We start from the raw sequence: 57,671 nt of genomic DNA on the forward strand, positions 1-57,671 counted from the left end.
CTCGACGTGGCCGAACTCCTCCGCGCCGATGCCGAACACCATGTCGCGGTACTTGCCTGGGACGTGCATGTTCCACCCCTGGAACATGTACTGCATCGCAACGCTGATCTCACCGTACTGACCGCCGAGCACCTCCTGCAGCTTGCGGGCGTACACAGCGTCCGGCTGCTCCGGAGTCGCCCTGTACTGAAGTTCCTGACGATGAAAGAACATGGACCACTCCACATCATGGGACGAATGCTGAAGCACTCGGCTTCCCGCGTCGAAGTCACCCAAACCTGAGAGCGCAGCATGAACTGCGGTGTCAAGAAGTTCGTAACCCGGCCTGCGCCGGGTGTTCTCTGGCGTTTCGAGGGTCCGGGGCGGGGTAGCCGGACGCATGGACCACCAGATTGCCGACGTTCCCTGTTCTTCGTCGGCACCGCGACCACAGTGCTGCGGCTGGGTCCGTTCACGGTGCTCACCGATCCGAACTTCCTGCCCTGGGTGCTGGTGATCGGCGTCGTCTACTCCGCTGTCAGAGCTGTTCGCCGTCGCCGCTGATAGCTGGGCCCTCGTGACCCGATCCTCCGTAACCGCCCAGCAGACCACTGGGGGCACCCTGCCTCGAACCCGCGTACGCGCGCTTACGCAGCGACGAAAGCGCACGCGGTACGGGGACCATCGCGGAGTGGGCGTTCAGGATCGGGTCGAAACGGATCTTCCGGTGCGGCAGCCGTTCGGTGATCACCAGCCTTCCCCATGCCTGCCTGCGTCCTCGTGATCCGGCGAGCAGCAGGTCGACCGCGAATGGCAGTGCCTCGGCCAGCTGCCCTGGCGGAATCGACTCCGGATGGGCAATCGCCGTGATCCACCGCAGGCCTTCGGCCGTCCTGAACGGCATGATGCTGCTGTAGGAAGCACGGCGCGACCAGTCGCGGCGAGGCAGCGGCAGGCAGCGCGTCAGCCTGCCGGAACCGGCCGTCGAGAGCAGCAGGTCGACCGGCTTGCCCGGCCCCGACGCGTCCGGAATCCGCACCGCGAGACCGAGCACGTCCGGCCAGCCGCCAGGTAGGCCCACCCCCTTGGACATCCGCACGGTGACTGTTTCGACCACGGCGCCGGGCTGCCCGGGCCAGCCGTCGGGCAATGTCAGCTCCGCGGCGAACACCAGACCAGCTGGGTGCACCGCCGAGGCGTGCCGTAACCGCGCGAGACCTTTGAAGAAGGCGACGACCAAGCCCTGCCCCGGCTCCATCCGTGGTGTGCGCATAGCCTCGGCTACCCGGTATCGATGCGGTCAGTCCGCCGACAGCGTGTCGAGGAACAGATCCTGGTTGATCGTCGTGGCGGTGACAAAGCCCATCGCCGCTGCCGAGACCACGAAGGTCATCCCGGATGGGCTGGACTCCCGGCGAGCCATGTCCCCCACCGCGTAGATGCCCGGCACACTGGTCTGCCCGGCGTCGTCCACGCGAACGCTGCCATCGTCCAGCATCACACAGCCCAACTGTGCGGGCAACGCGCTCGCCTGACGAGTAGTGGCGTGCAGGAACATCCCCGCACACCGCAACGGCGGCCCCTCATGGAAGATCACCTGCTCCACACCGTTGTCCCGTCCTTCGACGCGGCGCACCACTTGTGACCGCACCGACACACCGCACCTGCGGAGCACGCCCTCATCACCCGTGTCCTCGATCCCGTTGGTGCAAAGAGTGACCTGCGAGCTCCACCTCGTCAGTTGCGCGGCGAACATCGCGTCGTCACCGCCGCCGGTAGCCAGCACCGCCAGCGGCTGATCGCGCATCTCCCAGGCGTGGCAGTACGGGCACCCCATCACGCCTCGACCCCAGCGCTCAGCCACACCGGGAACGTCCGGCAGATCCTCCCGCACACCGGTCGCGAGCACGACCCGGCGGACAACCGCAGCGCGGCCGTCGTCCAGTTCGACCGCGAACCCGTGCTGTCTACTGACGACTGTCCGAACGCGCCCGTCACGCACCTCGACATCCGGGTACTCCCGCACCTGCTTCGAACCGGCCGACCGCAGCTCGTCGGGTGCCATCCCGTCACAGGCAAGCATGCCGTGCACGCCCGCCGCCGGGGAATTGCGTCCAGCGCCACCGTCGACCAGCAGTGTCGTACGGCGGGAACGGCCCAGAACCAGCGCGGTGCTCAACCCTCCCGGCCCGGCTCCGATGACCGCCACGTCGTACAGGTCCCGTGCCATGCGGATCACCTTTCTCGGCCACGCTCGGATGGCGGAAGTGACAGGGGTGGCCCGGCAGCGAATACCCCGCCTGGTCGACCCGAACCACGAGGAACGGATGTGGACGACGACCGGACTGGAGCGAGGCCCATGTTTGCCCGTCACGACGCCGGGAAGCCACTGGTCAGCGGGCGCCGTCCAGGACGAACCGAAGAAGGAATGCCGGGCAGAACCCTTTCGGAGAAGAAAGAAGGAGCGGTCTTGAGGGTACGGAACGCTGTTGTCGTCATCACGGGGGCGTCGAGTGGTGTCGGTCGGGCGACCGCGTTGCGGTTCGCCAGGAACGGCGCGGCGGTGGTGGTCGCCGCTCGCCGTGAGGATGCCCTGCGTGAACTGGTCCGGGAGTGTGAGCACGCGGGCGCCCAGGCGTTCGCCGTGAGCGTCGACGTCACCGACGCGCACCAGGTGAACAACCTGGCACACCTCGCCGTCGAGCGCTTCGGACGGATCGACGTGTGGGTGAACGCCGCCGCGGTCTCGGTGTTCTCGTCGTTCGAGGAGATCCCGCTGGACGACTTCCGCCGGGTGATGGACGTCAACGTGATGGGATACGTGCACGGGGCCCGAGCGGCGCTGCGGTACATGCGAGACCAGGGGGCTGGTGTGCTGGTGAACGTGTCCTCGATCGTCGGCGTGGTGCCGCAGCCGTACACATCACCGTATGGCATGTCGAAGGTCGCGGTCCGGGCGTTGAGCACCAGCCTGCGCCAGGAACTGCGGCTGGCCAAGGAACGCGGTGTGCGGGTCTGCACGGTTCTGCCAGCCACCATCGACACCCCGTTCTTCGATCACGCGGCCAACTACACCGGGCGCCGGGTCAAGGCCATGCCTCCGGTGTACTCGCCCGAACGGGTTGCGAAGGCCGTCGTCAACCTGGTTCGCGTACCGCGACGTGAAATCGTGGTGGGTTCCATGGGACGTGGTCTCGTGTTGCAGGCGAAGTGGATGCCTGGCCTGACCGAGAAGATGATGGCGCTGCAGACGGAGCGAACTCATTTGTCACGAGACGAGTCGGCCTCTCCCACACACGGCAACTTGCATGAGCCCGCTTCAGGCACTGGTGGTGTGCAGGGCGGGTGGCACGGTCGGCGTCGCACAACCATTCGACGCGTCACGTCAGGAGCGCTCATGCTGACGGGCGCGGCTCTGGCAGTGGCTCGACGCAAGCGGTCCGGTCAGCGGGGTGGGCGCCGGGAATGACCCGTGCCGATCCGAAACTGCATGCCCGGCCAGCCCAGTTCGGTCTCCAACCAGGTCACGACATCGGCTTGGCGCGTCTACCCGTGAAGGTGACTGGTAAACATCCCCGAGGCTGATCGACGTCGGTACCGTGTTCACGAGTCCGGTACGAGCAAGTCCCGGTCCTCCACCGCCGCGAGGGACAGCGTCCTGTACCCCGCGTCGTCGAACAGCACGGTCAGCCGGTCCTGCTCGACCGACATCACGACTCCGTGCCCCCATTCCCGGTGGTGTACGGAGGCACCGGACGGGAAGTGGCTCGTGCCCGGATGTTGGTCTTCGGCGGTTCCGGCGTCACACGTGTCGCACGCGCCGCAGCGGTCTTGCTTGTGCTCGCCGAAGTACCCCAGCAGGTGCTGACGACGGCAGCCGGACGTCTCGGCGTACTGCCTCATCATCTCCAGCCTCGACCGGATCAGGCGCCGATGCGCGTCGAACACCTCCATCGCCTGGTCAACCGCCTGTTGAAACGGCAGACCGGACCGAAGACCCACCAGGTCGCCGGTGTCCGCCGTGGTGAGCGCTCCGGCCTGGTCGAGCAGGTTGATCGCTCTGGTCCGCTGGGCGGCAGGCGTCCCCGGCACGAGGTCCGCGACGGCTACCGGCCCGGTGTTGTCGTGCAGCGCACGCGCCACCCGCTGGACCGCGTGCTCCGGGCCCTTTCCGCCAGCGAGGAACTTCTGCAGGCCCAGGTCTTCCGGGCGGTAGTGCAACACCACCGTGGCCGGTTCGTCGTCCCGCCCGGCTCGCCCGATCTGCTGGTAGTAGGTGTCCAACGAGTCGACGACGGAGGCGTGCAGGACGAACCGCACATCCGGTTTGTCGATGCCCATGCCGAACGCCGACGTGGCCACCACGACGTCGATGTCCCCGGCCATGAACCGCCGATGGACGTCGTCACGGGCAGCGGATCCCATCCCGGCGTGGTACGCCGCCGCACGGACGCCGGTGTTCACGAGTTCATCGGCGTAGAACTCCGCGTCCTTGCGGCTGGCTGTGTAGAGCAATCCGGTTCTGCTCGCCGGATCGGACGTCAGCGCGCGTACGTCCGACAGGATCGCGTTGCGTTTGGTGGTGTCGTCGGTCCACCTCCGCACGGCCAGGTGCAGATTGGGCCGGTCGAAACTGGCCACCACCTCCCGGTGGTCACGCAGCCCGAGCCGGGACGCGATGTCCTCACGCACAGGAGGCGCGGCGGTGGCCGTCAACGCGATCACCCGCGGATGGCCGAGCCGTTCGATCACCGGCGCCAGCCGGAGGTAGTCCGGCCGGAAGTCGTGGCCCCACGCCGAGACGCAATGCGCCTCGTCCACGACGAACAGCGACACCCCGAGGTCCGCCAATCTGGTCCGCACGTCATCGCGGGCGAGTTGTTCCGGGGCGAGAAAGATGTACTCCGCGCCGCGTTCGGACACGGCCTCCCACGCCTGGTCCCGCTCGGCCTTGCGCTGCGTCGAGTTCACCGCGACCGCGGGCGGTGCTTCGCTGTCCCTGATGCCTTCGATCTGGTCGTGCTGCAACGCGATCAACGGCGACACCACCAGGGCCGGGCCGTCCAGCAACAAGGCAGGCACCTGGTAGATCGCCGACTTGCCCGACCCGGTGGGCAGCACCGCCAGCACGTCGTGTCCGGCCATCACCGCCTCCATGGCCGCCAGCTGCTCATCACGCAGGCGCGACCAACCGAACTTCTCCGCTGCCAGACGCCGCAGTTGCTCAGCGTGCGTCACCGATCAGTGCCCCGGCTGGGACCGACATCGGAATGACGGCCAGGCTGGAGCGAGGCGTGCCGTTGCCCAGGACCCGGGCCGGACCTCGCGGCGAAAGCGTCAGCGACGACACCGGTCACGAACCCGTAGACCGCTTTGTGCAACAGGTCCACCGCCAGTTCTGCCCGGGGCCACGTGGGCGGTGGAGCGCCGACGCCAGTGGCGTTCTCCAGGATCTGGTCGTTGGTCAGCCGGACGACCGTGAACTTCGCCGAGGACCACGGCCCGCGCAGCCCCGCGTGAGCCATCACCGATCGCAACACACCGAGCACGATGCCTTGGCCGAAGTGCATCGCCCAGTTCACCCACACTGGCTGTTGTCCCGCACGTTCGGGCATGCCCGTCAGCTGCTGCAGCACCCGGGCCGGTACATGGGAGTCGGGCCGCCCGGTCAGCCGCTGTTCCAGCTTCTCTCCCAGCGTCATCACCGCGACCCCGGCCGCACCCGATACCAAACCCTGCCACACCGCGCGTTTCATCATGCCCCTGCGGGTACCCGGAGGTGGCGCGCCTACCCGCGCCTTGACGAGGACAGGAGTGTTGCGGTCGCAGAGAAGGCGCTCGGGCCACCATGAACGCCGAGCAGCACCGGGGGAATCTCCCGATGGTGTACACCGGAAGATGTTTGAGCCCGGCCAAAACGGCTAAAGCGTGTTCATGACCGGCTCCGACGACCTCAGCGCGTTTGTTCTGGCCCGTCTCGACGAGGACGAGGAACGGTTCAACGCCGACGAACTGCCCCATCTCGACGACGCCGAACGGCACGGCCGTATCCGGATCATGTACGCCGACGACGGCGAGGGTCTGCTGGTGAGCGCGGACCCGGTGCAGGCGCGGGAAGAACGCGCTCCGGTCCCGTTCCCGGAGAAAGTCGCCTTCCTCCGCGCCGAGGCCAAGGTCATGCGGGATCCGGACGTGTTGAAGCTGGTGGCATCCGTCTACAGTGCACATCCCGACTGGCCGAAGGTCCAGTGACGCCAGGCATTCGGAACTGCCGCCACCTCAACGCGGACACCGCCGTGCGGCCACGAGCAGGCATTCGTCCTCCTCGGACTCCTGACTCCTGTCCGTCGACCATAGCTTCGGTAAGTCTCGGCCGACAGGTCACGTATCGGTGCCTCTCAAGCGGTATTGCTCTGCTAGTCCAAGTGGACACAGGTGTGCCGCCGCTCAGCTCGGGTGGAGCGTGAGGTGTCAGCGGTGCGGGCCGCGTGGTGGCCGGGGCGGGGTCATGGCCGCGCAGGTGATCACCAGGGCAGCGAGGATGAAGAGGGTGAGGACGAGGTCGGCCAGGGCGTTGAGCAGCAGATCGGTCAGCATGGTTCAGTCCCGTCGTGCAGTGGCTGGCCCACCGCCCTGTGCACCGGTCAGGTTGGTGGCGCGGTGTCGTGCGCGCAGGCTGGTGAGGGTGACCGTGGCCAGGATGATGACGATGACGGCCAGGGAGACCGGGGTCGGGATCTGCGGTACCCCGGGCCAGATCTCGTGTGCCCAGTGCAGGACGAGCTTCACTCCGATGAACGCGAGGATGATCGCGAGGCCGTGGTTGAGGTGGGTGAGCTTGGCCAGCGCGGTGTGCAGCACGAAGTACAGGGCGCGCAGACCGAGCAGGGCGAACGCGTTGGTCGCGAACACGAGGTAGGGATCCTTGGTGATGCCGTAGACCGCGGGCACCGAGTCGACTGCGAACACCACATCGGTCGCGAACACCGCCACCACCACGACCGCCAACGGAGTGAGCGCCCGCCGCCCCCGCTCCCGGACAGTCAGCCGCGCACCGTGGTAGTCGTCGGTGACCGGCAGCCACCTGCGCAGCAGCCGCACTGACCGCATCCGTGAGGTGTCCTGCACGGCATCGGCACCCGTCACCGCCTGGTGCAGGATCTTCACCGCCGACGCGAACAGGATCACACCGAACACGAGGAACGCCCATGTGCCGGCCGCCAGCATGGCGGCGCCAGCCGCGATGAACACCCCACGCAGCACCAGAGCGCCGACGATGCCGTAGAGCAGCACACGTTGCTGCACATCCGAGGGGACCGCGAACGCGGCCAGCAACAGCATGAACACGAACAGGTTGTCCACCGACAGGGACTTCTCCACCACGAACCCGGTCAGGAACTCCATCCCCTGAGCGCCACCGAAGGCGGCCCACAGCCAGAGCCCGAACAGAACCGGTAGCGTCAGGTAGAACGTCGACCAGCCCACGGCCTCCCGCATCGACACCTCGTGCGGGCGACGCGTCACCACGAAGTCAGCGACCAGCAGTCCCAATAGGACAGCGATGCTGACGAACCACAACCCTGGGGAGCCGACCGATTCCGTCGACGCGGCCAGCACAACCGACGAGTCAGGCAACGGGACCTCCTCGAACCGAGGTGAACATCCAGCGCGTTCACCGGCGCGTTCGAGGTCTCCTTCACCCACCAGGGGCGGCCTGCCGAGGACATCATCGGGATGTCCGTCCTGACCGGCGAGGCCCTACCGGAAGTACTCCCCTCGCCCTCAGTATCACCACGCCACCCCCAAAAGTAAATCGCTGGTAAAGGACTATTAAAGTTTCACCCAGGTGAGTGATGGCGATGGGCGGCTCATCGAGCAGCTCCGGACCCAGCTCGCGAAGCAGATCCAGGACCGCTCGCTCGCCGTCGGCACGAGACTGCCGACGGCTCGCCAGTGCCGTGGCACAGGCCAAGGCCGCGGCGGGAGACAAGAACGTGGCCGTCGCCGGTGGCGGAACGCTGGTGCGCCGGGTGATCGCGGCGGGCCTGCTGGACGAGTTGGAACTGCACATCGTTCGGCACCGGTATGCGGCTGCTGGAACCCCGGTCACGGCTTGCCGCAGCACGAGCGTTGACACAACGAGGGACCCACCGAGTCAGGGCGCGCCGCCTTCTCCGGGCGCACCGCCCATGCCGAGTGCGATCTGCACGGTGATCAGGGTGAGCCAGCCGAGCAGGAACAACACGACCCAGAACATCGGTTTGCGCAGCACTACAGCCACCGATTCCGTTTGAAGATCCGGTAGAGGACGAAGCACGCCGACAGGATCACGACCATCACGGTCGGGTAGCCGAACTTCCAGTGCAACTCCGGCATGTGGTCGAAGTTCATGCCGTACACCCCCACACCCATGGTGGGTATCGCGATGATCGCCGCCCACGCGGTGATCTTGCGCATGTCGTTGTTCTGTCGCAGCGTGATTTTGGCCAAGGTCGCGTCCACCAATGTGGTCAGCAACTCGTCCGCCCTGGCCACCCGTTCCGCGACCATCGTCAAGTGATCATCCACGTCACGAAAGTACGACCGCACCTCCACCGGTACGAGTGGTGTGTGCCCCTCGGCCAGTTGGCGCAGCGGAGTGGTCAGCGGCGCGATCGCCCGTCGCAGTTCGAGCACTTCCCGCTTCATCAGGTACATCTGTTCGGCACCGACCGTGCTGTGTGGCGCGAAGACCACCGACTCGACCTCGTCGATGTCACGATCGAACGCCTCGCTGACCTCCAGGTAGTCATCCACAACTCGGTCGGCGATCGCATGCAGCACCGCAGCGGGGCCCAGCCGCATCCGGTCTGGCTCCACCTCCAGTTCCCGGCGCAGGCCACGCAGGCCGGAATGGTGGCCATGGCGCACCGTCACGATGAAATCGGGACCCAGAAAGGCCATGATCTCCCCGGTTTCCACGATCTCGTTCGCCGTGGTCGGTGACTCGTGCGCCACGTAGTGCACGGTCTTGAGCACCATGAACAGCGTCTCGTCGTAACGATCCAACTTGGGCCGCTGGTGCGCGGTCACCGCGTCCTCGACCGCCAGTTCGTGCAACCCATAGGCGTCCGCGATGCCCTGAATCTGCTCACTGTCCGGCTCGAACAATCCAACCCAGACGAACCCGTCGCCGCGCCGACGGACCTCGGCGATCGCGTCCGTATGCGACCAACGGCCTGGCAACCGCTCACCATCCACGTACACGGCGCAGTCCACCACATACGCTGAGACCGGCACCGGACCGCCTCGCTCCGGTTGCCCACTCGCCCAGCCGCCCGGCGGCCTGATTGCCATCCCACCTCCATGTCATGTGTGACAAGGGGACTCATCGGTCCTCCGCGACAACGTGAGCGGCCACGCGACGAAGCACACTGTGTCCCACGCATCAGCAGTCTGCTGTCCAGCCGGTCAGGTTCCCTCTTCGCCGTCTGGGGCGCGGCTGTCAGGCACTCCGGGACCGTCTCCTGCCCGGCGAGACGCACCGCGCGACTGGGCGTAGTGCCCGACCGTGCGCTGGGCCGTCTCCGCCACGTGCGCGTCAGCGATCACACAGACCTGCCGTCGTCCCTCGCGGCGCACCGTCACCAGTCCGGCCAGTTTCAACTTCGCCACACGACCTGCAGACGCGCCGTCGCTGGCAACATCCCGAACGTGCCCGCGACCTGCTGCAGCAGATCCGGCGAGATCGGCTCGGCAGTCCCACGGCGTGTCACGGCCGCAGTATGACACACACTTGTACAAATGCTTGAATATCGGGTGTGGCTCGTCCCAGGCCCGACGCGTACGTAACCGGTGGTGCGGGAAACGAAACTGCTGTCTCGATCGGGCGAGGCGAACGGCCCGTGGAGAGCTCATATGGGCGGCCGTGGTGGGTCGCCGTGACGGTAGGCGTTGAGGCGTGCGAGCAAGCGATCCACATCCTCGCGCAACGCGGTCAGGTGTTGCTTGTGTTCGCTGAGTCTTTGCTCTTGGTCGTGAATTCGGCGACGCAAGTGAACCAAGCCCTCGTCGAGATCAGTTGGTGCCGCAGCGTCCTGGTCGCCGTCAGTCATCGTCCTACCTGAACAAGGTCGGCCGCCACGTCCGGCGGGTGGAGTGCCGGGGAAGTGTTCCCCGTTCACCCGCCCTCCAAACCTGTCTGCTCGATCTAGGCGCCGCCGAGTTCGTTGGCGCGGGCCTGGACCGAGCCCGGAGCCCACAGGGCTGTGGTCCACGCGGTGGCCGTGTCCGGGTCATCGAGCTGTCACCGCGATGTCGGCGATGTCCTTCCAGACTCGCAAGGTGTGATCCAGGTCAGTGTCACCGGCCACGGCCTGTTCCAGGGCCGCGAGCGCGGGGCCGGCGACCACCTTGGTCCGGTGCAGCCGCAGAACTTTCCGGGTCCAGGGCCAGTCGCCAGGTGCGGATCAGGCCGAGGTGATCACGGGGATCACGGATCGAATCGCGCACAGCACCTTCCGGCCCGCTGGTGAGCGTTTCGCCAAGTCCAACCCGCAGAAACACTCACCCGCGTGTCCGGTCGGTCAGCTGCCGGCGAACGAGCCGGTTTCGACCACGGTCCACTTGCCGTTGTCCACCCCGTACACGGTCAGCACCTTGTTGGTGCTGTCGCCGAATTCGTCGAACGCGACCTCTCCGGTGGCCCCATTGCCCTTGTAGTTCTGCACATGGTCACGCATGGCATCGCGCTGCGACTCGTCCCAGGCGCCGTTCGCGCCAAGCGTGTTCGCCAGGCTGGTGATGATCACGTTGGCCGCATCGTATGAAAAGGCACCGAACCCGCCGTATGCGTCCGTGTACTTCTTCTGGTTGTACGCGGCGAGAAAATCCTTCGCGGTTGGCTGCGTTTCGGTGGGAGCGCCGATCGACGTCGCCAGGTCGCCCTGTTTGCCGCCGAGTTCGATGTACTTCGGGTCGAAGATGCCATCTCCGCCCATGAGGGGCACGTTCAGCGCCATCTCGGCCGCCTGCTTGCTCAGCGGTCCGGCCGCCGGGAACTCGCCGCCGTAGTAGATCGCGTCCGGCGTGGCTGTCTTGACCTTGCCCAGCGCACCCGCGAAGTCGGTTTCCTTCTCGCCGAGAGTCTCCTGGGTCACGATTCGGGCACCGAGCTTGCGCGCCTGCTTGATGAACTCGCGGGCGATGCCGACGCCGTAGGTCTTGCCGTCGGTGATGACCGCGATCTTCTTCTTGCCTGCCTTGCCGACCAGATAGTCCGCCGCGTGGGGGCCCTGGAAGGCGTCGGTGGTGCACGTCCTGAAATAGCTGGCGAACTGGCGCTTCGGGTTGGCCAGGTCCTCGCCTTTGGTCAGCGCAGGGTTGGTGTTGCCCGGGGAGATCTGGACGATCTTCTTGGTGGCGAGCACGGGCTGCACGCTCTGCGCCACCGACGAGTTGAAGGTCCCCACCACGCCGACGACGCCAGGGCTGGATGCCAGCTTGGACGCTGCCTGGGCACCCACCTGCGGGTTGGCCTGGTCGTCCTCGGCCTGCAGGACCAGCCGGTAGCCCTTCACCCTGCACTGCTCGTTGGCTTGGTCGACGGCGACCTGAGCCGAATTCCGGATGCCGAGGCCGATGGAGGAGACGCCGCCGCTCAGCGGGGCGATCAGACCCACGACGAGCGCTCCTTTGCTGGTGTCGCATCCGGCGGCCTGCCCACCTGTGCCGGATTCGTTTTTGTTGCTGCTGCAAGCGGCCAGCAGTAGCAAGCCGGCGACCAGCGCACCTGCTTTCGCTGTGGGGTTGTGCACTTGGTGTCCTCATCGGTAGTGGGGTTGGTCTTTCTGGGTGCCGCTGGGATGTGTGTCGGCGGCGCCCGGCGCAACCCGGTCTCTGATGTCCACAGGGGCCACGTGTTACGTGCCCTCGCTCCGGGATATCCCGGAGCGGCACATGCCTACCGAAGGCCGGTGGCCACTGCCAAGAACGTCGCCTGAACCTCGCCCGAATACTCCCTCGCCAGAGAGCATAAGTGGGCAGAAGGGCCCGCTACGCAGAACTGGTCGACGCTGTGAGTGCGCTGGGCCATCTCCGATGCCGTCGATTCGAGTCGGGACGACAGAGCCGTCATCCACCTCGGCTCGACTACGCGATGGAAAAATCAAAATATGTGCCTGGGTAAGGCTCGTCTTTCAGTGTGTAATGCCACCACTCGCGGTCGTACCTGGTGAAACCGCAGGCCTCCATGAGGGAACAGAGGTGCTGCCGATTTCTCGCTTCGGCTGGTGTGATTCCCTGTGCGCCATGATGTGAGATTGAATCCATCAGATCATGGTCACCGCCCATGGGCGCGAGTTCACCGGTAGTCAGGTGATAGAGCGTCAGGTCGACGGTGCCGCCCCGGCTGTGGCCCGATTTGGCGGCCACGTATCCTTTTTCGAACATCTCGGTTCTGGTGATATTCGGGTAGTACCGCAGCTTTGTCCGGCCATCCTCCGGCTGGCGTGACCAGCGCAGAAAGCAGTCCACGGCGCGCTGGGGGCGATAGCCGTCCCACAGAAGCAAACCGAAGCCAAGGGATTCGGCCTTTTCTTGCGCGCTGTGCAGCGCTGCGCACAAAGCCCTCGTGCCAACGATTCGATTTGCCAGATATCCGTCCACCGGTTTTCCGGTGAAGTTGTCCCACGTGGCGTACTTCGCATCCCAGCGTATCCTGGGTACGATCTCGTCCACGTAGACAAAATCTTCGTGCATCGTCATTTTCCTGTCAGTGCCAACGACACCATCCGGTCGATCACTTCGGCGAGCGGAAACCCTGCGGCTGCCATCATTCTCGGATAACGGCTGTAGGAGGTCATGCCAGGAAAAGTATTGACCTCGTTGAGCATCACGCTGCCGTCGTCCTTGAGAAACATATCCACCCGGGCAAGTCCTCTGCATCCCAAGGTGCGATATATGTCTTTCGCTGTCTCCTGGACGAGGGAGCGCGTCTCGGCCGAAATGTCAGCGGGAACGATAAAAGTGGAGTTCTCGGATCCGCTTTCAGGGTCATCCTCCTGGTGGATCCTGAAAAAGCCATGAGACAGAGCGATTCGATCGACCTCGCCGGTCAGCACATTCAGGCCGTTCCCCAGTATGGAGCATCCGAGTTCACTGCCGACGACAGCCTCCTCGATCAGTACCTTCGAGTCGTACTTCCGCGCGGTCTCGACCGCGCTCGGCAGTTCTTCTTTTCGAGATACCTTGCTCACGCCGAAAGACGACCCCGAACGGGCCGGCTTCACGAAGACGGGATAGGTAAGCCGGTCGGCATTGATATCCTCGTCCGCCGTGACGGTCCAGAAATTCGGCGTAGCGATTCCCGCACTGCTGACGACGGTGTAGGTGAGGGATTTGTCCATGCACAGAGCGGAACTCTGGATGTCGCAGCCCACATATGGGATGCCGGAAAGCTCCAGCAAACCCTGGATCGCGCCGTCCTCACCGAGTTTGCCGTGTAAAACGGGCAACACGACGTCCACGTTGATCGTTGTGTATCGCCCCTGCTCCAGAACAAGCAATCCATGGACGCTTCGGTCGGGTGACAGAACGGCCGGACGGCAGTTGCCTTTTTCCCAATTTTCGCCCGGTCCGTCGCACAGCTGCCAAGCGCCGCTCTTCGTAATCCCGATGTAGAACGGTTCATACTTTTCGGAATTGAGATTCTTCGAGATCTCCTGTGCGGATTTGACGGAGACGAGATGTTCCTCGGAAGAGCCTCCGAAGATGATTCCGATTTTCAGTCTATTCACGCTGGTTCCTGCTTTCGAATGTCAAGCAGTTGGTGATGGAGTTTTCAACGCTGTCGCGCAGGGCAAGGTCCGTGTAGTAGGCGGTGTGCGGACTGACGATCACATTTGGCATGTGCTGCAGCCGCACCAACAGCGCGCTTTCGATGGGTTTGTTTCTGCGGTCGGCGTAGAATATCCCTTCCTCTCCTTCGACGACATCCAGGGCCGCTCCGCCCAATCTTTCGGTTTCCAGGGCCGCGACAAGAGCCTCGGTGTCAAGAAGTGCACCGCGTGCGGTGTTGATGACGAATGCGCCGTGCTTCATCTGCTCGATACGTCGACGATGCAGGAGATGGCGCGTCCGTGCGGTCAGTGGCGCATGGAGCGTGACAATATCGCTCCGCTGCAACAAGTCATCAAGAGGAACGTAGTCCGCCGAGATCGTGGGATCGATGTCATAGGCCAACATTCGACAGCCAAAACCCCACAGCCTGTCCATGACTGCTGCGCCGATTCGTCCTGTTCCAATGACCCCGACGGTCAGGTCGCGTAATTCCTTCCCGCGTACGTCATTCAGCCTGTAGTCATGAACATCCGCGCGCCTGATCATGGATTTTGCGTTTCGCAACACCATGAGCATCAGCATCACCGTGTAATCGGCCACGCTATCGGGCGAATAGGCGACATTTTCAACTGATATCCCGATGCTCTCCGCGTATTCCACATCGATGTGGTTGTATCCGATGCTTCTCGTGGAGATGTACGCCACGCCTGCCTGCCTGAGCGCGAGAAGAGTGGAGTTTGCGATGTTGGTTTTGTGGCCGACGCTGATACACCGGTTTCCGACCGACAGTTCGACGTTGGTTTCGGCTACCGCGTCCGCTGTGATGGTTGGTATCACGCCAACGCGAGGCGCTATCTCTCGGAACAAGACAGCCTCGTCCCGCTCGCAGCCATAGATCGTGATTCCCGTGGCGAGGACGGCCGAGGAGGGCGTGGACACCGGTGATCGCACGTGGCGGGCCACTATTCGTGCTGGTTCGCTGTCGGTCATGCCTTCCATGGAGTCTCCTCTGCGTAGGTGCGGCACCGGAGGCACGTGTGAGGTGCCACGTTCAAAGATCCACACCGAAAATGCAACAGATCCGCGGCGGGTGTGGGCGGAATGGGAAAAGGGAGAGGGTATGTTCGTGCACTGCCGGAGATTCGGCTCAACCCGATGATGTCCTGGCCGTCTCGATGTCGTGCGTACGAATGCGGGAAGACTTCCGCTGTGCCGGCTCTGGATCACCGCGGTTGGGGCCATAGTGGGAGCCGGCCTTGCCTATGGTTACGTCGCCATCGAGGTCTCGGGGAAACCGCCTGGAGATGGTCACGCCAGGTCGGCCGATCACGGCGTCGCAGCGAACGCTGGTGACATCGGCTTTCAACCGGCTCCGCCGCCGAAGTCCACCAGTCGTCCGGCGCCGAGTCCTGTTCTGCCGTTCACCGCGAAACTGGCGATGTCTGACATCCCCGTCAAGGGTGGTGGGGTGCGAAGTGGCGGCTGTAGCGGTGCGTTGATCGCTCCTGAGTGGATCATCACGGCTGGGCACTGCTTCCACGACGTCAACGGCGTCCGGGTCAGTGGAAAGCCGCGGTACACCACAACGGTGACGGTCGGCAAGCTGAAGGACAGTGATCCCGGTGGGCGGGCCGCGATCGTCGTCGACGTCCTGCAGTCGCCGGTCAACGATATCGCCATGGCGAAGTTGGGCGCGGCTATCGAGGACGTCGTTGCGTTGACGGTGAGCGAGAAGAAGCCGACGCTGGGACAGCGGCTGCAGTTCGCTGGTTGGGGGACCCTGTCGGCCACGGCCGTCACCCGGTCGGATCGCGTCAAAAGGGGACAGTTCACGGTCGCGAAGCTGGCGCAGACGACCTTCGAAGCCGAGCACCTGGGCGGGCGGACCGTGGAGAACAGTCCGTGCCCGCAGGATTCAGGCGCGCCGTTGTTCGTCTCCGACGACGACCGCACTGGAATCCTGGTGGGTGTCGTCAGCAGTGGGCCCCCGTGTCCGCAGCGCGGCCGGGAGGTCATCGCGCGGGTGGACACAGTGTTCGACTGGATCCATCAGCAGGTGGAGAACAGGCTTTGATGACCCGAGAACGGGCCTCACATGGATCATCTGAAGAGATCGTGAAGACGTCCGGGCCAGACTGGTCGCCATCAGCACACCGACGGGAGGCAACCGATGCGCTCGACGCAATCACGGCGCGTTCGCGTAGTCATCGAGGCATCAGATCCGATTACTCACGCCAGTGTTCTCAGTCGGCTCGAGGCGGGTGACGAGTTCACCGTCTTGTCGCCGAGCGACTGCGCAGAAGCGGATGTCGTCGTGCTCGCACCTGACCGGCTGGACGCCGACGTGCTGTTCGCCATGCGCAGATCAGCGTCGGAGAATCGCAAGCCGGTCGTTCTGGTCATCGACCACATCAGCGAGTCCGAGTTGTTGGCCGCGGTGGAATGCCATGCGGTGGCGATTGTGCCGCGGCAGGCGGCAACCACCAGCCGCCTTTCGCGTTGTGTGTCCGACGCGGCGGCGGGAGGCGGGGTGATGCCTCCGGACGTGCTCGAGCAGTTGCTGAGGCACGTCGAGCACGTGCAGCGCGAAATGCCGTCACCGTGTAGAAATCCCACCGCGGAGCTGACATCGAGAGACACCGACATCCTCCGCATGTTGGCGAGGGGGCTCGACACCGCACAAATAGCCGACGAACTGTGCTACACGGTGCCCACGGTCAAGAACCTCATCTCCAGCCTGCTCGTTCGCCTCACTCTCCGCAATCGCTCGCAGGCCGTGGCATATGCCATTCAAACCGGCGCGATCTGATCTTCAGGTCCGGTGGCGGCATTCTTCGAGGTACCGCAGGACGGCGGTGACTCGGCGGTCGACGCGATCGGTCGGGGCGAGGCCGAGTTTGGCGAAGATGCTGCGGATGTGCTTGTGGACGGCACCGTCTGTGACGGACAGTCGTTCGGCGATAGTGCTGTTGCCGAGGCCTTCGGCCATCAACGCCAGTACGTCGTGTTCTCTGGCGCTGAGTCGGTCCAGACGGGTGTCCGACCGGGTTTTGGTCAGCAGTTGCGCGATGACCTCCGGGTCCATCGCGGTGCCGCCGCTCGCTACGCGGTGCAGTGCGTCCAGGAACTCGGCGACCCGGCCGACTCGTTCCTTCAGCAGGTAGCCGAGGCGGGAGCCGCCGTCGGCCAGCAGCTGCGTCGCGAATGTCTGCTCCACGTAGGCCGACAACACCAGCACCGCGAGATCTGGCTGGCGGCGCCGCGCCGTCACGGCCGCTGTGATGCCCTCGTCGGTGTGGGTCGGCGGCATCCGGACATCCACGATGGCCACGTCGGGCTTGTGCTCGTCCACCGCGGCGAGGAAGTCGTCAGGATGCCCCGTTGTGGCGACAACGTCCAACGACTCGGCTCGCAGCAACAGCGCGAGTCCTTCGCGCAACAGCAAGTCGTCCTCGGCGATCACAATCCGCACGGCAGGCTCACAGTCAGCACAGTGGGTCCACCTACGGGGCTGGACAGCGCGAACGTTCCGTCGTGTGCTTGCACCCGGTGGCGGATACCGACGAGTCCCGATCCGCTGTGCTCGTTCGCTCCGCCGTCGCCGTCGTCGGTTATCTCCACGAAGAGCAACTCGCCACGCCGGTGGAGCACAACACTCGCGTTATGCGCACGGCTGTGCTTGGCGATGTTGGTCAGCCCCTCCGCGACCACGAGATAAGCCGTTGCCTCAACAGACGCGGCGCATCGTTCGGGCAGATCAGCCTCGACGCGGCAGGAAACCGGGCACGCCGCGGCCAACGCGGTCAGCGCGTCGGGAAGACTCCGGTCTGACAACACCGGAGGCAGGATACTGCGGACCACCTCGCGCAGTTCGGCCAGCGCCTGTTCCGCGGCGCACTGGGCACGTTCGAGAACCGCGTCGGCACTGGCCGGATCACGCGCCAGCGCACGCCGGGCCGCACCCAGCAGAACGCTGACGGCGACAAGGCGGTTCTGGGTGCCGTCGTGCAACGACCGTTCGATCCGCCGCAGCTCAGCGGCATGAGCCTCCAGTGCCGCGGCGCGGGTGGCGGCCAGCCGGACGACGCGAAGCGCGAGGTCGGCGCTGGGATCGGGGGACAGCAGGTTTCGTCCGATCCGCGCCTGCACACGAGCCATGAGCGGGAGAACGGCCACGACCACGAAACCCCAGCCCACTCCCATCAACATCACCCACAGCGCGTCCTGGACATCGTCGACACGCACGAGGCTCAACGTGTCGGTGGCCTGCTCTGGTGGCAGCAGATACCACCAGAGCAGGAAAGTGATGTCGCTGACCACGTAAAGCGGCAACGTGGCCCCCGCTATTCCGAGCGTGAACCCGGCCGTCCCGTGCGCGAGGACCCACCGCAATTCCTGGTGGACCGCGGGATCCCGGACAGCGGCCCGCAGCGAGTCCGGCACCGGATCGGGGCTGACGATATCCGGTCCCCAGCGGGACAAACGGGCGCGTTCCCGGTCAGCGATCATACGAACCATTCGAAACGTCGTCGGCGCCAAGTACAGCCCCACGCCGACAACGCTCAACAACGCGGTCACCACCAGCCACAGCAGCATCGCGATCGCCATGACGCCAGTAGCCAGCCCGCCGACGAGGTGTTCAAGCGCTTCCACGGTGTCACGGACTCGCGACCACACGTCCCACTTCCGCGTCGGTCGTGTGACGCGAGTCGACATGTACGCCTCCTTGGTGGCCGTAGGACCGAACACCACGCGAGCGGTCACCCCAACTGCCGGGTCGCACGAATCGCTGTCGACACGGGGTATGCCCCCGCAGGCTACCGAGTGTCCGCCGTCAGCCGGAAGCAGCCGCCGAGTGTGTTTCCTCCTCGACGAGGTCGGCGTTGATCTGGGCCGCCGCTGCGGCACCCGCTGCGGCGGCGGTAGCGACCTGCGCGGTCAGATCGGTGACGTTGCCAGCCACCCATATCCCGGGCACGTCCGTGCGACCCGTCACGTCGGACGGGATGTACTGCCCGATGCCCGCGGGGTGTTCCACCAGCCGCAGACCGACCCCCGCCAGGAACCGTGCACGCGCCACCATCCGTGGTGACACCACCAACGCGTCTCGGCTGACCACCGTGCCATCGGCCAACCGGACACCGGCCAGCCGGTCGTCGACTATGTCCAGTGACTCCACTGCGCCGTCCACCACGCGAATGCCCCTCGCGGCGAACCGTTCCGTGTCTTCTTCGGACAGACTCGGTGTGGCGTGCGAGAAGAAGGTGACGTCATCGCTCCACTGCCGGAACAACGATGCCTGGTACACCGACAGCGGGCCGGTCGCCAGCACGCCGATGGCCTGGTCACGAACTTCCCAGCCGTGGCAGTACGGGCAGTGCAGCACGTCGCGGCCCCACCGGTCCCACAGCCCGGGAATGCCCGGCAGCTCGTCGGTCAGCCCGGTGGTCACCAGCAGCCGGCGTGTGAAGATCGTTCGGTAGTCGGCGAGCGTCACCGCGAACCCGGTGCCGCCGGCCACGGCCTCGACTGTGCCGTGCACGACCTCACCGCCGTGCCGCAGTACGTCCGACCGGCCACGCTCCAGCCACTCGGCGGGCGTGATCCCGTCCTGGGACACCAACCCGTGGATGTTGGCCGCCGGTGTGAAACGCGGTGATCCCGAGTCGATCACCACCACCGACCGCCGCGACCGGGCCAGCACCAACGCCCCGCTCAAACCCGCGGCCCCTCCTCCCACCACCACCACGTCGTACCCGTCTCGCTGCTCAAACATGTGATCCCCCTGCCACCGCGCGATACCGCACGCGAATCGGCCCCCAGACACAGACTGGTCATTGCTCGGGCGATCGGCGACCTCCGGTTCGGATACTCGGACTCCCCGGACCGCGACACCGGTGCGCCCGGCCGCGCCGGGCGATGTGTCGACAATGGAGTCTTCCGCGGACCGCACCGCGCTCCCTCACCGCAAGGTTCGCCTCACCGGCGCCCGGGTACAATCCCCTACGCTGGAAGAACCGGAGTACAGCCTGCTGTACCCGCCTTGTACAGCTCAAGGGATCGAAAACAGCGCGCGGGTCTCGTACTCTCACTGCGGATCACGACAGCCACGTAGCACGGAGTATTGATGACCGACGCTCGCCGCACTCGCAAGACCTCTGACACGCAGGGGAGCGCCGATCGGCCGAGCGGTGCCTTCCGACCGCTGCTGTGGCTGGCACTGCTCATCAGCGCGTCGGGGAACGTCGTCGTGTCGAGCGCGAACCTCAACGCTCTCATCAATGTCGCTTTCGGACTCACCACGGTGTCGTGCGCGGCGACGCTGATCGTCCACCACTACCGGCACCACCGCCGATGATCCGCGAACCACATCAGCCCGTGGCTGGAGTTCGCAAGATCCACTGTGACCGCCTGGTCACCGAAGACCGGCTCGATCTTCGCGATCACTCACAGGCGATGGCACACGCCCTTCGAATCGGCCCGGTCTGAGTACCGGGGTGCGCATCCGACTGGGGCCACCCATCAGCACACACACGCCCGCACCGCGTACGCCGCAGCGTGCGCGCGATTCCTCAGACCATGCCGTTTCATCACTCTGTGCAGCACGTTCTTGACGGTTCGGTCCGAGTAGGCGAGCTTGCCCGCGATCTGCTCGGTATTGAGCCCTTCGATCAGCAACCGCAACACGTCGCACTCGCGCTCGGTCAACCCGGACATCATCAGTCCGTTCGGGCGCAGCACCTGGCTGTCGACGTCCTGGACGAGTGCCAGCAGCTTGCGCTGCAGGACTGGGGGCATGGACACGATGCCCTTGTGCGCTGCGAGCACCGCGTTGAGCAGTTGCGGTCCTCCGGTCTCCCGCAACGGGATGACCGCGGTGACGCCGAGGAGAACGGCCGTCAGCAGATCGTCTTCGTTGAAGTCATCGGTGACCACCACGCACGACCGAGGGCCGTTCCCGGTCGGGTTCCGACCCACCGGGCCCAGTTTGGACAGTGTGTTCCTGGTCGTCCTGGCTTCGAGCAGCAGAACCACGTCCGCGCGTGCGAGTTCGGATTCCGGCAGGACGCAGACAGCCTTCTGCGCGCCCAGCAAGACAGTCGCTCCGTTGCGCAGCAACGGGTCGGACGTGACAACAACGACGTTCGTAACCTTCACGCTACCCCCTGCACTGGGCGGCACCCGAACCGGGCAAGCACAGTCACCGCCATCCAGCGCGGCGTACCCCGGCATGGATGAACCCTCGGTTCAGAAGCCTAACTGATGTGAAAGTACACAAAAAGGTTTCTTTCGGTACCAAGGCCGACGAGATTGCGAAGAGAGCGCGAGCAGCACCCGGCATTGTCTGCGCGGCGGGCGGAAATCTTCGACGAAACTGATCAACGACGGGGCGAACGCTCCGATTCTCAACAAGAGCCTTGACCAGCTTCCCGCACTACAGGCGGTCGCGCCGCACGACGAGGCAACCGCCTCGACTGAGCGCCACCACATCGTCGCACAGGGCCGGACGACCGACGGACGGTGCGCGTCCACAGGTAGCCGGTCTGCGGAAACACCTGGATGTCCGCAGGATTGTGCGACCTGGCAAGAATTTGCCATCTTCGCGCGATCGCGGCCCGATACCCCGCCCGATCCGTCCGGCGATCGACCACTGGTTGGCGACCGCACAGAGACCGATGCGCAGGGTGCATGGCCATTCAGGTCAGGAACACCGCTTGGCGCGCGGCCGGTGCTTGAAGATATGACCAGGGCTAGTTGGCCGTCAGCCTGGGCACTCCGGTTTCCCAATGGTCACTGATCCGGTCATGGTGGGGGCACTGGCTGTGGTTGTCATCGCATGATGCGGGTGTGCATGCAGTACTCGCCGCTATTGCCACTGATCGGCCGCTGGTGTTGGTCACTGGACCGACGGGGGTCGGCCGGACGAGTTTTCTCGGCAAGGTGGGGGACGAGCTTCGGAAGCGCGGGACACGGGTGTCGGCGACCCGGTTCACCCGTGAAGGCGATGCGGTGCCGGTGTGGCTGGGCGGGGCCGACACCGTCCGCTTGTCGATCGGTCCGGTCGCCGGGGCGCACCGAGAGCCGGAGATCGCGCGGCGGGCTGCGGTGGTGGTCGCCAACACACTGTTTCGTGGCGACGGTGAGGGCGCGCTGCTGATCGACGACGCGCAGTGGATCGATGATGATTCACGGGCTGTGCTGGAGGCGCTCGCGCGACGGATGGCGGGGACGTCGGCGGTATGCGTGTGTGCCGTGCGCACGCCCCTGACACGGGCTGATCAGGTTGCCTGGGCGCGGAAGTTGAGTGACGAAGGGCTTCTGCGTTCTGTGCGGCTGCGGCCGATGACTGCCGCGGCGATCTCCCGGCAGTTGACGGCCGTGACGCTGGCGAGGCCGGACGGTGAGCTGGTCGCCCGTGTCGGTGCGCTCAGCCGGGGCATTCCGGCTGCGGTGCGGGATTCGATTGGAGCGTTGTGGCACAACGGGTCCATTCAAGTTTTCGGCAGCAGTGCGTATCTGGTGGACGGCACGCGTCCGGTGGAGCCCCCGCAGGACAACGAATTCGTTAGGATGATTCGTGGTCTCGGGCGGCGGGCCCATGCGGCGGCGAAAGCGGTCAGCGTGCTGGCCCCGTTCGGTGCGGACGTACCCCGGCTGGTCTCCGAAGTGCTCGGTACGACCGAGCCGGAGACCGTCACACTGCTGGAAACTCTGCGGCAGACGGGAATTCTGCACCGTGGTCACCATGGGAGCTCGTGGCGGTTCCCGGTTCCGCTGGTCGCTTCGGCGCTCGTCGCGGGTATGGGGCCGTTCGAACGGCGGCGCCTCGCGGCGAAGGCTGTCGGCGCGGTATGGGCAGGCGACGCGCGATGCGCCGACGCGGACTATCTGACTGATCTCGTGGCCGACGCCGGTCGGCTGATCGATCCCCAGCGCGCGCTCCGTGAACTGCTGCTCCGATCCACTGAGGTCGGTGCGCAGGCACCCGAACGCGCGTTGCGCTGGCTCGATTCGGCGATCGGGCTGGCCGAGAGCCGGGCTCAGCATGTGATGGTCATGCGCGCGCATATCGCCGCATGCCATACCCAAGGTGACCACGAGCGTGGGCTGCGCGGTGCACTGCTGCTGTTGAACGACTTCGCTGACGAGCTCACGCCGGACGTGACGCAGGACGTCCAAGTGATGGCGGTGCACGCGCTGAAAGGCGTGCGGGACACCGAGGCGCTACAGGAGATCGCAGACCTCCGGAGCCGATGGGCGGGAGACGACGCCGTGGGCACGGTCACCAGGGCGTTCGCGTACAGCATGCTGGACCGCTGGGACCAGGTGCGCGATCTCCTGGCGCGGACCGAGGACCAATGGCGTGCCGGGAACACCACGTCCGTTCGGTACGGTTCCCAGCTGTACTTGATGGCGGCCTTGTGGACCGGCCGCGTGGAGCGTTTCGAGCAGAGCCTCGCGGACCGTTCGCAGTGGCCGTTGCGGGATGTCGGACGCCATCGAGTCGAGCACGTCAACTCCCATCTGACCGCGTTGCTGGTCACCGGTGACTCCAGCCGCGCCGAGAAGCTGCTGATCGACGAGGACCTGCCGGTCGAGAGCCTGCGGCTCGCCAACCGCGCGATGCTCGCGGCGATGTGCGGGCAGGCCGATCTCGCCGTCCATCTGGCCACGCGCGGCATCGCGAACGGCACGGACCGCGACCTCGACGCCGGATCCGCCGCCATGTACCAGAACGTCGTCGAAGTACTGGTGGCGCAGGGCAAGCTGACCACGGCACGGGAAATGCTGATCACCGCACGGGAGACCGGCCCGCAGCTGGAGCACCTGTTGTACATCGCCGAGGCGCGGATCGACCGGGCGTTGGGGGAGAACGGGCGCGCGGCGGCCAAACTCCGCGCCTTTCTCGAAACGAGGGAGCGAGGACTGCTCGTCGGCGCCGACCTTTGCTGGTCGGAGCTGGCCGATCTGGCGCTCGAGGCCGGTGACCGGCAGGAGGCGAGGCGGTGTCTCGCCGAGCTGGAGCTTGTCGCCGAGTCCATGCCGACGTCCCGCGCGCTGACGCATGCCCGGCTGGTCCGGGCCTGCGTGTGCCACGCCCCGCAAGCAGCGGGCGAAAGTCTCCGCCTGGCAAGGGAACGCGGCCAGCCTCTTGAACTGGCCGCGACGGCGGCGCGACTTGTGCGGCATGGGGCAGGCGAGCCGACGTTGCTGAGCGAGGTCTACGAGCTGCTGGGTGAACTCGGTGCCCTGCTGTACCGGTCGTGGATCCGCAACCTCATGCGACAGCACGGCGTCGTTGTCCCCGGCCGAAAAGAGACCGTCGCGGAGAACGAACGCGTGCTGGCCATGCTCGCCGCCGACGGGTTGACCAACAAGCAGCTCGCGATGGCGTTGCACACCACCGAGAAAAGCGTGGAAGGCCGGCTCAGCAGACTGTTCGCGCACACGGGCTTCCGTTCCCGGATCGAGCTGTCGACCGCGATGCTGACCGGTGAATTCTAGCTTCGTTCACGTCGGGGACGACGCGACCACGGAGGGGTTCGATGCGGGGAGGGGAATGTCGGGATGGGGCGGCAGAGGATTGAGTTCGTTGGCAGGCAGGAGGAGCTGGCCGCGCTCCGGTCGCACAGGCACGGCCGGGCGCTGGTCGTGCTGCGCGGGCAGGCGGGCAGTGGGAGGAGCACTGTGCTCGCCCAGGTGTGCCGGGAACTGACCAGCCACGGAGCCGTGGCACTGGAGGTGTCCGGCACGGCGGAACGCCCGGAGTGGGACCAGTTCGGTGTCCGGGCCATCCTCAACGCGATTCGCGAGCGGTTCGAAGACCTCGGTGACGGCGCGGGGCTCACCGACGCCATGGACACGCTGAGCCAACTGTGCACCGAGGCTGCCTACCGCTCGCCATGGGGCAGGTTTCGCTTGCTGAACGCGCTCAGCATCGTGTTCGCCAAGGCCGGTGCGGATGGCCAGGTCGTGCTGGTGGTCGACGACGCCGACCGGCTGTCCCAGCCGGTCCCTGCGCTGGCGGCGGTGCGCCGGGCTGGGCCTCTCGTGCTGGCGTCTTGTGCTGTGGGCGCCGACGGCGAGTTGGCGGAGCTGTGTGAGTTGGCAGACCAGTTGGTCGAGCTCGGTCCGCTGTCCGGCGAGGAGCTGGCCGGTGTGCTCCGGCAGACCGCGGGCGCGCCGGTCGACGATCTGCTCCGGCATGCCCTGCGAGAAAATCTCGGTCCGCTGTACGGCAATCCGGGGACACTTGTGTCCACAATGGCCGACCTCCGGCGGCGGAGCAGGCTGGTGACGGTGCACGGTCACCTGTGCCTCCGCGATCCCAGGAAACCGATCGCACTGCCCGCCGGGCACCCGCTGCTGCGCGAGGTGGACGCCTGCGGGACGCTCGGCCGTGAACTGGTGCTGCTCGCCGCCGCGGGTGCCGACTTCGGCGTCGACGAGATCCCGATACTCGCGTCCGCCACGGGCCGGTCACAACTCGACTACGGGCGAGCCGTGGACCAGTTGGTCCTCGGCGGCGTCCTTGAGGCCGACGTGGCGGGGCGGCTGACCGTCAGCTGCCCGGCGCTGGGCGCCGCAGTGTCCGAACACGACGGTGACGTGACGAAACTGCACGAGCAGATCGCGACATACCTGCTCGGCACGAGCGTGCGGTCGGGCAGCGGCCCGTCTGTCCTGGCTGGACACATCGCGGCCGCGGGCCGTGCACTGCCGTCCCGGCCCGCTCTGGTCAACCGGCTCCGCGACGACGAACGGCTCGTCCCGCTCGCGGACACCGCTCGCCACGCCGCCCACCGGTATGCCGCGTGGCGGCACGCCGGGGAAGGTGAGCGGCGCCGCCGGATGGCGGCCGACCACGTAAGCCTGTTGATCCATTCGGCCGACTACGCCCAACTCGCCGAGTTCACCGGGGAACTGGCCAAGGGCGTCGCGGAAAGGCCGGAAGAACTGGCTGCCGCGGCCGCGCTGGCTGCGCTCCACCTCGGGCAGCCGGTCACCGGGGCCGTCCGCACCGCGGTCACCGGGCATGGGCGTGTGCCCGCGGCGCTGGAGTTCGCCGACCGGTGGTTCGCCGGTGCCCCGGTCCGGCTCGACGACGTCGAACCGGCTTTCGCACCGCTGCGCCATTGGTCCGCCCTGCCGACGACCGAGTGGCGCACACCGCGCAGACGGGAGCACAGCCTCAACATCGAGCACGCCTTCGCCATGCGTGACCTGGTTGCTGTCTTCGAATCCGTACTCGGCCCGCACTACGGCTCTCCGGTCAGCGGTCCGCTTGCGGTGTACCACCGGGTGCGCACCGCTTACGCGGGAGAGGACTGGGCGGCGGCACTCAGCGCCGCGCGGGAGCTGGAACTTGACCCGTGTGCCGACGAGGTGGCCCGTCAGAGCGCCCGCCTGCACGCCGCGGAAATGTGCCACTGGCGTGGAGAGGATCGCCGGTCGGCGGCCTGGCTGGCTGCGGTGTCCGAAGAGGACTGCGTGTTTCCGGTGTTGCGCAGGTGGGTGGACATCGGGCGGCGCTTTCACGCGGGCGATGTCACGGGGGCGCTGCGAGCGGGCTGGAGTTCCTGCGACAGCGGGCAGTCCCACGACGCCGTGGGCTCGTCGCGTCTGCTGCGCAGGATGGCGGAGATCGCGGTGGATTCCGGGGAACTGCTCCAGGCTCGCCGGATACGGGACGAGGCCGTGCGGAGGTACGCGCGACAGCGGACTCCCGACACGCTCGAGACCATGTTGTACGTCCGGGGGATCGTCGACGCCGACAGTGTGCAGGCGCAGGCCGCCGAACGACTGATCCGCGGCCGGGGCAACCGGTTCGAGTTGTCACTGGTCTGCCAGGCGGTCGGCAGGACCTCAGCCCAGCCGCGGCGGTGGCTGCGGGAGGCGTTCGAAATCGCCAAGGGAATCGGGGCGGCCAGGCTGACGGCGCGGGTCAAGCGGACGATGGAGGATCGTGGCGTCGTGGTCTCGGTGCCGCGAGGACGGCGCGACCAGCTGTCCGAGACGCAGCTGCGGATCATCGAGCTCATCCGGCTCGGCCGGACGAACCGGCAGATCGCGCTCGCCGTGCGGATCAGCGAGAAGACCGTGGAGAAACACCTCACCAGGCTGTTCGCCAAAGCGGGCTGCCGGACGAGGCACGGGCTCGCCACGTCCGGTCTCGGCGGACGGCCGGAATCGCTCGGCGCGTGACGCCCGGGTGCGGCCGGGGAGTACAGAGGAGTGGAGACGTGAGCAGGAACGTTATAGCGGTCACCCAGGCACCTGGGCTGGGCCATCGCACCATCGGTGACGCCGTCGACCGCGCTGGAGAAGGTGCGGTGATCGTGGTGGGGCCCGGGCGCTACACCGAGAATCTCGTGCTCACCAAACCGGTGACGATCACGGCGGAGAACGGGCCGGGAACGGTGTGGCTGGTCGCTCCGACCGGAGTCACGGTGACGCTCCAGTCGGACTCGGCCGCGCTGTCCGGTCTCACCGTCGTGGCCGCCGACTCCGACAACCCGGCCGTCCTCGTCGTACGCGGACAGCTCAGCGTCACCGAGTGCACCGTCGAGGCATCGAGTTGGGCGTCGGTGTTCGTGCGAGACCAGGGCACGCTGCTCATGCGTGCCAGCCAGGTCCGTAACAGCGTCGGCGCCGGTGTCGTGGTCACGTCACCGGAGGGCGGGATGCTCGACGACTGCACACTGGACGACCTCGGCACGTCGGCCGTGGTGGTGGCCGAACAGGGCGCGTTCGTCGTTCGCTCCTGTGCCATGCGGACCGCCGCGGGCAACGGCATCTGCCTCAACGGTCAGGGAAGGCTCACCGCCGAGGACACGGTGGTGTCGGGCACCGGCAAACCCGCTGTCGCGGTGGAACAACAGGCCGCGCTGACCGCGACCAGGCTCAAGGTGACCGGCGCTGCCGCGATCGGCTTCTACCTGGCGACTTCCCAGCCGCCGACGTTGGAGGACTGCGCGGTCGACGGCGCGGGCGCGGAAGGGATATTCGTCGGCGTGGGCTGTGCTCCCCTGCTGCGCGGGTGCAGGGTGACCAGGACACGCGGGCGTGGGCTGCACTTCGCCGGGAGGGCGTCCGGTTCGGTGACCGACTGCGAGGTGTCCGATGTGGATGGTGTCGGGATCGGTGTGACGGAGCGGAGCCTGCCTGAGTTCGACCGGATCACCGTCACCGGGTGCACGGCGTCCGGGGTGCGGGTCGACCACGGTTCAGATCCGTTCTTCCGGCGGCTGCGCGTGCGTGGCTGCGACGGCGCGGCCATCGAGGTGGACGGTGCGAGAGGCAGGCTGGAGCACGTCGAGATCGACGGTGGCAGCGGCGTCGGTCTACTGGTGACCGGTGCGGCGCGGCCGTCGATCAGCGGGCTGAGCGCACGTGATCTCGCCGACGCCGGGGTACGGGTGGTCGGTGCGGCTTTGGCGCTGTCCGACAGCGCGATCGACGGCTCGGGCGCGGACGGTGTGCACGCGGGCGCAGGAGCGGACCTGTCGCTGACGAGGTGCCGTGTGCGGAGCAGCACGGGCTCGGGCTGTACCTTCGCCGAGGGCTCGTCCGGGAACGTGGTCGAATCCGAGTTCTCCGGCGGCTCGGCCGACGGGATCCGGCTGGAGACCGAGGAAGCCGTGACGGTGAAGGGATGCACGGTCCGGGACAACCACGGCAGCGGCGTGCGGCAGATCCGGCCGAGCGGTGCGATCGAGGTGGTGGACCTGATCAGCGCGGGCAACCTGACTCCGGACGCGTACGGCACCGCGGCGACCGCCGACACCGCCCCCCATGCCGCCGCCGTGACGGCCGAGCGGGCGAAGCCGGCGCGGGGATCCGACCCGTTGGAGGAACTGCACTCGCTCGTCGGCCTCGCCGGCGTGAAGAGCGAGGTGACGTCCCTGGTCAACCTGAACAAGATGGCCAAGCGCCGGATGGACGCCGGGCTGTCGGCCCCGCCGATGGCACGACACCTCGTCTTCGCCGGAGCCCCCGGTACCGGCAAGACCACCATCGCCCGGCTCTACGGCCAGATCCTGGCGCAGCTCGGCGTCCTGCGCCAGGGACACCTCGTCGAGGTGGCCAGGGCCGACCTGGTCGCCCAGATCATCGGCGGCACCGCGATCAAGACCACGGAGGCGTTCACCACCGCGCTCGGCGGGGTGTTCTTCGTCGACGAGGCGTACACCCTCAGCAGCGGCGGTGGCGGCACCGGTCCGGACTTCGGCCGGGAGGCGATCGACACGCTGGTCAAGCTGATGGAGGACCACCGCGACGACGTGGTCGTGATCGCGGCGGGCTACTCCAAGGAGATGTCGCAGTTCCTCGAGGCCAACCCGGGAATGGAGTCCCGGTTCAGCCGCACCATCGAGTTCGCCAACTACACGGCGGATGAGCTGGTGACGATCGTGCGGGCGCAGTGTTCCAGGCACGACTACCGGCTCACCGAAGGAGCCGGTGATGCGCTGCTGACGTACTTCGAGGAGATCCCGAAGGACGGCACGTTCGGCAACGGCCGCACCGCGCGGCGGGTGTTCGAGCGGATGACCGACCGGCAGGCATCCCGGCTGGCGGCCATGCCTGCTGCCGACGCGGCGGACCTCACGCTGCTGACTGAGGAAGATCTGCCTCTATCCGGGTGACAGGCCACGTCGGCGCCCGCTTCCGCCAAGCGGGCGCCGACCTTCCGACCTGACCGCCAGCTACGTGGGAGTGACGATGCGACAGCGACATCCGGATCTGGACACGGTGGTCGTCGAGCGGCACGAGTCGCACGAGCGGCACCTGCTGATCCGGCATCGCGACGAGACCGGGTTCGACCACGGGCTGCTCGGCGCGGCACCGCTCGGGCCGAGGGAGCTTCTGGTGCTGGCTTCCCCTGGCGCGCACCAGGTGCGGTCACTCGTGACCGTTCTGCCGGAACTGCTGCGATCCACACCGGACTTCGCCGGGCAGATCGAGTCGGTCTGGCTCGGTATCGGCAGTCTCGCCGCCGACACCGAGGTCGCGCAACGGCTGGCCAAGGAACTGGACGTCGAGGTCGTCGCTCCTGATGCCGGTGTCGCGGCCATGCCGGGGGCGGCGTTGTACGCCGGCCACGCCGCGGGCGGAACCGGCTGGCACCGGTTCCGGCCGGACCGGGCCGCCGAGTTCCACGGCGCTCGCTTTCCGCTACCGGCCTGGGAATCCTGGCTGCCCGCCGAGCCGGTGGAGCGGGATGGTGTCGTGGCCGTGCCCGCACCGTGCGGCTTGGTGGTCGGTGACAGCCGGGCCGGTGTACCGCGACGCGGCGACATCGCGTTCGGCGTCCCGGTGAACCAGCGGTTCCCCAAGATCGTCGTCAGCGGCAGTGATCCCGTTCCTCCGGCTGCCGGCGTCGCGGCCCTGCTCAGGACCATGCCGGACCAGCCGGTCATGATCGTGCCCGCGACGCCACAGGCCGCCTCGCACATCTGGCAGGTCGAACTCGCGCTACGGCTCGGGCGGGACGTCGTGTTCAGCGCCGGCATGCAGATCGGACTGCGGACCGGAGCGTCGTCGACGGTCGTGCCGGATACCGGCGGGAAGCAGAACTTCCGGCCGTTCCCCATCGTGCTCCGCCAACCCGCACACGGCGGTGGTCAGCAGGTCGTCGGCGTCGCCCCGGCTCCAGCAGGCTGGGTACGCGACGGGAAGTGCTCCTACCGGGCCGGTGACGTGGTCGCCGACATCGTGCCGTCCGGTCTGGTGCTGCGGTCCGTGGACAGCGACGCCGCCGATCCGACAGCCGAGGCCGCCCCGTTCGACCCCGACTGCTGGCACCTGACGCTGGGCACTTCCGGACACGTCGTCGGGCTGCCTGTGCTCACCGCCGCGGAGAACCTGCTGGCGGCCCTCCCGCCCGACCGACTCGCGGCCGTCCGGGTGCGGCTCGCGGGCACTCTCGACAAGGGCGCCGAGCGAGCACTCAACCGCTGGCCTGCCGGTCACGAGCAGGAACCGGCCACGCCGTCGCGGCCTGAACGTCCGGACACCAGGCCGGGCGGGTCGAGTCTGTCGGCAAGGCTGGACGGTCTGCGAGGACCGGAGCGGCCGCCCGCCGTGCCGCCGGTGATGACCACGTCGGCCGCGCCAGTGTCCACTGTGTCCGGCCCACCTGACTCGCCTGGTCCCTGCGGCCCCCGGGTGACGGTTCGGCAGCCGGACCGGCCCGCCGAGGTGCCGGAGATGGGCCGGGGAAAGCCGGAGGCGGTGAGCGTCCAACGGGAGGCCGAACCCGCGACGCCACCGAGCGGTGGGCACTCCGGCGCTGTCCCGCTCCCGGCGGCGAAGGCACTGGTGGTGCCGGGCAGAGCGAGTACTGCCGCTGAACAGGCGCGGTTCACCGCGGCCGCCGGGGATGCGTTTTCCGAGGCGCTGGCCACCGTCAACGCGGCCATGGCCACCTGGCCGTCCATGCGTGTGGACGAGTCGCCTGGCGCGAAAGCCGACTATGTCGCCGTTTGCCTTTACCTCGGCCGGGGTGACGGCGGTGCGTACGCGCTCAACGGCGCGTTGCGCAACGGGCAGGCTGGTCTGCTGGACGGTCAGGTTCCGTGTCTGATGTCGGGGATCCGGCGGTTGCCGACGCATCGGCGAGCCGTGCTGCGGCAGGGAAAAGTCAACGAGTCCTTCGAACACGGCAGTACCCCGGGGACTGTGCTCACGGAGCCGGGTTTTCTCGCCGCCAGTATGGATTTGGATGTGATGATGCCCGGTGCCGACCTCGATGTGCTGATCTGGCCGAGTTCGGCCCGCCGGACCTCGGAGTTGATGCTCAGCCGACCGGTGGACGAGGCGGTGTTCGTCGCGGGTGCCCGGTTCAAGGCCCTGGCTGTGCGGACAGCCGTGGAGGTCGACGAGGAGGGACAGGAGCAGGACGACGGTGCGCCGGTCGCGCCGAAAGTCGCCGTCCTGTTCCGTGAGCTGGCCCCGGGTGAGGTGCCGAGCACCACCGAACTCGACGAACGCGACCTCGCCGTGCTGGCGAAACTCGACGGCGTTCTGACTCGGCGGCAGAAGGGGGAGTTGCGGCTCGTCGAGGACCCCGCCGCGATCGCCCGGCTCACCACATCGCTGGTGCTGTGGCAGGACGACTCGGCGGGCGCGGGCCGGACCGCGGTGGCGTCGTGAAGCGGCTGTGTGCCTGCGTCGTGGTGGCAGGGATTCTCGGCGTCGTGGCGAGTCCACCCGCGCATGCGCGACAACCGTCGTCGTCATCGCCGAGCCAGGCGACATCGACGGCGAACCAACCGAAGGTGGAGTGCCTGCCACCGCCGCAAACTACCGACAGGTCTGTGCCCTGGGCGCAGCGGCAGTTGGTGCCGGAACGGATCTGGCCGTTGACGGACGGGTCGGGCATCACGGTCGCGGTGGTCGACACCGGTGTCGACGGGAACGTGCCGCAACTGCGGGGCGGCAAGGTGCTGGCGGGCGTCGACACGACCAAGCCCGGCAAGGCACCGGCCAACACCGACTGCTTCGGGCACGGCACGTTCGTGGCGGGCATCATCGCCGCGTCGCCCACGGCCGGGACGGGTTACGCCGGAGTCGCGCCGGGTGTGCGGATCCTGCCGATCCGCTGTGCGACCACGGACGCGCCGAACCAGCCCGGCACGTTGACTCCGGCGGGAATGGCGCTGGGGATCCGGGCGGCTGTCGACGGAGGTGCGCGCGTCGTCAACGTGTCGGCCAGCACGACCGAGCAGAACCGGGAACTCGCCGAAGCCGTGGCCTACGCGGACAGCAAGGACGTCGTCGTCGTGGCGTCGGCCGCGAACAGTGCGAAGAACGGCGATCCGGTGACGTACCCGGCCGCCTACGGCTCGGTGATCGCGGTCGGCGCGGTGGACGAGTCGGGTCAGCGCGCGGACTTCTCCCAGACTGGTCCGTTCGTGTCGCTGGTGGCGCCGGGTGTCGACGTGCTCGGGCTCGGGCCGGGTGGTCCAGGGCACTGGAAAGGCAGTGGCACGAGCTATTCGGCCCCGTTCGTGACCGGGACGGCCGCGCTGGTACGCGCCTACCACCCGCGGCTGACGGCCGCGCAGGTCAAGCACCGCTTGCTGACCACGGCCAACCATCCCGCCGTACCGCTGCCCGATCCGGGACTCGGTTGGGGCACGGTGAATCCGATGGCGGCGGTGACCACCGTGTTGCCCGAGGAGGGTGCGGCGTCGCTTGTCACCGTCGACCCGCCGGACGCCAGTCGCGTGGAAGTCCTCCCGGCGGACGAACTCGGCCCGGCCCTCGCGGTGGGCGGAGTGTTCGGCGGCCTGTGCGTCCTTGCGACCCTTGCGCTGCTGATCCGCCTGTACAGCGCCAGCCGCAAGCGTCGCTGGAGTCCTGCCCGGGTGGTCGAGATCTCCGTGCCGACGAACGACACACCAGGACAGTGAACGGATCCCACGGCCGGTTGTGAGCGGTGCGTTACCGCTCACAACCGGCCGTTTCTCAGTCCCTGTCGGGCTTCTCCACGCCTTCGACCAGCGGTGTCTGCACCAGCCGGACCGCACGGCGGCGGTTGACGAACTGGCCGCGGCCGGGCGGGAGCACGCGCGGCTTCAGGTTGCCGAGGAACGAACCCTCCGTCTTCGGGCAGGACAACAGCAGCGCCGGTGTGCCCAGCTCCCACATCCGCCGGATCGCGGCGTTCGACATCGACCGGCTCGCGCTCGACGTGCTGCGCGCGATGATGATGTGCACGCCGATGTCCGCCGCCTGCGGGAGCAACGGGACCAGGGGATCCAGCGGGCCGCTGCCGGAGGCCTCGGTCAGCTCGAAGTCGTCGATGATGACGTAGAGCCGCCCGCCCTGCCACCAGTCCCGTTTGGGCAGTCGGCTCGGGGCGATCTCCGGGCCGGGGACGCGCTCCTTGAGCACTCCCGCCGCGCCCGCGATCGTGTTCGCCAGCGCCTCCGTGCCGACCGCGTACTCGAGCTGGTGGCTCGTCGGGATGGAGTCGTGCAGTTCGCGGCGGAAGTCGCCGAACACCACCCTGGCCTCGTCCGACGTGTGGTGTGCGGCAACGGCCTTGGCGATGTGCCGCAACAGGTTGGTCTTGCCGGTCTCGGCGTCGCCGTAGATCAGCAGGTGCGGGCTCGTGTCGAAGTCGTGCCACAACGGTGCCAGTTCGACGTCGTCGATGCCGAGCGACACCCGCATCTCCGCGGTGGGACCGGGCGATGTCGGGCCGGGAAGTTCCCTGACCGTCAGCATGTGCGGCAGCAGCCGGACCTTCGGCGCGGCCGGTGCGGTCGGCAACGCCAGCGCCTCGGCCAGCTCCACCGTCGCGTCGGCGAGGTCCTCGGTCTCTGGCTGACCGTCGATCCGGGGCAGTGCGGCGAGGAAGTGCAGCCGGTCGGGGGTGATGCCGCGGCCGGGGATCGCGGGCACGGTCGCGGCGAACCGGCTGTTGATCTCCGAGTCGGTGGGATCGCCCAGCTTGAGCTCGAACCGCGTGCCCAGCACGTCACGCAGCCACGGCCGCATCTCCGACCAGCGGCTGGACGCGACGACGAGGTGGATGCCGAAGCTCAGCCCGCGCGCGGCGAGCTCGGTGAACTTCTCCTCCACGTCCTCGAAGTCCTGCCGGATCGTGTACCAGCCGTCGACCACCAGGAACACGTCGCCGTACGGGTCGATGTCGGTGTACCGGCCCTCCCTGCGGGCCCGCCGGTACGTGGCCATCGAGTCGATGTTGTGCTCGGCGAAGATCGCCTCGCGGCGGGTCATGATGTTGGTGACCTCCAACACGGTCCGGGTGACGCGGTCCCGGTCGAGCCGGTTGGCGACACTGCCGACGTGCGGCAGTTTCGCCAGCGCCGTGAGCGTTCCGCCGAAGTCGAGACAGTAGAACTGGACCTCCGCGGCGGTGTGGGTCAACGCCAGGCTCGCCATCAGGGCCCGCAGCATGGTGCTCTTGCCGCTCTGCGGCCCGCCGACGATCGCCGCGTTTCCCTTGCTGCCGGACAGGTCCGCGACGAGCAGTTCGCGTTTCTGCTGTGCGGGCAGGTCGATCAGGCCCACCGGCACGGTCAGGGTGCCGGTCTGCAGCTCGCCGACCGGGCGCGGACCGAGTTCCGCGTGGTCCACCAACGGCGGCAGCAGCTGGTCGAGCGTCGCCGACTGTTTGAGCGGTGGCAGCCATACCTGGTGCGCCCGCGGGCCGATGTCGCGCATCCGCTGAATCAGCACGTCGAGCACGGTGTCCGTGCTGGACTCGTCGTCCTCCGGCGCCGGTTCGTCCACCGGCTCGGGCGAGGCGGGCGGCTCGATGTACTGCATGCCGAACGGCACGATGTGCTGTTCGACCGACTCGGCCCCGGTGCCGCGGCGCTTGGGGCGGTAGGGCGATGAGGAATACGCGCCCTTGAACCGGACGAGCGTCTGGGTGTCCGGGCGCAGATACCCGTTACCGGGGCTGTTGGGCAGTTCGTACGCGTCCGGCACGCCGATGACGCTGCGGCTTTCCATCGCGGAGAACGTGCGCAGGCCGATCCGGTACGACAGGTGCGTCTCGACCTTGTGGATCCGGCCTTCGTCCAACCGCTGGGACGCCAGCAGCAGGTGCACGCCGAGGCTGCGGCCCAGCCTGCCGATCATGGCGAACACGTCGATGAACTCCGGCTTGCTCGACAGCATCTCGCTGAACTCGTCGACCACGATGAACAGCGCGGGCATCGGCTCCAGCGGCACACCTTGCGCCCGCGCGGCTTCGTAGTCCCGGCGTGACGCGTAGTTGCCCGCCGCGCGGAGGTATTCCTGGCGGCGGTTGAGCTCACCGGTCAGCGCGTCCTGCATCCGGTCGACCAGTTCGAGTTCCTCGGCCAGATTGGTGATCACCGCCGAGGTGTGCGGCAGCTGGTCGAAGCCGAGGAACGCCGCGCCGCCCTTGAAGTCGACCAGAACGAAGTTCAGGTCCTCCGACGAGTGCGTCACGGCCAGGGCGAGCACGAGCGTGCGGAGCAGTTCGCTCTTGCCGGACCCGGTGGCGCCGACGCACAGCCCGTGCGGGCCCATCCCGTCCTCCGCGGCCTCCTTGATGTCCAGCTCCATCGGCGTGCCGTTGGTGGCGATCCCGATCGGCACCCGCAGCCGCCGCTTGGCGGTCATCCGTTCCCTGCGGTACTTCACCGGTTCGAAGTGGACGACGTCACCGAGACCGAGCAGCCCGGCCAGGTCGTAGTCGACGGCCAGCGGCTCCTCGTCCTCGTTCACCTCGCCGATCCGGTACCGGGCCATCGTGCGCGCCAACGCGGCGGCGGCGGTCTCACTCAGCGCGTCCGGCGTGCAGAGCGGTTTGGACGTCTGCCTGCCGAGCCGGTCGAAGTTCACCGTGCTGGCCTCGCCCTGCGCCACTTCGAGGAACAGCACGCCCGGCCGCTGGTGCCACGGCAGGCTGCCGGAGACGTCGAGCACCACCGCGTTGCGATAGCCTTCGTCGGCCGCCCGGTGGTCTCCGGGTATCTGGACCCCGTCGAGGATGAGCACCACGTACGGCTCCGACGAGGTGACCGGGGTGTCGGCCTCGAACCGGGGCCGCCCGGTGAACGACGGCCCGCCGAGCAGCGACTCCGCCTCGGTGATGGTCGCCGCGGCCAGCCGTCGTGCGCCCGCGGCGTCCCGGCTCTCCGGATCCTGGTTGTGCGGCAGCCATTTCAGCCAGTCCCAGCGGGCCATCCGCTCCTCGCTCGCGCACAGCGCGATCCGGACGTCGCCCGGGGCGTGCGCGGTGGCGAGCTGGCCGAGGACCGCGCGGGCCAGGCCGAGCACCGCCTCGTCCTCGCCGCTGAACTGGATCTGCCCGAAACCCCGCAGGTACACCGCGATCGGCGCGTTGGGCAGCGTGGAGTACGCCCGCAGGAAGCGGCGCAACGCGTGCGCCGCCAGCGGCTCCAGGTCCTCGATCGGCTTGGTGTCGGGCGGGAGCAGCTTGAGCGTCGACCGCTGCGTGCCGACGCCGATCCGGACTTCACCGAAGTCGTCCTGCGCGGGACGCCGCTCCCACAACCGGTAGCCCAGCGCCATCGACCACAGCGCACGCGGGTCGGGGTGGATCCAGCGGCCCGCGCGTTGCTGGGCGGCAAGGGATTTGCGGACCTGTCTGCGCAACTGGGTGAGATAGCGGATGTAGTCACGCCGGTGCCCGTGCAGTTTCTGCTTGTGCGTCACCGAGTTGCGAAAGAGCTGGACGACGAGCATGCCGACGACCGACAGCAGCATCATCCCGCCACCGATGTAGGACATCAGCCCGGAACCGGGCCGGACGAACATCATCACCATCGCGATCGAGCCGAGGCCCATCGGGGCGTACATCAGCACGGAGCTGATCCCGCCGCCGGTGTCCTCCGGGACCGCCGGTGGTTCCTGGATCTCGATCTCGTCGCCCGGTGCGGCCGGTTTCGGCCGTCGTGCCCGGCGCGCGAACAGCACCGTGCTCACACTTGCTCTCCCTCGGTGAGTGGACTTCCCCATTTTGGCCGCGACAGCGCCCCGAGCCACGGGCACAGCCGTCCCGCGGACCTAGGCTCCGGCAGTGGTTCACGGTCTGTCATCCCTGGCAGGAAGGACCTTGACACCGGATGGAAGAGCAAACACAGCATCGCACAACGAGCTCGGCGAGGCTACGGTTCGTTCTGGGAAAGAAGGCCACCGACGTGGCGCTGCCCACCCAGGCCACGCTGATCGACCTGTTGCCCGCGGTGTTGCCGCAGTTCGGCGCCGAATGGATCGAACAGGGCGCCGACCACGAGGGCTGGGTCGTCCAGCGGATCGGTGAGCCGCCGCTGGACGAGGACAGGACCCTCGCCGAGCTCAACCTGCTCGACGGCGAGACCGTCTACCTGAGACCTCGGGCCGACCAGCTCGCGGCGATCGACTACGACGACCTGGTCGACGGTGTCGGCGAGCAGGTCAGGGATCACTCGGGCGCGTGGCGGCCCGCACACACGCGCTGGATGTTCCGCGTGGGCGCGGCTGTCGCCCTGTTGCTGGGACTGTGGCTGGTTCCGGGCACCGGATCCGTGCTGGTGCAGGCTTTCATGGCTTTGTGCATCGCGTTGTTGCTGGTGGGCGGGAGCGCTCTCGTCGCGCGAGGCGTGGCGGATCCCGCTGCGGCGACGATCATGGCCATCGCCGCGGCCAGTTACGGCGCGCTGGGCGGTGTGCTGCTTGTGCGTGCGCTGGATCCCATCGCCATCATGCCGGTTCACGCGACCGTCGCACTCGCCGTCGCGCTCCTGCTGTTGTGCGTCGGGGTGTTCGTGGTCGCCGATGCGGCGTTGGTGTTCACCGGGGCCATCATGTTCACGGCGGTGCTGGCCATCGCCGGGCTCATCGCTTCGGTCGCGTCGGTGACGGTCTCGCAGGCGGTGGGAATCGGCTTGTCGGTGTCGCTGGTCATCGGGGTCTACGTGCCCGCGACGGCGTTCCGGCTGTCCGGACTCACCCTGCCGATGCTGCCGACCGGCGCGGACGAGCTCAGCGAGGACATAGATCCGGTGCCGGCCAAGCTCGTGGTGGAGCGGGGCACGGCGACCGCGGGCTACTCGACGGCATTGCACGTCGGCCTCGGCGCGGCACTGACGGTGATGCTGCCGATGCTGATCGCCGGAGGTGACAGCTGGGCGAGGGCGTTGTCGCTCGTCATCGCGTTCCTGCTGTTGCTGCGGACGCGGCATCCGAGCGGGGCAGTGCAGCGGTGGGCGATCATGGTGCCCGCGGCCGTCACGGTCGTGGAGAACCTGCGGCAGATCGCCGCCGGGCAGGGCGAGCTCGGCAGGCTGCTCGCGACATGCGCGCCGCTGTTCGCCCTGGGGCTGGTCATGCTGCTGTTCAGCAGGCTCCTGCCGGGACAGCGGTTCCGGCCGTACTGGGGTCGTGCGGTGGAGATCCTGGAGACGCTGACCGCCGTCGCCGTCATCCCGATCCTGTTGCAGGTTCTGGGCGTCTACGCCTGGATGCGGGGGCTGGCGGGCTGATGCAGTCCAAACGGGACCAGGTGCAGGCGTACTTCTTCGTGGTCGGGCGGCTCGTGTCCGCCGTCGTGCACGGCAGGCCGGACGTGCTCCAGCAACCGAACAAGCGGCTGAACACGGGCACGTTCATCGGGGTGATCGTCGGGGCCGTGCTGATGGGGATCTTCGGGATCTACGGTGTGTTCGTCCCCGGCGGCAACACCACCTGGCGCCAGCCGGGAGCGATCGTGATGAACGAGACGACCGGTGCGCGTTACGTCTACCTGGACAACCAGCTGCGGCCGGTGCTCAACTACTCGTCGGCGAGGCTGGTCGGCGGGAAGTCGGGCAACGGCCAGGTCTTCTCGGTGTCGCAGAAGTCGCTGACCGGGACGCCGGTCGGGCAGCCGATCGGCATCGCGGGCGCCCCGGACGCGTTGCCCCCGGCCGCCGGGCTCGACTCGGGCGCGTGGACGGTGTGCGCCCAGTCGCCTGGCACCGGGCCGCCTGCCACGGGACCGACAGTCGCGCTCCTGCTCGGGCAACCTGTCGACCGCGCCCTGACCGAGCAGCAGGCGCTGCTGGTGGAAAGCCCAGGGCAACCGACCTATTTGGTGTGGCGGGGAAAACGCCACCGGATACCGAGCCGGAGCGAGGCCGAGGCGTTGGGCTACGGCGGCGTCGACCCGATGACGGTCACCGCGGCCTGGCTGAACCCGTTGGCACAAGGACGGGACATCGCGGTGCCGAGGACGCCGGGTCTCGGGCAGCCGGGGCCGGTGATCGACGGTCGCCGCAGCACGATCGGCCAGATCTACGAGATCCGCAACCCGGCGATCAACACGGACCAGCTCTACCTGGTCCGCAGCGACGGGGTCGCGCCGCTGAGCCGGACCAGCGCGGCGTTGCTGCTGGCCGCGGAGTCCACAAAGGCCGCTTACCCGGGCGGCAGGGTGAGCACCGTCGAGGCAGGACCGAACGCGCTGGCCGGTGTGCCGTACTCCCACAGCGGTCCCGATCTCGCCGCGGGACTCCCGCCGGAGCCGCCGCGGATCGCCAACCCGGCCCCGGACGCCATGGCGTGCGCGAGCTTCCCACCGCCCGGAAAGGGCGACTCGAATGTCGTGATCGGACACCTCTCGGCCACGGCAGGCAACGCGAAGGCCGTACCGCTGGCCACGCACCCGGCGGGAACGACAGCCGACCGGATCTCGGTGCCGGCGGGGAAAGGGGTGCTGGCCAGACAGTTGCCGCTGCCCGGAGCGCTCTTTCTCGTCACCGAGACGGGCACGAAGTACCCGCTGGCCAACTCCGAGGTGGTGGCCGCACTCGGCTACTCGGAGCCAGCCGCCGTGCAGGTGCCCGGCGAACTGCTCGGTCTGTTGCCGTCCGGCCCGGTGCTCAGCGTGGACGCCGCACTGCGGACTCCGGCACCGGGGAGGTGACCGGCCTCCGGCACTCATGAGGGGAGTTCCGCTCATTGGGGCCGATGGGGCGGCAGGCGGAATTCGGCGACGATCCGGAACCTAGCGTGGAAACGTAGCCGGGCTGTTTGGCGGTCGCCAGAACGTGATGCGCAGCAGGAAGTACACCAAGGAGATCAGATGCCCAAGACGACGACAGTGAGTGTCGAGACGTGCAACCAGCAGGCAGCCAGGCACGACGCGATGGCGGATGACATCAGCCAGAAGCTCGACAGTCTCAAGACCGAGGTCCACAACACGATGATGGCCAGCACCAGCGCGGCCACCCGGGCGTTGACCAACACCTGTGACAACTGGGTGGAAGCCGTTCGCAAGACGGTGCTCGACCACATGCGCAAGATGGCCGAGAACATCCGGCGCGAAGCCAGCAACCAGGCGGCGCTCGACGAGGAGAGCATGAACGCGATCACCAGCCTGCCGTTGAGCACCCTCGACTTCCTCGGTGTTCCCAAGAGCTGACCACTGCCAGTTTCCGTTGCGGTTGTCCGAAAGGAAGAGATCATGGTTTCGCGTGACGACACCATCACATACGACTACACGACGCTCGAGTACTGCGTCGAGGAGATGAGGAAGGCGGCCGAGTGGATCGCCCAGCAGACTGACGAGATGCAGCAGTCGGTCAAGAAGGTCATGACGGGCTGGGCCGGTGACACGGCCGACGCTTACGACCGGCTCAGCAACGACCTGGAGAACGATCTCAGGGGCAACGCCAACGACCTCACCACGCTGGAGAAGAAGATGGAGGACGTGATCCAGAGGTTCCAGCTCCAGGACAAGACCAGTGCCAAAAGCTTCGGTGACTACTGACCGCGTGGGGTGCCGGGTCGCTGCGGCGGCTCGGCACACCGCACGTTACGGAGCCGTGAAATGACCACCAAGCTCGACATCGAAGCAATCAAGCAAGCGGCGGTCAGTCTCGGGCGGATCATGGACGACATGTCCGCGTTCGCCCCGTTGCGGGCGCCGTGGCCGACGATCGGCAACTTCGACCTCGCGCGACGGCTGGAGGGAATCGTCGACGATCGCCGTGACGGCGTGGTCGCGCACGCCCACCAGTTGCAGGCGTCGCTCGACGAGATGGGGAAGGTCCTGACGCGGATCGCGACGAGGTTCGAGGCCGTGGACAACAGCAACGCGAAGGAGATCGCGGCGGTCATCCCCGGAGTGCCGGCTCGTCGGCCATCCGCCTGACTGTCGAGGTGTGAGGAGTTGGTGTCGTGTCGCAGACGAAGTACGTCAGTGAGCGCGTGAAGAACGCGGGTATCAATCTGGGCCGGATCCTGGACGACATGAAAGCGTTCACCGAGTTGAAGGCCCATTGGCCGAACGCGGGAAAGTTCCCGCTCGCCCAGTGGCTTGAGCGAATCGTCGACGACCGGCGCAACGCGATCGTCGCGCACGCCGAGCACCTGAAGCTGACGTTCGAGGCGATGGAGGTGACGCTGAAGCGGATCGCCTCGGACTTCGACAACCTCGACGGCGAGAACGCGCAGAAGGTCGTCACCGCGTTGAAGGACATGCAGAGCAAGATCGGTCAGGAGATCACCACTCTCGACCAGAACACGGAGAAGGACCAGACGAACTACACGCCGAGCGGCAAGGGCAACAGTTCCGACGGCGACGGCTACAACGACAACCTCAACGACCCGATCGGCAAACCCGACTCCGGCGGAGGTGGTGGTGGCGGTGGCGGTGGTGGAGGAGGAGGAGGAGAAAAGCCTGACGGAGACGGCAAACAGAGGAAGGAGCTCCATGACATGGGGCAGGACAAGAAGAACAGCGGCGGCGGCATGAAGCAGTGAGACCTGGCCGCCGTGCCGCGGCCGCAGCACCTCGGTGAGCGTTGCTCGTTCCGAGCATGGATTGACCACTGTTGAACGACATTGGATGAGGGTTTCCACAATGCCCGACAGCAAGAGGCAAGATGTTGGCCTGTACAACGCCTCGGCGCCACCTCTGGCCGTCGGGCAGTACGGTTCTCTTGAAGCGCTCATCGAGGTCACCGCCGGTCTGGTGGCGCAGCGCGGTGGCGGAAAGGTGAGCCTGTCCGGGAACACCACTGCCGAGGCGTTCTACGTGCTCGAGGAGAAGGTCAACGCGGCCACGAAGCGCCTGGCCGAGGTGAACCAGCAGTTCCAGCGCGAGATCAAGTCGCTCAAGGACAACCTGGAGGGCGAGACCGGCAAGGCGTTCGACGAGTACGCCACGAAGATCCTGAAGGACAGCGAGGAGTTCTACCACACGATCGAAGGCAAGCGGTACGGCACGACGATCGGCAACATCGGCCACACCATCCAGTGGTTCGGCAACGCCTGGTGGGAGACGATCGACAAGTCCGACCAGGCCGCCGAGAAAGTGGCTTTCGAGATCAAGGCGGTCGCCGCGACCAACATCGCCGCCGCGCAGACCGAGGGCGATCTGCAGACCGCGCTGAACGATCTGAAGTCCGCCATGAAGGACCTCGAGACCACCGCGCGGGACAAGCTCGTCAAGGACCTCCAGACGCTGTTCGGTTCCCTCGGTGACCAGTACACCTCCCGCGGACAGGATCTGTCCCCGCTGCACATCTCCGGTGGCAAGAGCCCTGGTACGGGTGGCGGCTCGGGTAAGGGGCCGGGCGGCGACAAGCAGGCGGGCGGCGACAAGCAGGCGGGCGGCGACAAGCTGCAGCAAGGCCAGCACAGCGAGCTCCACAAGGTGGAGCCGCTGAACCAACTCAAGAAGGTCCCGAACTCCGATGGCCAGGGTGACGGCCGAGGTGGTGGTTCCGGGGGTGGCACGGGTCCGGGCCTGAGCGGTGTCGGCGGCGGCCTCGGTGGAGGGAACGGTGGCGGCACGGGTGGTGGTTCGCTGGACGGTGCCAAGAAGGCGGCGCAGGATGCCATCGACAAGGTCAAGGGTGGTACGAACGATCCTGAGGCGAAGAAGGCGCTCGACGATGCCAAGAAGGCGGTGGGCGACGCCATCGACGGCCTCGGTGGCCAGGGCGCACCACAGTCGCAGGCAGCACCCGGGCCGGGCGGTTCGTCCGGTGGCGGTCCCGGCAAGAGCGCCGGTGGTGGCACGGGTGGTGGTTCGCTGGATGGCGCCAAGAAGGCGGCGCAGGATGCCATCGACAAGGTCAAGGGTGGTACGAACGATCCTGAGGCGAAGAAGGCGCTCGACGATGCCAAGAAGGCGGTCGGCGACGCCATCGGTGGCCTCGGCGGCACCGGCATGGAGCAGGCGAAGGTCGCGCCGGCTTCGCGTGCCGGTTCGCTGGACGGTGCCAAGAGCGCCGCGCAGGACGCCATCGACAAGATCAAGGGCGGCACGCAGGATCCCGAGGCGCGCAAGGCGCTCGATCAGGCCAAGCAGGATGCTGCCAAGGCCATCGAGGGCCTGAAGGGCGGCACCGGCGATCCGGCGCTGAACAAGACGCTCGACGACGCCAAGCAGAAGGCACAGGACGCGATCGACAAGATCGCGAAGGACACCACCGATCCCGAGGCGCGCAAAGCCCTTGAGGACGCCAAGAAGGCCGCTGGCGAGGCCATCGACGGACTCAAGTCCCACGACGGCCTGCCGTCGACCCATTCGAGTGGCCCGGACAACTCGCCGCTGAAACAGGCACAGGAAGAGACGCGCAAGGCGCTCGACGACGCGTTGTCGCACACCACCGATCCCGAGGCGCGCAAGGCGCTGGAGGACGCCAAGAAGCAAGTCGGCGACGCACTCGACCAGTTCGGCCCAGGCGGTTCCGGCCAACCCGGTGACACCTTCGATCCCGACACGCGCAAGGCGCTGGACGAGGCGAAGGAGGTGGCCACGAAGTCCATCGACGACCTGATCGGCAGAACCACCGACCCCGAGGCGAAACAGGCGCTCGAAGAGGCCAAGGACAAGGTCGCCAAGGCCATCGACGACATCAAGCCGAGTGATTTCACCAAGGTGCGGGACTTCCTCGGCGGTGACGTCTCGTCGCCGCTCCAGCCGTTCGGCAGCGCCCAGATCCCGCTCGACAGTGCCAAGCACGCCCTTGACGACCTGGCGAAGACCGGCGGTTCAGGCGGGAGCGGGGGCGGCTCGATCCCGACATCGTCGACAGGGCCGGAGAGTCCGGTGACCCGCGCCCAGTTCGACACCGACGTCGCCGGGCAGCGCGGGCTCGGCCAGGCGAGCGCCGCGGTCCCCCAGCAGCTTTCCTTGGCCTCCCCGGCAGTTCCGGCGGTGCCGATGGGCAGCGGGATGCCGATGGGCAGCGGAATGCCCATGGGCGGCATGCCGATGGGCGGAATGGGTGGCATGGGCGGCGGTGGCGGCCAGCAGAACGACCGGGAGCCGCAGATCTGGTTGCAGGCGGACAAGGACGCGTGGAGCGACGACCCGGACGGCTCCGACGATCCGGTGCTGGGCCGAAGGACTGAGCGATGACCCACGCCACAACGCCGCCCCCGCCACCGGTCCTCGACGACCCCATGCTCGAGGCACTGACCTTCGACCAGCTGACACAGTTGGTGGCCGAGGTCGGTCCGGACGCCTTCTACGTCCGCGCCGCGGCCTTCGACCAGGCGGCAGGGCGCCTCCAGGACGTGCTCGACCAGATCCGGCGCCAGCTGAACATCGTGCGGGAATCGTGGACCGGCAAGGTCTCCGACGAGTTCGACGCCCTCGCACGGGAAATCTCCGGCCGGATGGACGTTGTCCTGCAGTTCCTGCAGAACCCCGGCTACGGCTCGGTTCTGCGCAAGGCCGGGGACCTGCTGGCCGTGCACCAGCGCCGGTTGCGGGACCTGCAAGGGCAGAAGGCACAACAGGAAAGCACGCCGCCCGCGGCCGGTGGGCCGCCGCCTGAGCTGGTCGCGCAGGTCAACAACCAGGCGGCCAAGCAGATCCTGCGTGATCTGCGAACGGCGTACCAGGACATCGCCAACGCCATGGCGCCACTCCCGTACGACGCGCCGAAGGTGGTCGACACGCCGTCCGGTGACGTTCCGGATTCCAAGACCCCGCCGCCCGGGAAGACCGTTCCCCCGACCGAGTACCGGCACACCACACACCTGGACGGGGCGCCGCCATCGGGCACCCCACCAATGTGGACGGCGGTGGTGGGTCCGCCGCCCGGCTTGGTCAGACCTGACAGGTCATCCGGTCACGTTCTCGGCCGCGACGAAACCCGGTCCGACCGGAAGGAGATGGTCGGCGGCCCCGGAAAGAACGGGTCGTTCGAGTCCGAACCCCACGAGCGCGGACGGGTCGCTCCGACACCTCCTGTGGCTGAAGTAGACGTACTGGTGTCGACTGGCGACGTCGTCTCACCCGCTGTGCTGGGTCGTACGGAAACCGTTCCGGCCGCTGGGCCGTCGACCAAGTCGCCGAACAAGACCAAGGCGCCCGGCAAGGAACGGAAGCTGGTGAAGGAGGTCGGCGGGACGCACCCGGAGCAACGCCCCGACAAGCGTCTGGTGACCGAGTCCTCCGCAACGGCCCTCGTCGCCGGTGCTCCCGGCACGGAAGCGATCGTGGTCAGGACGACCTCCGACACCCCTGCTTCCGGTGGAGCCGAACCGCTCAGCCGGATCAGTCAGGGTGAACCCATGGTGGCGGTGGCGACAGCGCAGTCCACGCCCGCTGAGCCACCGGTACCGCCGAAGGACCCGGACCCGACGGTCGAGAGGAACACTGCCACGACGACACCCGGATCCGGTGCCGTGCGGCATTCCGCTGCGTTGCAGATGAATCCGGCGGACCGGGGGATGTTCGTGCCCAACACCGGGACGCCACCCGGCACCGCCCAGCCGCCGGTGGAGGTGCCGCCGAACCCGGCTCCGCAGGGGCACACCGGCCGTGGTGCCCAGACCGATCCGTATGCGTCACAGATGGGCGGTTACCCGATGTCGCCGATGATGCTCGGCGGTACGGGTGGCGGAGGCATGCCGCAGCAGGGCAGCCGGGTCACGGCGGTGCCGAACGAGCCGCGGCCCGAAGCTTGGGATCCACAGGACGCCGGGCCGGGCGCGCTGGGCAGGCGCGAGCCCGAGGTGCGGCAGAGCGAGCCGCGGCTTTCCAGAGCGGATCTGCAGGCCCAGCTCACCGAGAAACTCGCGGAACTGGACCGGCTGATGGAACGGGGTAGATGATGGCCGACTGGAGTGCCACGGGTGCCGATCCCGACAGGGCCATGGCGAAGGCCCTGGCGAGCTTCGAGGCCGAGTCCCGCAAGCTCGAAGAACTCGGAAAGCACTGGGAGGAGGCGAGCACCACCGTTCGAGCCAAGGACCACTCGCTCGAAGTCACCGTCGACGGGCGTGGTGAGCTGGTCGATCTGGTCTTCAACGGTGCGAAGTACCGCAAGCTCGCGCCCGCCCAGCTGGCCCGGATGATCATCGAGACGCTCCAGGCGGCCCGTACGCAGGCCATGGCGAAGATGTCCGACCTGATGGGAGCGTCGGGCATTCCCGGGCTCGACATGAACGGACTCGTCAGCGGGAAGCTCAAACCGGAGGAGATGCTCAACGCGCTGGTCGGTCCGATGCTCGACACGCTGGAGGGCTTCGGCGTCGAAAGCCCGCTGCCGCGGCCCGCCGACCGCGACAGGAAGGAACAGGGCGGTGGCTGACGAGTTCTTCCTCGACCCGAACGGTTTCCAACGGTTCACCAACGGCCTCGACGACGCCGGGACCGATCTGGGCAACGCCTACCGGAAACTCTCCGACGTGCTCACCCAGTTCAAGGGCTGCTGGGGAGACGACGAGATCGGCAAGGGGTTCCAGAAGAACTACTACAAGGACGCCGAGGATCTCCGGGAAGGCGCGGGCAAACTGAGCAAAGGGCTTGTGGAGACAGCCGCGAACGCGTCGCAGAAAGGGAAGTCGATGGCGGAGCTCGACGAGGAGTCCGCCCGGATTCTGGACGCGTACAAAGGTCCCGAGAAGCAGTAGGTCCGTCGTTCGTGTCGTCGTTCTTGCCGATCCACGGGGAAGGAGGTGTCACTGATGAGTGGTACCGGTAAGAAGGGTGCGAACACCGGCGGTGGTGAGGAGGAGGCTCCGGTAACCGGCAGCGGCTCGGCGATGACCACCGAGCTGCCTCCCGGTTTGCAGAAGTTCTTCAAGGTCACGATGGGGATGACCTGGCCGGAGGCCAGCGAGGGTGGCCTGAAGGCGATGTCCGCGGCGTGGGCGGACTTCCACGAGGTCATGGAACGCCTTGTCGCCGAGTCCGACCGGTGGCTTCCCCGGTTGCACGAGTCGATCCGCGGTGTCACGGCGGACGCACTGGACGAGTACCTCAGCGACAAGGAAAAAGGTGTACTCGAGTTCCTGCGGATCATGGAGTCGGCCTCGGCCGAGTTCGCGAAGATGTGCAAGACCGCGGCGGCCGACGTCCAAAAGGGCAAGATCATGCTCATCGCGATGGCGGCGATGTTCCTGGCCACGATCATCGCGTTGCTGTGTTCACTGTTCGGGGCGTTCGCGGTTCCCGGGACGATCGCGTTGGGCCAGGTCACCCTGCGGGGGATCTGGAACGCGCTCGTGCAGGTCATCTGGAACATGGCGAAGTACGCGGCGGGTGGCGCGGCGTTCATGGGCATCCTGGACGGCGGTATCCAGCTGGGTCAGATGGCCGGCGGCGGGCGTGACGAATTCGACTGGAAATCCTTCAAGAGCTCGGTGATCGGCGGCGCGATCGGTGGCGCGGCGTTCGGAATGTTCCACGGCATCACGAAGGTCGGGCTTGGCGGGCTGCCTCGGGGGATCATGCCTGGTGGCAAAGGCGGATCGATCGGCGGGAAAGGCGGCTCGTTCGGCGGCAGGGGTGGCTTGACCGGCAAGGTCGGTGTGCCAGGTGGGAAAGGCGGGTCGACCGGGGGCAAGGGCGGTTCCGCCGGTGGGAAAGGCGGGTCGACCGGGGGCAAGGGCGGTTCGACGGGCGGTGGGACACCGCCGACGGCGATTGTCGTGCCAGGGTGGGCGCGTGCGCTGGGGCAGCTCGGGTACGCGGGAGCGCAGGTCGGCATGGTCGCCGGGAGCAATCCGTTGGTGGGCTTGGCGACCGGGCACCCGGAGGAGATCTGGTCGGGCATCCTCGGCGGGGCCGGACCGTACCAGCCCAGCGGAAAGCTGGGCACGGCTCTGGAGAACTTCGCCGGGAACCTCGGCAAGAAGTTCGGTGGCCCACTCGGATTGAAGTTCGACGTCCCGCCGGGTCTCGGCAAGAAGAACTCCGGTCCGACGCAGGAGGACATGCCGCTGCTGAGCAACGGCCCCGGCAAGGGCAGTCCGGGCAGGGGCGAAGGAGGGTCGTTCACCGACCGGGACGGCGACTACCGCCCGAACATGCCGTTGGGCGAGAAAACGCCATTGTCTATTCCAGACAACACTGGGTTCGGTGACCGGAAGTTCTCGGACCACACCCCGAACGGTGGCCGAGAGATCACGACGCCGGGGGAGAAACCGTTCGGCAGCCTGTTCACCGGGGACCGGCCGATCACCACGACGTCGGGCGGGCACGGCGGCCAGAGTCACACGACACCGTCGCTCGGCATCACTCCGGAGGGCATGCCCACGCTGCCGAACCGGCTGCCGAACGAGTCCCCAACCTTCCTCGACGGGCAACCCGCGCACCGCCAGGACGGCGCGCCGGTCACCACCGGCCTGCCTGGTCTGTCGCACTCGGACGGTCATGGCGGTGTGGAGCGGTCCCTGCTGGACACGCCAGTGCCCGAGATGAGGATTCCGGCGATGCCCGACAACCCGGAAGGGTCGGTCGTGCCCCCGCCTGTGTCGCACTACGGCGGCGGCCACCAGCAGAACCCGGTAACCGGTGGCCAGCAACCGATCACCGGACACCAGCAGAACCCGGGCGGGCACCAGCAGAACCCGGGCGGGCACCAGCAGAACCCGGGCGGGCACCAGCAGAACCCGGGCGGGCACCAGCAGAACCCGGGCGGGCACGTGCCCGCACAACCGGGTGCTCACTACTCGGGTCCATCGCGGATGGATGGTCCGGCCCTACGACCGGATCCGGAGCGGTCGTTGCCGGACGGGTCACTGCTGGATTCGCCGGTGCCGCCAGTGAAGATCCCCGTGTTCTCGGACAACCCGAACGGATCCGTGGTGACGCCGCCGACTCCGGACGGATCGGTGGTCACGCACACCGGTCCTTCGTCGTCGAACCTGCCGGTGTCGCGGGTGGATCCGCCACCCTCACCGCACACCTTCTCGGACGGTCACCAGCAGCCGCCGAACGCCGGACAACTGAAGCTCCGGCCTGACCTGTCGATCGACACGACCGTCGGCGGTCGCACCTCGTTCGACAGCAGTGCGCTGGAAGTCCCGGTCAGCCCGCTGACGGAGCAGGAAAGCCGCGGGAACTGGAGCGGCCCAGTCAGTCCGATCAGTCCCGTCAGTCCGATCAGTCCGGTCAGCCCTGTCGGTCCCCTCGGGCCAAGTGGCCACACCGGGCCGGATGCCCCGATCGGCCCGGTCGTCCCGCCGCCGAACACGGGCGTGACTGGTCCTGGTGGTGGCGGCGGCCACGCGGGCCCGCAGGCGCCCACAACACGGGACGACGTGTCCAACGCGGCGAAACCGGTCGACAAGTCGGTCGTCGACAAGCTGGTGTCGTCCCTGATGAACAAGCAACCGCCGGGCAAGTTGTTCGACAACGTCGTGCTGGACAAACCGACCGTGCCCACGTCCGACCGGCCCGCCGCGCCCGTCCCTGACAGGTCTTCGCCGGACCGGCCGGTGGTCAAACCGTCGAAACCGGACGTCACGGAAGACGGCATGGCAGCGGTGGCGGCGTTCGGCTACATGGGAACCGGCCACTCCAAGGTGGACGACTCCGTGACCGGCCCCGGACTCCGCGAGCCAGGTCCGAGCGGGCCCAGGAACGACGGGTTCGTGCGCAAGGACGAGACGTGGCGCAACCGCCGGGACGGCGCGAAGCCCACCAGGTTCAGCAGCGAGCGGTTCGACCCGCACAGCCAGCAGGGCGGTCTGCGGACCGGGGACGGCCAGGTCTCCGGGAAGATCACCCAGATCCGCTTCGACCAGCGCCACTTCGAGGTGCGACCGGGCAGGTGGGTCCTGGAGTTCACCGTCCCGCTGGACCTGCTTTCCCCGGACCACAAGGTGGACGCGGCGACGCGGCGCGGTCTGGGCGAACGGGTGCAGGAGGGGCTGGACAAGCACTTCAACTACAAGCACTCGTTCGGCAAGGGGCCGTTCAAAGGCAGCCAGATCCACTTCACCCTGGACGCGGAGACGCCGAACGGGGTGCCCCGGGGCTGGGACGCCGACCCGGCCAGGAACGTGCCGGTGGACGTGCACGACTCCCGAGGGCCAGGCGGGGAGCGGCAAGGGCGGGACCCGCGGACGAGCCAGGTCAAGTGGGACCTCGCGGACCCGATCGGGAACCTGCTGCACGAGTACTTCCACTTCCTCGGTCTCGGCGAGGGCCACAAGGACTCGAACCTGCTGTTCGACCGTCCCGAGAGCCGTGGCGGGATCATGGGCGATCCGCTGGACAAGCACCTCACCCCGGAACAGATCGACCTGATCGCGAAGGTGCAGGCCACGGCGAAACCCGTTGCGTCACACGGACTGGACAGTACGAACGGCCAGACACCGCCCCCGCGGGCGGAACCCACCGGTGACCTGATCCACAGTGTGTTCACCGACGGCCCGTACACCGAACAGCACTCTCCGTCGAATGCTCCGCCCAGGCGGCGCCCTGACCCTGATCCGCCCCACAACGGCCCGCGGCGGGAGAGCGGTGTCCACGACGAGATCCTCCAGATTCTCAACGCTCGCCGTGTCGATACCGCGCGGTTGTTCCCGCAACTATACCGGGCCAGTCAGATGCCGGGCGGTGGTCAAGCCGTGCACACGCGGATCAGCGACTCACTGACCGCGGCAGCATCCGAAGGGCGGATGAGCTCACGGGACTTCGAGCGGGCACTGCAGATCACCGGTTCGATGAGTGTGTTCACGCTGGACCCGGGGGCAACGCCGCACGTGGGGTCGACGGCGGTGGCGCCGGGACGGAATCCCGCGCACCTCCAGCCGGTGCTGAACGTGGCGGGAGCGTTGGTGAACAGCGTGCGGGATCGGGACTTCGACCGTGCCATGGTGATCCTGCGGGGAGTTGCCAGGGATACGCGGACGATCTGGGCGGTTCAGGACGCGTATCAGGTCCGGACCGGTGGTGCGCTGCGTGACGACCTGGTGGGGCTGAGGCCGAGTGAAGGTCACTACGTCGACCATTCGCTGGGAAAGGTCGACAACGCGCCGTTGCGGCCAGAGGAGGCCGCGGCTTTGTTCGAGCGGCTGAAGAACGTCGAGTTCGATCACCACCAGCACGGCAGGCAGCGGCTTGCTGTCGACTATCCCGAAGATGGATGCTATCTGCGTGCGCATCTGTGGGCGCTTGAGCTGAACCGCCTGGGAGCGGGTGCTTCCAAGATCTTCGTGTCGCGGACGGAACCCGGTCTCCGGATATATTCGCCGTACGCGGCGAGGGCCGATCATGGAAATCCCGGATTGGTGACGTGGTCCTACCACGTTGCCCCCGCAGTTCAGGTGCAGGGCCCGAACGGACCGCAGTGGATGGTGTTCGACCCGTCCACTGCCGACCGGCCGATCGGCTACCCGGAATGGCTGGGCCAGATGGGGGTTGATCCGGCTCAGAGCTTGGTGCTGCATGGACGTCTTCCCGAAGTGCAGCAGGCCATCGAGGACGACCTGACCGCGAACCTGCTGCGCTGGAACATATTCAGCGAACCGTACATGTTGCCCGGAGACCGCGCGGTCGTGGCGATCACTGACGCGCACGCCTTCCACTTCCCTTCGCCGGCCTCGCGGCAACCGGTCGATCTTCGAGAAGCTGACGCAACGGCCCGTGCGCAGGATGATGTGCTGGTCGACCATGCCACCGAGGCTGCCAATCGGCGGGTCAACCGTTCTTTGCGAGCTCAGATCGACAGCGCTTTGGCTCTCGATGCGATTGGTTTGCATTTCCCGGTGTTCCTGCGGGACTCGCTGAGGGAGATCGCCCACGACGAACCGGTTGGCGTGCTGGGGGCCCTGCAACGTGATCCGGGCTCGGCCGCCTTGCTGCAGAACTTGCTTGGTCCTGGGTATTCGGGAGAGCTGAACCGGATCTTCCCCCCGGCCGCGGCAGCGCCGGGTCTTCCGAGCATGGGCGAGTTCACGCAGTTCGACGACCGAGGAGATTGGGTCACCGGGGCGCTGAACCAGTCCATCGCCGACGTTGACAACGCCGTGCGGGCAGAGGTGGGAACGGCGTTGAGCCTCGCCGAAATCGACATGTTCTTCCCGGAGAACCTGATGGCCTCGCTGCGGGACATTTCGAGGAACAATCTCATTGGTCCGAGTGGCGTGCTGGAACGCAGTCCGGAGCTCGCGGGCACACTGTGGAACTTGCTCGGCCGGGACCACTGGGAGGAGTTGAACCGCCTGTTCCCGAGGGTCGACGACCAGCCCGCGGAGAGTTCGGGCGGACACGCCTCCGGATATCCGGAGTCCGCGAATCCGCCTGGTCCACGGGAGCCGTTCGCGCCGTTGCCGGTCGAGCACGGTGTGGGTGCCATGGCTGGTCGTGGTGCGGGTGGTGCGCCTGGTCCGGTGGGTGAACGTGGTTCGGGCACTGTGCTTCGCCCGGAGGATTCGCGGTTGTTGGATGAGGCTCCGGTGTACCAGCGGGGCCGTGTTCGGCGTGTTCCCGGTTCGCCGGACTTGGTGCGGTCCGCTTTCGAGGTGCAGCGCGCGAACACGTCGGTCGGGCCGGTTTCCCGGTTGACCGTTCGGGTGGATTTCGATTCGAGTCGCGTGTCGGCCGAGGAGGGGCAGCGGGTCTGGAGCGGTCTGCGGGAGGGAGTCCGGACGTATCTGAACGAGCCGGGTCATCGGTTGCCGAACGATGATCTGGTGGTGGTGGACGTGGTACGGGCCGGACCCGGTGATCCTGTGCATTTCACGGTGAAGCTGGATCCCGATGCCACGCGGACGAACCAGACGACGTGGCGACCGGGTGAGTTGCCCGTGACGTACGCACACGAGATCGGGCACATGCTGGGTTGGCCGGAGGGGTCGATTGCCGGCACTTTGATGGGGCAGAACACGGTTCGTGGTCCGGACGGTGTTGTGCGCGCGATGCCTGATGTGGTGACGTCGGGTACGCACATGCAGGTTCTTGCTCAGTTCGTCGGTGATCATCCGTTGTACCCGGGGTCGAACCCGGGTCCGGAGTTCGGGCAGCCTGTGACGCAACCGGCGCGGCTTGGACCGGTTTCCTCGGAGTCTGCCCGATTCGAGACGCAGAATGTCCGAGATGCGCGGGCCCCGTCGCCGGTCGAGCCCGGCGGGATGGAGGACTTCTTCGCGGACACACCGGTTTCCGGTCCTGAGTCGAATCCTTCGGCCCGCGGCCCGGAAAACCCGTTGCCGCCGGGTGAGACGGCGCCGCACGCGGTGGACCCGGCCACGTTGCCGACGATCGGACCGATGTCGCTGCGCCCGGAGGAGAACCCGGCGAACCTGCCGGGTGTGGGCGCCGCGGCCGATCACCTGGTCGCCAGCGTGCGGGGGCAGCGGTTCGACCAGGCCATGGCGATGCTGGGACAGCTCGACCGGGATCTGCAGAAGATCTGGGCGGTGGATGCCGCCTACCGCGGCCGGTCCGGGACTGGGCTCAGGGACGACATGCTGGCGTTGTGGCCGGACCAAACCGCCGCGATCACGCATGCGCTGGGAGATGCCGGCGACGGTCCGGTCACCACTGGTCGAGCGCGGGAGTTGTTCGACCGTTTGCGGAATGTCGACTTCGTGCATCCCGACCACGGCCGGTTGGGCGTTCCCGTCGACCACCCCGAGAACGGCTGCGACCTGCGTGCGCACCTGTGGTCACTCGAGCTGAACCGACTCGGCGTGAGTCCGTCCAAGGTCTTCGTGTCCAGAGTGGATCCGGACCTCACGATGTCCGGGCCGAACGCCTCGCGCGCGATGGCGCACGAGGACGGGGACACGTGGCTTTTCCACGTGGCTCCCGCGATCCGGGTCGACGACGGGCGCGGGCCGCAGTGGATCGTGCTTGACCCGACCGCGGCCGACCGGCCACTCACCGTCGACGAGTGGCTGGCACCGATGGGAGTCGACGCGGGCAACAGGGCCACCTGGGCAGGAGACACGCACGATGTGCAGAGGGCACTGGAAGCGGACGCACAGCGCAACCCGCGCCTGTGGACGCGGCAGGACGACGGGGAACTGTGGCCTTCCGGGCGCGCGGCCGTGTTGATCACCGATGCCCGTGCGATGTCCTTCCCGGGGCCGGACAGCCCGATTCCCACCAGTTGGCGGCAAGCCGACTACCTGTTCTGGCACAGCGCTGACGAACTGGCGGAGCACGCCGTCGAAGGACATCAGCGGTCGGTCGACCGGCGGTTGGCTCATCTGGCGCAGAACGCCTGGCAGCAGGTCATCGACGGACGCTATGGCCCTGCCGAGGCCCGGCACCTGATGACGAGCCTCAGTGACGTCGCGAACCGTGAACCGGCCGGTGCGCGGGACGCGTTGGCGCGCGATGTCGATCGCGGTTCCGCACTCCGGCAACTGCTCGTGGGCAGATGGGATGAGCTGTATCGGCTTTTCCCACCGGAGGACGGTATCGTCCCCCAGCCGCCACCGGGTTTGGGGCAGCCGTGGTTCGAGCATCCGTCCCAGGATACTGGCGGGCTTGCTGGTGATGGCGTGGTGCTGGCCGCGGACGGGTCGTTGGCTGAGTTCGACGGCAACGCGACCGGGACGTTGCCGCCCGGTGTCGCGGCGTTGCTGCCTGACGGGGTGAGGCAGCAGTGGGAGCAGGCGCGGGGGGTGCTGGGGGACAGCAAGATGCCCGCGGATGTGGTTGACGACATCTCGACGCGGGCGGGCCGGATCCTGTCCGACCACTACCAGAATCAGACGATCATGACGCCGATCAGCCCGCGGCAGCGGGACCTGGTTGGGCGGGACCGTGTGTTCCACACGATCGTGTCCGCACGGATGCTCGGGGATCTCGGTGGCGGGGTGCCCTTGCAGGATGCGGAGTCTCGTGCGCGTGACCTTGCCAGGGATCTGGCTGGGCAGGTGGGTGCTCCGCGGGTGTCCGGGGCGGCCGGTGCTCCGCCGAGGCGTGGTGGCGGCCCGGCTGGTGAAGGGCCGAGCGATCCTGGCCGGTCCGGCCATCGTCGGTCGCCCGGCGGGCACATGGAGAACCTTCGTGACAGGTTCGGACGCGACGGTCGGCAGCCGCCGTCTCCTGGTGTGCTGCCCCAGGTTCCGCCGGTCTCGCAGGAACTGTCCGCCGAGGCCGGGAGTGCCCTCGACTCGGTCGTGACGAACTTCCCCCGGTCGATCGACGCGGCGCGGCAGGCCGCCATCGACGCGAGCCGTCAGCTGGACATCGCCGAGGAGAACCTCGCCCACACTCAGCGAGCGCGGCAGGACGTGCCGGGTTCGGTCGACTCGGCCAGAGCGCGGGTCGACGCCGCCGAACACGACCTGACGACGAAACTCGACAACTTGCAGGTCTGGGACTACCGCTCGCCGCAAGGCGATGTGGCACACGACCCTTGGAAGGACAACTTCTTCTCAGACACCGTGTCATCGAGCGACTCAAGCGTCGCGCCCCAGTCGCCGGAGCGGAAGTCGCCGGAGCAGGGTGAAGATGTGTCGTCGCGGGCCGCGGGAGAAGGCCGTCCGACCGCGGATGACGCTTCCACCGCGGCGAGCCAGGCTGAGAATGTCGCCGAGACGGAGGGGCGCAGTCATGGCGCTGGTTCGCCAGAGGAAACCGCGCTTGTCACGGCGCTCCAGGAGCGGGCAGTGCCGGAGCCGACGGTCCCGCAGGACATGCTGGGCCCGAACCTGTTCGGCCTGTTCGATCCCGCCGCGCCAAGGGATTTCCTCGCCGGGCTCGACCTCCCTGGGCTGAGCACCGACAAACTGCCCGCGTTGTTCGAACTGGTGGATCTGACCCGGTCGGCGCCGGACCCGATCACCGCCGACGGTTTGCGATCCAGCGACCACGTAGTCACCAGCGACCGGCCGGAGGACACCCGTACCGACTGGGCACCGGCCGACGTGCCGCCGCTGCCGCAGCGGCTGGAGATGCCCAAACTGCTGCACACGATCTGGCTGGGAAGCCCGGTGACCGGCCACGGCCCCACTGCCGTCGTGCGACAGAACTTCGGTGCCGCTGCCGACAAGTACTTCAACCACGCGACAAACGAACGCACGGGTACGGCTGTGTTGTGGACTGACATCCCACGCAGTGCGTTCGAGGAGGCGCGTTCGACGCCGGCGCCGTCCGACGGCAGACCCGACCCGCACGCGGACCTGCGCGACATGAGGCAGTGGGCTCGGGACCACAAGATCCGGATCGTCAACTTCGACGAGGTCTTCCACAGCGACTCCCCGATGCGGCTGCACGATTTCTTCCGCAGCCAGGCGATCAGGCAGACCGGCCCAGGCTGGGCCGCGGCGAGCGACATCGCCAGGTTCGAGATCCTGCGCGCGTTCGGGGGCATCTACACCGACGGCGACAACCACGTGCGGGACCTGACGCTTGCCGAGGACGTCGTGCACTCTCCCGAGGGCTGGGCGCTACTCAGCACCAGCAAGAAGGTACTGGGCAACGCCGCCTTCGCGATCTCGCGCAACCACCCGGTCGCCGACATGGCTCTCAGCGGGATGGCCGACAAGTACGCGCTGCCGCAACAGGATCTGTACGGCCCGGACGTGGCATCCATGAACAAGGAGTTCTTCGACATCAAGGCGATGCAGTCGCGCCGGTACTCGGTCATGCTCCGCGGCGGCCCGTCCTTCCTGCTCGAGGAGTTCCTGCCCAAGCTCGGATACCTCCATGAGCCGGTCGTGCCCGCGGTGACCATGCTGTCCGCGCAGAGTTGGCTTCCGGACCCGGAAGGCATCCGACCGGAGGTGGCGCGACCGCTGGTCAGTGCGCCTGCCGAGACCGTCGAAATGACTGCGAAAGTCGTCCAGTCCCTCGTGCGCGACCTGTTCAACCGCCAGGGCGACCTGCACGTGACCGCCGTGGCGGACGTGGTCAACCGGCACGCCGACCCTGGTCTCATCTGGTCGAGCGCCTTGCGCTTCATCGCCTCGCGGCCGGAGCTCGCTGCCGAGGTGCGTACCGTCACCACGTCGCGCTGGGAGGGCGGCCGGTTCCACACCGTCCACCTGCCGTCGTCGGTAGCGGATTTCCTCGTGGTCGCCCCGGTCGACGTGAAACTCTGGTTTGGCGAGTACACCTCACCCGCTGGCATGTTCGACCCGGCGGTACCCGGTTCGGTGCGCGTCGAGCACGACCCGGAGACCGGCAGGCTGTCGGACAAGACCGAGGCGGG

Annotated in this window: 41 protein-coding genes (1 of these 41 running past the window's edge); 21 read left to right on the plus strand and 20 right to left on the minus strand. The window is 67.4% G+C overall.

Features of this window, described 5'->3' with window-relative positions; all coding sequences use genetic code 11:
- The 3 genes from ALI144C_RS07660 to ALI144C_RS07675 all read right to left on the minus strand — a co-directional run.
- Positions 1–213, minus strand: a 213-nt coding sequence (locus tag ALI144C_RS07660; protein ID WP_193441160.1) for a manganese catalase family protein, incomplete at its 3' end; no start/stop codon positions are given.
- Between the two features lie 304 nt (positions 214–517).
- Positions 518–1,252, minus strand: coding sequence for a hypothetical protein (locus tag ALI144C_RS07670; protein ID WP_143230494.1), 735 nt, complete (start codon positions 1,250–1,252; stop codon positions 518–520).
- 27 nt (positions 1,253–1,279) lie between these two features.
- Positions 1,280–2,209 carry an NAD(P)/FAD-dependent oxidoreductase gene (locus tag ALI144C_RS07675; RefSeq protein WP_083752826.1) on the minus strand — a complete coding sequence of 310 codons (930 nt, stop codon included), beginning with the start codon at positions 2,207–2,209 and terminating at the stop codon, positions 1,280–1,282.
- Positions 2,210–2,449: 240 nt separating this feature from the next.
- Between ALI144C_RS07675 and ALI144C_RS07680 the strand changes: the two genes are divergently transcribed.
- Positions 2,450–3,448, plus strand: coding sequence for an SDR family oxidoreductase (locus tag ALI144C_RS07680; protein ID WP_076986439.1), 999 nt, complete (start codon positions 2,450–2,452; stop codon positions 3,446–3,448).
- A gap of 134 nt (positions 3,449–3,582) precedes the next feature.
- Here ALI144C_RS07680 and ALI144C_RS07685 read toward each other — a convergent pair whose 3' ends face one another.
- Positions 3,583–5,217: a RecQ family ATP-dependent DNA helicase gene (locus ALI144C_RS07685; protein ID WP_076986317.1), complete on the minus strand. Its 1,635-nt coding sequence runs from the start codon at positions 5,215–5,217 to the stop codon at positions 3,583–3,585.
- Positions 5,214–5,738: a hypothetical protein gene (locus ALI144C_RS07690; RefSeq protein WP_076986318.1), complete on the minus strand. Its 525-nt coding sequence runs from the start codon at positions 5,736–5,738 to the stop codon at positions 5,214–5,216. The genes ALI144C_RS07685 and ALI144C_RS07690 overlap by 4 nt, the downstream gene beginning before the upstream one ends.
- 175 nt (positions 5,739–5,913) lie before the next feature.
- Here ALI144C_RS07690 and ALI144C_RS07695 point away from each other — a divergent pair, with 175 nt between their 5' ends.
- Positions 5,914–6,231, plus strand: a complete 318-nt coding sequence (locus ALI144C_RS07695; protein WP_076986440.1) for a hypothetical protein — start codon at positions 5,914–5,916, stop codon at positions 6,229–6,231.
- A 219-nt stretch (positions 6,232–6,450) separates the two neighbouring features.
- Here the strand turns inward: ALI144C_RS07695 and ALI144C_RS58350 are convergent, their stop codons facing one another.
- The 10 genes from ALI144C_RS58350 to vanH all read right to left on the minus strand — a co-directional run bounded on the left by ALI144C_RS58350 (position 6,451) and on the right by vanH (position 14,796).
- Positions 6,451–6,576, minus strand: a complete 126-nt coding sequence (locus tag ALI144C_RS58350) for a hypothetical protein (RefSeq protein ID WP_269086658.1) — start codon at positions 6,574–6,576, stop codon at positions 6,451–6,453.
- Positions 6,577–6,579: 3 nt separating this feature from the next.
- Complete coding sequence (locus ALI144C_RS07700) at positions 6,580–7,614, minus strand: TerC/Alx family metal homeostasis membrane protein (RefSeq protein WP_076986441.1); 1,035 nt, start codon at positions 7,612–7,614, stop codon at positions 6,580–6,582.
- A 520-nt stretch (positions 7,615–8,134) separates the two neighbouring features.
- Complete coding sequence (locus ALI144C_RS58355; protein ID WP_269086661.1) at positions 8,135–8,260, minus strand: hypothetical protein; 126 nt, start codon at positions 8,258–8,260, stop codon at positions 8,135–8,137.
- The gene (locus ALI144C_RS07710) at positions 8,251–9,315 is read right to left on the minus strand and encodes a magnesium and cobalt transport protein CorA (protein ID WP_076986319.1); all 1,065 of its coding nucleotides are present in this window, start codon (positions 9,313–9,315) and stop codon (positions 8,251–8,253) included. Before ALI144C_RS07710 ends, ALI144C_RS58355 begins: the two co-directional genes overlap by 10 nt.
- A gap of 114 nt (positions 9,316–9,429) precedes the next feature.
- The gene (locus tag ALI144C_RS56260; protein WP_193441161.1) at positions 9,430–9,633 is read right to left on the minus strand and encodes a hypothetical protein; all 204 of its coding nucleotides are present in this window, start codon (positions 9,631–9,633) and stop codon (positions 9,430–9,432) included.
- Between the two features lie 239 nt (positions 9,634–9,872).
- The gene (locus ALI144C_RS54200; RefSeq protein ID WP_143230496.1) at positions 9,873–10,073 is read right to left on the minus strand and encodes a hypothetical protein; all 201 of its coding nucleotides are present in this window, start codon (positions 10,071–10,073) and stop codon (positions 9,873–9,875) included.
- A 471-nt stretch (positions 10,074–10,544) separates the two neighbouring features.
- Positions 10,545–11,639 (minus strand): branched-chain amino acid ABC transporter substrate-binding protein, encoded by a 1,095-nt coding sequence (locus tag ALI144C_RS07720; RefSeq protein WP_237774033.1) that lies wholly within the window; start codon positions 11,637–11,639, stop codon positions 10,545–10,547.
- A gap of 469 nt (positions 11,640–12,108) precedes the next feature.
- Positions 12,109–12,717, minus strand: coding sequence for a D-Ala-D-Ala dipeptidase VanX (gene vanX / locus ALI144C_RS07725; RefSeq protein WP_076986443.1), 609 nt, complete (start codon positions 12,715–12,717; stop codon positions 12,109–12,111).
- Between the two features lie 2 nt (positions 12,718–12,719).
- Complete coding sequence (vanA, locus tag ALI144C_RS07730) at positions 12,720–13,754, minus strand: D-alanine--(R)-lactate ligase (RefSeq protein ID WP_076986322.1); 1,035 nt, start codon at positions 13,752–13,754, stop codon at positions 12,720–12,722.
- Positions 13,747–14,796 (minus strand): D-lactate dehydrogenase VanH, encoded by a 1,050-nt coding sequence (gene vanH, locus ALI144C_RS07735; RefSeq protein ID WP_202818885.1) that lies wholly within the window; start codon positions 14,794–14,796, stop codon positions 13,747–13,749. The genes vanA and vanH overlap by 8 nt, the downstream gene beginning before the upstream one ends.
- A gap of 469 nt (positions 14,797–15,265) precedes the next feature.
- On the opposite strand from vanH, the gene ALI144C_RS07740 reads away from it, so the two are divergent.
- Together ALI144C_RS07740 and ALI144C_RS07745 are read left to right on the plus strand one after the other, a co-directional pair.
- Complete coding sequence (locus ALI144C_RS07740) at positions 15,266–15,871, plus strand: S1 family peptidase (protein ID WP_237774034.1); 606 nt, start codon at positions 15,266–15,268, stop codon at positions 15,869–15,871.
- Positions 15,872–15,967: 96 nt separating this feature from the next.
- Entirely contained in the window at positions 15,968–16,606 is a 639-nt protein-coding gene (locus ALI144C_RS07745; RefSeq protein ID WP_076986323.1) for a helix-turn-helix transcriptional regulator, read from the plus strand.
- Between the two features lie 3 nt (positions 16,607–16,609).
- Here ALI144C_RS07745 and ALI144C_RS07750 read toward each other — a convergent pair whose 3' ends face one another.
- From ALI144C_RS07750 to ALI144C_RS07760, 3 genes are all read right to left on the minus strand, one after another.
- On the minus strand, positions 16,610–17,269 hold the full coding sequence (locus tag ALI144C_RS07750) for a response regulator transcription factor (RefSeq protein WP_076986324.1): 660 nt from the start codon (positions 17,267–17,269) through the stop codon (positions 16,610–16,612).
- Complete coding sequence (locus ALI144C_RS07755) at positions 17,257–18,513, minus strand: sensor histidine kinase (protein WP_076986445.1); 1,257 nt, start codon at positions 18,511–18,513, stop codon at positions 17,257–17,259. The genes ALI144C_RS07750 and ALI144C_RS07755 overlap by 13 nt, the downstream gene beginning before the upstream one ends.
- 118 nt (positions 18,514–18,631) lie before the next feature.
- Positions 18,632–19,573 (minus strand): NAD(P)/FAD-dependent oxidoreductase, encoded by a 942-nt coding sequence (locus ALI144C_RS07760; protein WP_076986325.1) that lies wholly within the window; start codon positions 19,571–19,573, stop codon positions 18,632–18,634.
- A gap of 351 nt (positions 19,574–19,924) precedes the next feature.
- On the opposite strand from ALI144C_RS07760, the gene ALI144C_RS07765 reads away from it, so the two are divergent.
- Entirely contained in the window at positions 19,925–20,155 is a 231-nt protein-coding gene (locus tag ALI144C_RS07765) for a hypothetical protein (RefSeq protein ID WP_076986326.1), read from the plus strand.
- Positions 20,156–20,319: 164 nt separating this feature from the next.
- On the opposite strand, the gene ALI144C_RS07770 is transcribed toward ALI144C_RS07765, so the two are convergent.
- Entirely contained in the window at positions 20,320–20,955 is a 636-nt protein-coding gene (locus ALI144C_RS07770; protein ID WP_076986327.1) for a response regulator transcription factor, read from the minus strand.
- A 690-nt stretch (positions 20,956–21,645) separates the two neighbouring features.
- Between ALI144C_RS07770 and ALI144C_RS07775 the strand changes: the two genes are divergently transcribed.
- The 5 genes from ALI144C_RS07775 (at position 21,646) to mycP (ending at position 33,215) form a co-directional block, all read left to right on the plus strand.
- A complete protein-coding gene (locus ALI144C_RS07775) occupies positions 21,646–24,303 on the plus strand; it encodes an ATP-binding protein (protein ID WP_076986328.1) in 2,658 nt (885 codons plus the stop codon).
- Positions 24,304–24,366: 63 nt separating this feature from the next.
- On the plus strand, positions 24,367–27,003 hold the full coding sequence (locus ALI144C_RS07780) for a helix-turn-helix transcriptional regulator (protein WP_076986329.1): 2,637 nt from the start codon (positions 24,367–24,369) through the stop codon (positions 27,001–27,003).
- 38 nt (positions 27,004–27,041) lie between these two features.
- The gene (locus tag ALI144C_RS07785) at positions 27,042–29,444 is read left to right on the plus strand and encodes a right-handed parallel beta-helix repeat-containing protein (RefSeq protein ID WP_076986330.1); all 2,403 of its coding nucleotides are present in this window, start codon (positions 27,042–27,044) and stop codon (positions 29,442–29,444) included.
- A gap of 76 nt (positions 29,445–29,520) precedes the next feature.
- A complete protein-coding gene (locus ALI144C_RS07790) occupies positions 29,521–31,953 on the plus strand; it encodes a hypothetical protein (RefSeq protein ID WP_076986446.1) in 2,433 nt (810 codons plus the stop codon).
- A gap of 164 nt (positions 31,954–32,117) precedes the next feature.
- A complete protein-coding gene (mycP, locus tag ALI144C_RS07795) occupies positions 32,118–33,215 on the plus strand; it encodes a type VII secretion-associated serine protease mycosin (RefSeq protein ID WP_237774035.1) in 1,098 nt (365 codons plus the stop codon).
- A gap of 55 nt (positions 33,216–33,270) precedes the next feature.
- Here mycP and eccCa read toward each other — a convergent pair whose 3' ends face one another.
- A complete protein-coding gene (eccCa, locus tag ALI144C_RS07800) occupies positions 33,271–37,260 on the minus strand; it encodes a type VII secretion protein EccCa (protein WP_076986331.1) in 3,990 nt (1,329 codons plus the stop codon).
- Between the two features lie 140 nt (positions 37,261–37,400).
- Here eccCa and eccD point away from each other — a divergent pair, with 140 nt between their 5' ends.
- The 11 genes from eccD to ALI144C_RS07855 form a co-directional block, all read left to right on the plus strand.
- Positions 37,401–38,798, plus strand: a complete 1,398-nt coding sequence (gene eccD / locus ALI144C_RS07805) for a type VII secretion integral membrane protein EccD (RefSeq protein WP_076986332.1) — start codon at positions 37,401–37,403, stop codon at positions 38,796–38,798.
- A complete protein-coding gene (gene eccB / locus ALI144C_RS07810; RefSeq protein WP_076986333.1) occupies positions 38,798–40,219 on the plus strand; it encodes a type VII secretion protein EccB in 1,422 nt (473 codons plus the stop codon). The genes eccD and eccB overlap by 1 nt, the downstream gene beginning before the upstream one ends.
- A gap of 159 nt (positions 40,220–40,378) precedes the next feature.
- On the plus strand, positions 40,379–40,717 hold the full coding sequence (locus ALI144C_RS07815) for a hypothetical protein (protein ID WP_076986334.1): 339 nt from the start codon (positions 40,379–40,381) through the stop codon (positions 40,715–40,717).
- 42 nt (positions 40,718–40,759) lie between these two features.
- Positions 40,760–41,065 (plus strand): WXG100 family type VII secretion target, encoded by a 306-nt coding sequence (locus tag ALI144C_RS07820; protein WP_076986335.1) that lies wholly within the window; start codon positions 40,760–40,762, stop codon positions 41,063–41,065.
- 60 nt (positions 41,066–41,125) lie between these two features.
- Positions 41,126–41,449, plus strand: a complete 324-nt coding sequence (locus ALI144C_RS07825) for a hypothetical protein (protein WP_076986336.1) — start codon at positions 41,126–41,128, stop codon at positions 41,447–41,449.
- 26 nt (positions 41,450–41,475) lie between these two features.
- Positions 41,476–42,060, plus strand: coding sequence for a hypothetical protein (locus tag ALI144C_RS53055; RefSeq protein WP_193441162.1), 585 nt, complete (start codon positions 41,476–41,478; stop codon positions 42,058–42,060).
- Between the two features lie 100 nt (positions 42,061–42,160).
- Positions 42,161–44,671, plus strand: a complete 2,511-nt coding sequence (locus tag ALI144C_RS07835; protein ID WP_076986338.1) for a hypothetical protein — start codon at positions 42,161–42,163, stop codon at positions 44,669–44,671.
- Positions 44,668–46,377: a WXG100 family type VII secretion target gene (locus tag ALI144C_RS07840; RefSeq protein WP_076986339.1), complete on the plus strand. Its 1,710-nt coding sequence runs from the start codon at positions 44,668–44,670 to the stop codon at positions 46,375–46,377. The genes ALI144C_RS07835 and ALI144C_RS07840 overlap by 4 nt, the downstream gene beginning before the upstream one ends.
- Positions 46,377–46,856, plus strand: coding sequence for a YbaB/EbfC family nucleoid-associated protein (locus tag ALI144C_RS07845; protein WP_237774037.1), 480 nt, complete (start codon positions 46,377–46,379; stop codon positions 46,854–46,856). Before ALI144C_RS07840 ends, ALI144C_RS07845 begins: the two co-directional genes overlap by 1 nt.
- Positions 46,849–47,178: a hypothetical protein gene (locus tag ALI144C_RS07850; RefSeq protein WP_076986341.1), complete on the plus strand. Its 330-nt coding sequence runs from the start codon at positions 46,849–46,851 to the stop codon at positions 47,176–47,178. The genes ALI144C_RS07845 and ALI144C_RS07850 overlap by 8 nt, the downstream gene beginning before the upstream one ends.
- Before the next feature lie 54 nt (positions 47,179–47,232).
- Positions 47,233–57,671, plus strand: the 5' portion of a protein-coding gene (locus ALI144C_RS07855; protein WP_076986342.1) for a protein-glutamine glutaminase family protein. It continues 2,452 nt past the right edge of the window; the window shows 10,439 of its 12,891 coding nt (coding positions 1–10,439); it begins with the start codon at positions 47,233–47,235; its stop codon lies beyond the right edge, outside the window.

Origin of the sequence: Actinosynnema sp. ALI-1.44 (assembly GCF_001984155.1) — a bacterium.
Classification (GTDB): Bacteria; Actinomycetota; Actinomycetes; order Mycobacteriales; family Pseudonocardiaceae; genus Kibdelosporangium.

Bases quoted from the DNA above. Each gene is read 5' to 3' on its own strand.
- ALI144C_RS07710 (WP_076986319.1), bottom strand. From the start codon at position 9,315: ATGGCAATCAGGCCGCCGGGCGGCTGGGCGAGTGGGCAACCGGAGCGA.
- ALI144C_RS07670 (WP_143230494.1), bottom strand. From the start codon at position 1,252: ATGCGCACACCACGGATGGAGCCGGGGCAGGGCTTGGTCGTCGCCTTC.
- vanH (WP_202818885.1), bottom strand. From the start codon at position 14,796: ATGGAAGGCATGACCGACAGCGAACCAGCACGAATAGTGGCCCGCCAC.
- ALI144C_RS07755 (WP_076986445.1), bottom strand. From the start codon at position 18,513: ATGTCGACTCGCGTCACACGACCGACGCGGAAGTGGGACGTGTGGTCG.
- eccD (WP_076986332.1), top strand. From the start codon at position 37,401: ATGGAAGAGCAAACACAGCATCGCACAACGAGCTCGGCGAGGCTACGG.
- ALI144C_RS07835 (WP_076986338.1), top strand. From the start codon at position 42,161: ATGCCCGACAGCAAGAGGCAAGATGTTGGCCTGTACAACGCCTCGGCG.
- ALI144C_RS07820 (WP_076986335.1), top strand. From the start codon at position 40,760: ATGGTTTCGCGTGACGACACCATCACATACGACTACACGACGCTCGAG.
- ALI144C_RS07790 (WP_076986446.1), top strand. From the start codon at position 29,521: ATGCGACAGCGACATCCGGATCTGGACACGGTGGTCGTCGAGCGGCAC.
- ALI144C_RS07675 (WP_083752826.1), bottom strand. From the start codon at position 2,209: ATGGCACGGGACCTGTACGACGTGGCGGTCATCGGAGCCGGGCCGGGA.
- vanX (WP_076986443.1), bottom strand. From the start codon at position 12,717: ATGCACGAAGATTTTGTCTACGTGGACGAGATCGTACCCAGGATACGC.
- ALI144C_RS07825 (WP_076986336.1), top strand. From the start codon at position 41,126: ATGACCACCAAGCTCGACATCGAAGCAATCAAGCAAGCGGCGGTCAGT.
- eccB (WP_076986333.1), top strand. From the start codon at position 38,798: ATGCAGTCCAAACGGGACCAGGTGCAGGCGTACTTCTTCGTGGTCGGG.
- ALI144C_RS07780 (WP_076986329.1), top strand. From the start codon at position 24,367: ATGGGGCGGCAGAGGATTGAGTTCGTTGGCAGGCAGGAGGAGCTGGCC.
- ALI144C_RS07840 (WP_076986339.1), top strand. From the start codon at position 44,668: ATGACCCACGCCACAACGCCGCCCCCGCCACCGGTCCTCGACGACCCC.
- ALI144C_RS07760 (WP_076986325.1), bottom strand. From the start codon at position 19,573: ATGTTTGAGCAGCGAGACGGGTACGACGTGGTGGTGGTGGGAGGAGGG.
- ALI144C_RS54200 (WP_143230496.1), bottom strand. From the start codon at position 10,073: ATGACTGACGGCGACCAGGACGCTGCGGCACCAACTGATCTCGACGAG.
- ALI144C_RS07745 (WP_076986323.1), top strand. From the start codon at position 15,968: ATGCGCTCGACGCAATCACGGCGCGTTCGCGTAGTCATCGAGGCATCA.
- ALI144C_RS07845 (WP_237774037.1), top strand. From the start codon at position 46,377: ATGGCCGACTGGAGTGCCACGGGTGCCGATCCCGACAGGGCCATGGCG.
- ALI144C_RS07815 (WP_076986334.1), top strand. From the start codon at position 40,379: ATGCCCAAGACGACGACAGTGAGTGTCGAGACGTGCAACCAGCAGGCA.
- ALI144C_RS07695 (WP_076986440.1), top strand. From the start codon at position 5,914: ATGACCGGCTCCGACGACCTCAGCGCGTTTGTTCTGGCCCGTCTCGAC.
- ALI144C_RS58350 (WP_269086658.1), bottom strand. From the start codon at position 6,576: ATGCTGACCGATCTGCTGCTCAACGCCCTGGCCGACCTCGTCCTCACC.
- ALI144C_RS07690 (WP_076986318.1), bottom strand. From the start codon at position 5,738: ATGATGAAACGCGCGGTGTGGCAGGGTTTGGTATCGGGTGCGGCCGGG.
- ALI144C_RS07765 (WP_076986326.1), top strand. From the start codon at position 19,925: ATGACCGACGCTCGCCGCACTCGCAAGACCTCTGACACGCAGGGGAGC.